Below are 56,790 nucleotides of genomic sequence, written 5' to 3' on the forward strand. Positions count from 1 at the left end.
CCCGAGGGCATCAAGCTCGCCGATACCCTCCTCGATCTCGGGATGAACCTGGACCTGACGTTGCTCACCAGACCGATCCTCGGCGCCCTGACCCGCTTCATGCTCGGCGATGAAGTCGCCAACTGGCTCCATATCCCCACCGAACCTGTCTGGACGCCGCTTCTCGAAACCGCTTGGGGCCCTTACGTCCTGGTCCGCGAAGGACTTCTCGATGCCGGACTACCCAAAGAGGCGTACTTCCTGTTCGACGAGTTTCTCCGTCAATTTGTGCTGTTCTACATGTCTGAACTCCGTATGCCCATCAACATCAATATCCCCGTGGGCAACAATCCGAACTACGGTCGCTGACCACAGCCGGGACTGTGCGGCGCGGTCACCTCCGGGATGGGACCGGAGACGCCGTGCAGTTCGTCGGGTACGACGCTACTACGGACCAGCAGTCGTCGCCCGAGAGGTCAGCGACGCCCGCGTTCGCGAAGAGATCAACATCTTCAACCAGTTCCTACAGTCAGGTGCGCACGCGAATTACGCCGCATTTCAGGTCGATTCGGATGTGACCGCCGTGGAATGGGCGCAAAAGCGCCTCGCTGATCTCGCCTGACCACAGAAGAAGAGGACATTTTTATGGACAAAATTCTGCTCGAACAAAGTTTGGCGCTCGTCGCTGCCGACGATCCGGACTTCACCGTTCGATTCTATGAGCGACTGTTTGCCGACTATCCGGAGGTGAAGGCGCTCTTCGGCAAGAACATCCGACCACAGGCCACGATGCTGCAGGAAGCGATCGTTGCGGTTCTGGAACATCTCGACGACCCCGGCTGGCTGGAGACATCGCTGAGTTCGCTCGGCAGGGTGCACGCTTCGCTCGGTGTGACGCCGAAGATGTACGGCTGGGTGGCTACAACATTGGTTGCCACGATGGCTGACATCGCCGGTCCCCAGTGGACGGATGTCATGTCCAAAGAATGGAACGAGGCACTGACCGCAGTGGCCGCGATGATGCTCGACGCATACCCGCCGGAATCACCGGGCCAAGAATCCAACACCACCGACCAGCATCTGCTGAGCGGGCCAGGTCGAGGAAAGGGATAGAAATGAATGCTTTGCAGCCGTGGCACATCATTTTGGTGGCTGCTGTCTTTCTTGTGTTGTTCGGATCCAAGAAGCTGCCTGATGCAGCCCGCGGACTCGGCAGATCGATGCGAATCTTCAAAAGCGAAGTCAACGAAATGCACAACGACACAAGGGCCGAACCGCCGGCTGCTACCGGTACGCGCGAACTCAGTCCCAGCCAGACCACAACGGACCGTGCCGACGAAAACGTTGAGACCGCTCGTGGCGACCACACCAATCCCAGTGGCCACCAACGCGACTGAATTGAGGCATCAATTCAGTCGCATTTGGCGGCTTGTTCAAAGGGGTGTTGGCGCGGAACGTCCGTGTCCACAACACGCCTGGCGTCGACGGCGAGACAGGGAGAGATATTCGCGTTGACGGCCGATTCATTTCCCGCCGGGCAGACGGCTTCGCCCTTGGTGGAGTCCGCGTCACCGTGGTATCACCTGGGATATGTCTGAAATCAGCCTCGCCGCCCGGCGCATTGCAGAATTTGTGGCGCAGCATCCCGACTATTCCGTCATCGCGTTCGACGCGGACGGCGAGACCATCGATTGGATGACGGCCGGCGGCTGGGTCAACGGATCGGTCAGGGGCGAGCGCTTCTACACATTTGGTGGTGGGGGTGTCAGCGAGGTCGCAGTTCAGTGCGAGCTCGATCGACAGGATTCACGCCGCTGAGTCGGCGCTCATTGTGTGAGCAGCTCGAGAACATCCGCCGTGGTACCGGTCTCGGCGAGCAGCGGGAAGATGCGTTCGACGCTGTTGGCGTGTGTCTCGGGCCGGATGTCGGTCACGGCGTCGGTCACGACGGTGACGCTGTAGCCGTGTTCATGTGCTGCGCGGGCGGAAGATTCGACTCCCAGGCTGGTGGCGACACCTGTGAGGACGATCTGGGTGATGTCGCGGCGCCGCAAGTGCAGGTCCAGATCGGTGCCGTAGAAGGCGCCCCAGTTGCGTTTGGTCACCACGATGTCCTCGGGGTGCCCCGACAATTCGTCGACGAGCTGATCCCAGCCGTCTGGCCACGCATGTGGTGCTCGCCCGGACATGTCGGTGCGACCGCGTGTATCCGATCCGTCAGAGGTCATGCGCACGAGGACAACCGGAAGACCACGGTTTCGGAAGGCGTCGGCGAGGGTGACGGTCCGACTGATCACCTCGTTGATCGGATAGGGTGCCTTCTCGCCGGCGGCGGTACCCTGCTGAAGGTCGATCACTACCAAGGCACTTCTGGTATCTAGCTGCGTCACAGGCATTGTCGTATCCTACTGAGCCGTCAGCCGGGCCATGACCCGGTCCATGAGTGTTTTGTCGGCGCGGGGACCGCCGGGTGTGTGGGCGCCGTATCGCTCTATCTCGGCGTCGATGTCGAGTGGCCGAGTCGGTGCCACCCCGGGCACGATCTCGTTTTCGAGTTGGGAGTCCGGCACCAACCAGGTGATCTCGAATTCGATGCCGTCCGGATCGCGGCCATAGAGGGCCTTTGTTCCGGCGTGATTCGAGGATCCGTTCAGGGCGCCCGCACCGTGCAGTCGATCGTGGGTCTGTGCGAACTCGTGCAGTGTCGACACCTCCCATGCGAGGTGGTAGAGGCCGACTGATCCGTCGGCGGCGCGGGGGCCGGTGGCCTGGAACAGCCCGAGATCGTGGTCATTGGCTGAGCCCGCGCCGCGAAGGAATGCACCGCCGGGAAAATCCACCGGCAGGCGTTCGAATCCCAGTACGTCGCAATAGAACGCCACGCTTCGTTCGACGTCGGAGACGAACAAGACGGCATGGTTCAGACTTCGGATCGACACGGATCTCCTTCTCGGGCCATCCAGGCACTGGTGTGGTTTGCGAGGTCTCGGCGCAGCGCATTGCCGGCAAGTCTCGCCGAGCGGAACATGGCCTGTCCGAATCCGTCCCGGTGAACGGTACAGCCGGTGGAGCCGAGTGCGGGTGGCAGACACAGTGGACCTTAACGGTTTGCCGGTGTGGATCGCGTCAGAAGACTCGATCCCACTGGCGGTCGCCCGACTCCGTGCCGCCCGCGTGCAGCGCATGTTGCACGACGGAAGCTGCGACGACACCCGAGAGGATCCGCCATGAGCACCACATATGAACCCGAGGGCACATACGAAGGTTGCCCGGCCTACCACTTCGACAATCGCGTCGGAGGGCCGGTGATGAGCCATCAGCAGCGTTGGGACGAGATGGCCGGTGCGCATTCGGGTTTCCGCAGCACCATTTCCAAGGGCTACTGGGTTGTCACCGAGAGTGACGCGGTGCAGGAGGCTTTGCAGGATTGGGGCACCTTCTCCAACAAGTCGGTGACGGCCCTCGAAGCCAATCCCAAGTTCCTGTGGATCCCGGAGATGCTGGATCCGCCCGTTCACACCACGTGGCGGCGTTTGCTGGGCAATGCATTCTCCCCGAAGACGATCGCGGCCCGGGAGGCCGAGGTCCGCGAAGTCGCGATCGAACTGATCGAAGAACTCAAGGGCGCCGGGGCCGCGGAGGTCCTCGATGCCTTCGCCCGTCAGTTCCCGACCAAGATCTTCATGCGGATGGTGGGTTTGCCCGAAGAGGATCTCGGCCAGTTCCTCGACTGGGTACACGATCTGCTGCATCTGACCTATGACGAGGATCCCGAAGGCCTCCGGCAGCTCGCTGCCATGCACGCGGTGTCTGCCTATTTTGATGAGCAGATCGCGTTGCGTCGCGAAGCGCCACGTGACGACCTGCTGTCGACGGCCATGACGTGGGAGATCGACGGCGAGAAGATCAGCGATTCCGACATGCATGCTTTTTGCATCTTGTTGTTCCAGGCCGGATTCGACACCGTGCCGATCTCGATCGGTTGGGCGTTTTACCACTTCGCGACCCACCCCGAGGACCGTGCCGCGATCGTGGCGGATCCGTCGTTGATCCCGGTCGCCGTGGAAGAAATCCTCCGCGTGTACTCATTTGTGGTTCCTGCCCGTAAGGCGACCACCGACGTGCAGATCGGTGGATGCCCGGTGAAGGAAGGGGAGATGGTGATGCTCCCGTTGTCCGTGATCAACCGTGACGCCGAGCGTTTCGAGAACCCGACCGAAGTGGATCTGGAGCGCGTCACGAACAACCACGTCGCGTTCGGTTCCGGACCGCATCGATGCCTCGGATCGCACCTGGCCCGCCTGGAACTGAACGTTGCCGTCGAAGAGTGGCACGCGCGCATTCCCGACTACACGATCGCACCGGAACAGGAACTCTGGCAGCACGGAAACATGTACGGCATCAATTCGCTTCGCTTGCAGTGGTAACCGATTGGCACTGAGGTGAACTCGAGTGTGGTCGCCGGCAGGAACGAGATGAGTGGGTCATGACTACAAACGGTACAAATCCTCGGCCGGTCGGGCTGGAACATCTGAGCCTGTATGAGGACCCGATACCGGTATTCATCGGTGCAGCCGCCGGGGCCGGCGCGGATTCGATTTGCCTGAGTGTCAATCACCCTGGCGTGCTCGACCCGAAATCATTGCGCGACAGTCTCTCCCGGATTGCCGATGCGAATCTTCGGGTGTCGATGGGTGACGGCTTTCTCCTCAATGCCGGCGAGAACCTGGATGGTCTCAAGCGGCACCTGGACACGCTCATCCAATTCGGTGCGCCGTATGCGAACGCGTGTGCCTTCGAGCCTGATGAGACGGCGGTCCGCAATCCGGGCCTCATCCAGGAACAACTCGGCGACTTCACGCGGCTTGCGCAGGCGGCCGGGGTGGGTGTGCTGATCGAGTTCACGCCTCTGTCCCATGTGCCGTCGCTGGCTGCTGCAGCGGAATTGGTCGAGCAGATCAATCAGCCGAATCTCAAGATCATGGTCGACACGCTCCACCTGGCACGTGCTGGTGAGGGTCCTGATGACATCGCGAACATCGACTCCGCCCTGTTCGGTTATTGCCAGCTGAGTGACGGACCGCTCGGGTCGATGAGCCTTGGTGCCTATATGGCCGAAGCCATCTACAACCGGGCCATCCCGGGAGACGGTGAGTTTCCGCTCGAGCGCATTCTGGCGCTGCTGCCGGATGACATCACGATCAGTGCCGAAGTTCCTTTGCAGAGTCTCAAGGATGCGGGCGTATCGCCCGAAGATCGAGCTCGTCGCATCATCACCGGAAGTCGTCGGGTTCTCGAGGGTGCCCACCGTCAGTCACAGAACGCTTGATCAGCGTGTGATGGCCGGCGGCCACGCGGCCGCCTTCGATATCCCACACCCCCGGTGTCACCGCAAAATGCGGTGGCACCGGGTGTTTTTCGTTGGACGTCATACCGACAACTGAGCCCCCGCTCCCGGATGGGAGCAGGGGCTCAGCGGTACGTCGAGGGTCTACTGGGTGGGACTGTTCAGCTGCCGACGGTCTGCGGATCGGTCGGCTGACCGTCCTTGATGGTCAAGACAATCGAGCCTTTGCCACAGATGGATGTCAGCGGTGGCAGGGCGGTCCCGTTGCAGGTGAAGGTCAAGCCCTCGGCAGCCGGGACGGGAACGTCTTTGGCCGCCTTGATGGCCGCGATGATCGCAGCCGCGGAGGTATCAGTGCCCTGCACCGACTCGGTCGCCCGGATCAGACCGAGCATCCCCTGGTACGCGACGGGGGTTTGGCCGCCGGTCTCGGTGCTCGGGGAGTACTTTTCCATGATGCTCTTGAACAGATTCGCTTCCGGGGTGTCGCTTGTGGCGTCGTACGCAGCGAAGACGTGAGCGCCCTCGATGGACGATCCGACTGCTTGGACCACCGAATCGGCAGTGCAGGAGGCGTTGGTGAACTTCTCCGCGGTCGACCCGAGGGTGCCCAGTGCCTTGAAGACCGAGGTGCACGCTGTCTCTTCACCGACCACGATCACACCCTCAGGGTTGCTCGCCAAACCGGCACTGACCTGCGGGGTGGCATCAGGGGTGCCCAACGGGATGGGAACCACCTTGAGGTCCACACCCTGGGCCTTGAACGCCGGGATCCCCAGCTTCTCCAGACCGTTGACCGCCGCCGGCACGTTGATGGTGAACGCGGTGACGTTCTTCATGCCCTTCTCGCCGGCATACGAGGCCATCGCATTGAGGCTGGCAGGGAAACCGCCGGTCCACAAAAACGAGCCCGGATTGGTCAACTCAGAAGTCGACTGCCCCGACGCAGTGATATATGGAATGCCGGCGCCGGTGATGGTCGGCACCATCACATCGCCCAGACCGGTGCTGGTGATCACCGCGGCAGAGACCTTCGCCTCGACCATCTGATTGGCACAGTCACGTGCAGAGGCGGGCTCCTCAGCTTCCTTGCAGATCACCAACTCGATCGGGCGACCACCGATACCACCGAGATTCTCGTTGGCGTACTTCACCACAGCCTCAGCGGCCTCGCGGCTCGCCGGCTGCGAGATCGCCTGGCCACCTTCGTTGTTGATCAGACCGATCTTCACTGGATCGCCCGTGGCAGCAACGCCCGGGTAGGAACCCTCGGGCGCTTCTACAGCGGAGGAGGAATTGGAGCTGTCATCACTGCTGTCGTCGCTGCTACATGCAGCGGTGGAGGCCAACGCGATGACGGCGATGGAGGCTGCCATGACTTGGGCGGCCCGCAGACCTCTGAGCTTTTTCATTGATGTCCTTCTCGTTCGAATCGACACTGTCCGCGCGGGGGTCTCCGACCCGGAGGTCAACATAGCTAAACAAGTACACGTGAACTATGGCATACAGACATGACCTATGTCACTTGTTTGCCTTGCAGCGGCAGAGAATATCGTCGTTCTCCCGGTGACCGGTCATGCTGCGACATCGTTTCACCGCAGGCCAGTGGTCAGACTAAGGCGCTAGCGGACGGCCGCGGAACTTGGCCATTGACTTCTCTAGAAGAAGATTACTACTTTTAACTTGTTTCTGGCCGGCTCAGGAAGGTGGTCGCAACAGTGGAGACGTTCCGCGACATCCCTTCGCTCGTGGCTGCGACGGGACGGTCGCTCGGGCCTTCGGGCTGGTTGCAGATCGACCAGGACCGTGTGGACACCTTTGTCCGCGCCACCGGCGAGGGTGGCGGAACCGTTGTCCCGGATGGGTTTCTGACGCTGTCGCTGGTTCCGTACTTTGTTGCCCGCCTGCGCCGGGTCGAAGATCTGGCAATGGGTGTCAATTACGGAATCGACCGCGCGCGCTTTCCGGCGCCGGTCCGCGTGGGTGACCGAATCCGTGGCCGGACAATGCTTCTCACCGTGACGGAGCTCGAAGCCGGCTCCGTGCAACTCGTCGCGCGAACGACAATTGAGATCGCGGGTTCGAGCAAGCCCGCTTGCGTGGCCGATATGGTCAGCCGACTCTGGTTCCGTCGACGGAGCGGCATCGGTACTGATCGGTCGTCACAATAAAACTGAAGTGGCACAACAATATTCAAGTGTTCAATTTACAACGAAGTAGAGGATGATCATGACAACTGCAGTACCGGAAAGCCCGCTTCCCGACGCTCCGAACGGTCGGCGTTACGAAGGTAAGGTCGCCTTCGTCACCGGCGCAGCGCGGGGGCAAGGACGCGCAGTTGCGCTCCGGCTGGCTGCCGAGGGTGCCGACATCATCGCCCTCGACATCTGTGAGGACCTGCCGACGACGCAATACGCCGGCGCCACAGAAGCCGATCTGGCCGAGACAGCTCGACGTGTCGAAGCGCTGGATCGCCGCATCGTCACCACCAAGACAGACACGCGAGACTTCGCCCGGGTGAAGTCGGAGCTCGAACGTGGCGTGAGTGAACTCGGGCGACTCGACGTCGTGGTGGCGAATGCGGGGATGACCACCACGGCGTTCGCCTGGGACATGTCACTCGAGAACTGGGATGCCACGATCGGGATCAACCTCACCGGCGCCTTCTACACGGCGAAGGCGGCCATCCCCATCATGTTGGAGCAAGGGACCGGAGGTGCGATCGTCTTCACCAGCTCCACCGCCGGCATCGTGGGCCTGCCCCTGATGGCTGACTACGTCGCGGCAAAACATGGCGTCACCGGATTGTCGAAGGCGTTGGCAAATGAACTCGCGGAGTATCGTATTCGGGTCAACTCCGTGCATCCGTACGGAGTGAACACGGACCTGAAGCCCGGTGGGCTCCATGAAGTTCTCGAGGACAAACCGAAACTCGGGGCCATGTTCATGCCCGCCATGTCGGACCAATACAGCGAACCTGAAGACATTGCCGCCGCCATCGCCTGGATCGCATCAGGGGAGGCCCGGCACGTGACCGGTATCCAGCTTCCCGTTGATCTGGGGCGTTCGAATCGCTGATCGAGCTCGAGTCGGCCGGCCGTTGACCGGCCGACTCGGTCGTTGGTTCAGTCGAGGATGTCCTTGACCTTTCGGTCCAGATTTCCTCCGACAAGGGTGCGGGCGACCACCATGTGCTTTTGCCAGTGTGCGGTCGCGCCTTCGGCGTCGCGGGCGCGGAGAAGCTTGATCAGCCGTCGTTGGGACCGGACGAAGATCTGATAGTTCGCCTCATACGCCTCGGTATCGGTGAGGCTACGTGAGCGGGTTGCCGCGATTGTGTGCTGTTCGAAGATCTCATGAAGCATTCCGGCGATGAGTGCCAGCGTCGCATTGCCCGACAACTGGACCATCCGGAGGTGAAAGCGCGCCACTGCAGCCCCGAAATTGTCTTCGGCGAACGCGCGTGGAATGTCCTCGTCGACGAAACGCTCGAGTTCGTCGAATGCCTCTTCTTTGCCCTGGGTGGCCAGAATCGCGGCCGCAGCGGGTTCGATTGACTCTCGCGCGATGAGCACATCTTCGACTGTGGTCCCTGACAATTCGAGAAGCAGCGACGCCGGGCGGGCCACTATCTCCGGTCCGGGCACGCAGATTCGCGCGCCGGTGCGGGAACCTCGACGGACCTCGACGAGCCGTTCGGCTTCCAGAACTCGCACCGCTTCGCGAAGTGTCGGCCGGCTGACAGAGAAGTGTGCGGTGAGCTCCGCCTCGTGTGGGAGGTGATCACCGTCGACGAGTTGGCCGTCGACGATCATCTGTCGCAGTTTACGGGCGACGAGTTCGGCGGTCTTCCGTGTGCGAAGCGGTCGGCCGAGCTTGTCGGCGAGCTCGGTTTTCGATGCCGATGCTTCTTCCGCCACCGTTCACCTGCCTTCCCGTTCAGTGTTTCTGCCCCGGTCTGCGGTCAAACTTCACGAGACGCCTGAGCCAAGACTAATACCATGTGAAATAAGTTAGATATAAATCTATATTGCATCACCCGGAACGAGCCACTTTTACGAAGACGAGCCACCTGTACGTGTAGGTGGCTCGTCCTTGTAGAAGTGGCTCGTTTTGCGGAAGCCTCTACATCTTGATGACGATCTTTCCCGAGGCTCGCCGTTCGGCAACCCGGGTCAAGGCCTGCGGTACCTCCTCGAGCGAAAACGTCTCTGAGATGAACGGTCTCATTCCTTGTGAGACGAGGTCTTCGATTTCTGCGGCCCCGCGCGACACCGCCTCGCGGTCGTGGTCGGCGAGCGTACGAATCTCGAAGCCGCGCAGGATCGCACCCTTCAAGAGCACGAGGTTCAGTGGGATGCGGGGGATATCGCCCTGGGCAAAGCCCAGGCATACATAGCGCCCACCCCAGGTGATTGCCCGGATCGCTTGTTCGGCATAGGTTCCGCCGACAGGGTCGATGACCACGTCCGCACCTTTGCCGGTGATCTCCTTGATTCGCAGCTTGAGATCTTCTTCGTCGTAGGCGATGGCCTCCACGGCTCCCAGCGACCGGCACATGTCGGCGCGCTCTCGTGTCGACGCGGCGGCGATGACCCTGCCTCCCAGGCGGGTGGCGACGTCGATGCATGCCGTGCCCACGCCACCCGCAGCACCCAGGACGACCACCCAGTCGCCGGGTTGCATTGCGCCGAAGGTCGTCAGGGAGTGATAGGCAGTTCGATATGTGACGTTGAAGGCAGCGGCATTGACCATGTCCAATCCGGCGGGAATCCGGGTCAGTGTCTTCTCCGGGACCGCGATCTGCTCGGCGAAAGCGCCGCCGAATGCCGTGCCCATGACTGCGTCGCCCGGAACGAGGAGTGCCACATCGGGGCCGACCGAGAGCACGCGACCGGCGAACTCACTTCCGGTGGTGAATGGGGTCGGCACGGTCACCTGATAGCGGTCGGCAGCGATCAGTACATCCGGGTAATTGACTGAGGCCGCTTCGATTCCGACAACCACCTCCCCAGGACCCGCGACCGGGTCGGGTAGATCGCGGATCACGATCTTGTCCGGAGTTCCGTGAACCTCACACCGTGCTGCCCGCATGTTCATGCCTTTCTGGTGGGGCGAAATCCGATCGGTGTTCGATCGAATGTGTTGACTTCTAGGTCGAATCCGGGACGACCGGCGCAGTGAACCGCAGCCGGAACCGGTCGAGGTCGGACTGATCGGCGCCGTGGTCGCGCATCCACCCAGACGGCCCACCAGGCCAGGTCTCCAGGATGTTCACGACAAACCGGATACCCTCCTCTGTCACGTCGAGGAAGGCCTTGTTGAACGGGCGGCCGCTCGGGGTGGAGCGAGCGACGTCGGCTGACCGTAGCTTGTCCCGCAACGTCGGCATATTCGGTTCGGTGGCAAGGTAATCCGCGACCACGGCCTCGGGTTCGACGCCGACGCTCAACAACAGAGCGGCGATCACGAGTCCGGTCCGGTCCTTGCCCATCGTGCAATGGACGAAAACCGGACCTTCTGCGGCAGCCGTAAGTGCCACGGTCGCCGCGATCCGATGCGGCGTCGTGTTGACGATCTTCTGATAGACCCCGGTAAGTGTGTCCGGGATGTCCTCGGTCGGCGCCGCGGCGTCATGCAGAGGGTGATTGTGGACGATTGGACCGGTTGGCCATGCGTACCCGACCCGCCTGGATTCTTCTGGCGTGCGCAGATCGATGACCACCGCCGGTGGCCACGGCCGGACGTCGTCGGGTTCGACGTCGCCCGGATGAAGCGCGTCGCCGCGGTAGAGAACTCCGGGGTGGGTGGTACCGCCGCCGATCAGCGGCAGTCCACCCAGGTCCCGGAGATTCGTCAGGCGCGTGATGGTGTTGCCTGGCGCGTTCATCTACGTAATTTCAGTAGAGGCCGCCGTCGACGCGGATGAGCGACGAGGTCGTGTAGCTCGAGGCGGGACTGGCCAAATACAGTGCGGCGGTGATGATCTCCTCGGGGTTGCCCGGCCGTCCGATTGCGCTGCGGGCGGTTTCACGTTTCTCCGGTGCCCATGCCTTGGAGATGTCGGTCAGGAATGGTCCTGCCGAGATCGTGTTGACGCGGACGTTGGGGCCGTATTCGCGTGCGAACACCTCGGTGAGGGCGTTGAGTGCGGCTTTCGCGCCGGCGTAAGGGCCGAAGCGGGGTTGGGGGAACAGTGCGCCGGAGGACGAGATGTTGATGATCGAGCCGCCGTCGCCGGCTGCCATCCGTTCGCCGATGACGGAGCTCAGATGAAATGGTCCCTTGAAGTTGACTCCGATGACTTTGTCGAAGAGTTCTTCGCTGGTCTCGGCCGATGATGGTGCAACGGGCGACATTCCGGCGTTGTTGACCAGGATGTCGACCTTGCCGAACACCTCGTACGCCTTGTCGATCAAGGCGTCGACTTCCTGCCATTTGCCGACGTGGCAGCTCACCGGAAGGGCCTTGCGGCCCAGCGCCTCGACCTCGCGGGCCACATCGGCGCAGGCTTCGGCTTTGCGGCTGGTGATGATGACGTCGGCGCCGGCGGCGGCGAAGGCGAGGACCATTTCGCGGCCGAGGCCACGGCTGCCGCCGGTGACGAGGGCGACTTTGCCGTCGAGGGAGAATTTGTCAGTTACAGAAGGTGTGGTGCTCATGCGATTCCGTACTCCTGGAGAACGTCGGCGTGCTTGATCTTGGCGGCCGCGAGTCGGGTGGGGAGGTGGTCGGTGGGGAACAGGCCTTCGGCAGGGGAGTAGTCCTTGAGGACTCCGCGGGCGACCGCGACCTTGTGAACTTCGGTGGGTCCGTCGGCCAGGCCCATCGAGAGCACGCCGGCCCACCAGATGTGCAGAGATGTTTCGACGGTGGCGCCCAGGGAGCCGTGGACCTGGATGGCTCGGTGGATGATGTCGTGGTAGATCTTGGCCATCGCGACCTTGCACATGGCGATGTGGGTGCGCGCGGCGCCGTGTGGCTGGTTGTCGATGATCCAGGCGGTCTTGATGACCAGCAGCCGGTACTGCTCGAGTTCGATGGCCGAATCGGCGATGAACTGCTGTACCAGTTGCTTTTTGGCGAGGACCTCGCCCTGGGTGTGGCGGGAGAGTGCGCGTTCGGCCATCATGTCCAGGGCACGCTGACATTTGCCGACAGTGCGCATCGCGTGGTGGACGCGGCCACCTCCGAGGCGGGCCTGGGCCACCTCGAAACCCTGTCCCGGACCACCGAGGATGGCGTCCGCGGGAACCCGGACATCGTTGTAGCGGATGTAGGCGTGGGTGCCTTCGTCGAGCTCGTCGCGGTCACCCATCACCGAGACGTTGCGAATGATCTCGATGCCGGCTGTTTCGGAGGGTACGACGAACATCGACATCCGGCGGTACGGGGAGGCGTCGGGATCGGTGACGGCCATGACGATGAGGAACGAGGCGTAGCGGGCGTTGGAGGAGAACCACTTCTCGCCGCTGATGACCCACTCGTCACCGTCTTTGCGTGCGCTGCAGATGAACTCCTTGGGGTCCGAACCGGCCTGGGGTTCTGTCATCGAGAAGCAGGAGACGATGTTGCCGTCGAGGAGTGGCTGCAGGTATCGGGCCTTTTGTTCCTCGGTACCGAACATCGCGAGGATTTCGGCGTTGCCGGTGTCGGGTGCGGCGGTGCCGAACACGGTGGGTGCCCACATCGATTGGCCCAGTGCCTCGTTGAGCAGGGCGAGCTTGAGCTGGCCGTAGCCCTGACCGCCGAGCTCGGGGCCGAGATGACAAGCCCAGAGACCTTGCGCCTTCACCTTCTCGCGCAGCGGCTCGAGGATGGCCCGGGCTGCCTTGTTCTCGGTGTTGTACGGCTGACCGAGATGCGGAAAGAGCACGTCGAGGGGTTCACACTCTTCGCGAATGAAGGTGTTCGCCCAGTCGAGCTTTTCCTGGAACTCAGGATCGGTCTGGAATTCCCACATTGTTTGATTCCTTTGGTGATTCGGGCGTCGCCTCGGATGGCGACACCGGTGCATGTTGTTTGCCCTGCGTGATTCCCGCGAGACAGAAGCGGGACAGATGTTCTCGCACTTGCAGTGTCGGTTCCTGTCCCGACTCCAAATACGTTGTTGTCAGCCCCATCACAAGTGTGTGCACGAACAGCGCGGTGCGATCAGCGTCGGGCACCTTGCCGTCGATGAGGATGGTGCGCAACAGGTCGACTATCCGGGAGCGACCGACCGGTTTGATCTCGCTCTGATTTCGCGCGATCTGACCGAGATTCCAGAGAATCACGGTGCTCAGCTCGGACAGAGTGGGATCCTCGATCTGCGCGAGCACGCCGTCGATCCAGGCGGTCAGTCGATCCTCCAGATGTTCGTGTTTGAACACCTGCCGCTCCAAATAGCCGTGGATCGTCAACAGTCCTTGTTCGTACGTCGCGACGATGACGTCATCGCGCGTCCGAAAGTGGCGGTAGAACGCCTGATTGGACATTCCCGCCTCACGGACGATGTCGGCGAGTCTGGGCTGTGCAGTGCACCCTTCGCGCAGCATGACCGTTTGCGTGGCAACGATCAGCCGGCGAACCTCGTCGTCGTACGAGGCCTGTCGGCGTGGGGTCGCCACGCGCCGGAGCTGTGTGCCACCGGAGATCACGGGTGACTGCGTCGGGTGACTCATGCGTCAGAGCCGGATCAAATCCATGGCTTCGGACAACAGGGTGGGCAGAGCCGGTTCCATGAGCTTGAACGATTCAGTCATGGTTCCTGCCCGGCGCGCTCGCTTGATCAGCAGTGCGGTGGCAGCTGCTTCCTTGTATCGGGTGAGCGCGTGGAACCAGTCGATGTTCTCGACCCGGCTGCCGACCACCTCTTCGTAGAGGCCGACCACCTCGTCGATGGTGGGAGTGCCACACGGCTCGGTGCCCTTGGTGGCGGGATGGCGTGCCTCGTCGGTGAAATAGGCAAGCCAGGTCAGGTCGATGCGCGGATCGCCGACGCTCCAGATCTCCCAGTCGATGATTGCCGTGACGCGATCACCTTCACACAGCGTATTACCCAGGCGATAGTCGCCGTGATTGATGACTGCTGGGACGGCAGGTGGGATCGAGGCGTGCAGAGCTTTTGCGCAGATCGTGTAGTCGCCCTGCAGATCTTCCGGAACAGTTTCGAATGCCCTTGTCCAACGGTTGATCTCGTCGGCGATCGAAATATGCGGCTCGTCACCCAGGCCGACATCGGCCGGCGTGATCTGATGCAGATGTGCCAGCATTCGCGTGGCGTCGATGTAGCGTGCTCGATTTTCGGAGCGAGTCGCGGCGTCGCGCGGCCGGTCGCCGTCGAGGATAGGTTCGACGCACTCGCCGGGGAGCATCTGCATGCCGACAAACGGCGGGATCTCGGGCGGGGAGCCGGGGTGTTCGAAACGAATCGCCGGAGCGGCAACCCCGGTGACGCCCTGCACCGCCTGCATCACCCGTCCCTGTCGTAGAACGTCGCGGTTGCGCACCGGTTCGAGCCCGGGAGGTGCGACCTTGAGCACCACGGGCTCGGTGATCGACCCGGCCGTGGCGTCGGCGACGAACGTCAGACTCGACGATCCACCGGTCAGCGAACGCACATTGGTGACCTCGAGTCCGGGTCGCCATCGATCGCCGGCCTCAGTGGCGCGTGACGTCAGATCCGCTATGAACGCGGCTTGTTCGGATTCGTGCATTGACCAACCCATCTTTTCCGGGACGGCGGTGAAAGTGAGATTGCCGTTCTCAGATCAGTGTTCTGGGTTGTGATCTCGTTGTCAGCACTCAAGTCCGTTCAGTGGAACGCGATCACACCGGTTGGGCTGGAGTCGTTGCCTTTTCGATGTATTTCACGGCCCGCCGGGCAGCTTCGACGGTGCCTTCGGTTTCCATTCGTGGACCGAACTGTTCGATGTCGAACACGCCCCGGTAGCCGGCTGCGGCAATCTTGCCCAGCAGTGCGTCAAGAGGGATGGTGCCGTCGCCCGGAACGACTTTGACGGGCTTTCCCTCTTCGAGCACCGTATCGCCGACCTGCACGAGTCCGATCAGATCCAGGTGATGCGAGAGGAAGTCGTCGAACATCGGGTCGTCCCAGACGTGGTACAGATCGAAACAGACACCCAGTCCGCTCTGCCGGTTGAGTTCCAGAACCTCGTCGAGTGTGTGGACAAAGGAGACCCAGGCATATTCGTGGATGGTTGGTTCCACCGCCAGTTGCACACCGACACTCGCCGCGTAGGCGGTGACCGGCGCAATGAAATCGCCGAACATTGCCACAGAGTCTGCTCTGCTCTCGGTGACCAAGGGGCCGGTTACCGAGTAGACAGCTTGTGATCCCAACGACGCTGCCGCATCAAGGGTCTCGATGTAATCGGTACGCGCCGCCTGCCAGGAGTCCCGATTGCCGAGGTCCTTCGGAAACGGGCCGACGAAGCCTGCCACGGCGATTCCTGAGGCCTTGATCTGTGCAATGCCCTTGTCCCAGCCGGACTCTCGCACCACCGCAGTCTGCAGGGTGGTCGCGGCCACCCCGGCTTCCTGGACAGCATCGAGAGTTCGGGCGAGATCGAAATCGGGGAAGCACAGGCCGCTGACCGAGAGTTGGTTGCTCATCTGTTACACATCCCATTCCAGGATGACGCCGCCGCTCGGACCCAACTGTGCGCCGGATTCCTTGGGATCGGACTTGTCGGAGAGGCGATACTCGGGAATGAGGCGATGCCATTCCTCGAGTGCGATCTTGAGTTCGCGACGTGCCAAATGTGACCCGAGGCAGCGGTGGGGTCCGGCGCCGAAGGCGATGTGGTTGTTCGGACTCCGGTCGATCAGGACCTCTTTGGCATCGTCATACACCGAATCGTCGCGCGTCGCGAGATTGAGCGGGACCGAGATCATCTCGCCGGCCTTGATCGGGCAGCCGGCGATCTCGGTGTCCTTGGTGACCTTGCGAGAAGGCAACACGATAGCGTGCGCACGGAGCATTTCCTCGATGGCGGTCGGGATGAGCTCGGGATCCTCGGCGAGGCGGCGGCGATCTTCGTCGTGGGTCGCCAGATGCATGAAGGTGATACCCAATGTGGCCGAGACGGTGTCGAGGCCTGCCATGAACATCAACAGGCAGAAGGCACGCATATCCTCGTCGTTGACCGGCTTGCCGTCGATCTCAAAAGCGAGGGCCTTGCTGACGAGATCGTCCTTCGGCTCGATCCGTCGCGCCGCGATGATCTTGTCGAAGTATTCGGTGACCGCGATGGTTGCGGTCTCACGCCGCTGTGCGGTCTCTTCGGCCGTGCCGGCCGAGACGTGCAAGATCTCGTCCTCCCAGTGGAGGAATTTGTCGAGATCTTCAAAGGGCAGGCCCATCAGTTCGAGAAAGATGAATGAGGGGTACTGATTCGCGAAGTCCTTCATGAAATCGCAGGATCCGCGCTTGGCGATCGACTCGATCAGTTCGACGGCGCGGTCGCGCACTTTGTCCTCGAGAACCTCGACTGCCTTCGGCGCGAACTGCGGGCCCAACTGCTTACGCCACTGACGATGCTCGTCACCGTCGAGCATTTCGGGGATCCAGCGGTAGGTGGGATTCGGATTGAACACTGTGACCGCTGAGTTCGAGAACGTAGCGGCATCCTGGTATACCGCCATGATCTCCTCATAGCGGGTGACGATGTAGTGGCCATTCGCGAACTCGTTCCGGATGACCGGTGCCTCGTCGCGCAAGCGGTCGTAGAAGTCGATCTTCTCGCCGAAGGGCTTCTCTTCGTAGTGGTTGAAATTATGAACCGGGCAGGTCGAGGGCGATTCGGTGGTGCTCAAGGTGTTCCTCCGGGGGTCGGGCGGACGCTGGTGATGGAACTGCGTGATCAGCTCAGGCTGATAGCGCGCTCGGGGCAGGCGGCGACAGCTTCCCGTGCCTTGCTTTCGTCGCCATCCGGGATGTCCACCTGGGCGTGCAGGGCGTAGCCGCTCTCGTCGAGGTCGAACAGTTCGGGATCGACCATGAAGCAGCGGGCGTGGCCCGAGCACTTGTTCAGATCGATTTCTACCTTCATGGCGGCCTTCTTTCCTGTGTGGTTGATATCGATGTCGGTCACGATGGGCTGCTTTCGAGTTGTTCGGCCGACAACCGGTCGTCTATGAGGTTCATCGGTCCGAGTTCGGCCGCGGTGAGCAGCGCATTGATGTCGATGTCCAGCTCGGTGGCAACCGTGCGGACCGTGTCGAGGTCCTTGCGCAGGTAGCGCGGGAGCCGCTCGCTGTATGCGGCCGCTTGCTGGCCGGATGCGGTGATGTAGTTGGCGGCGGTGCTGCCGCCACTGCATGCGGCGAGTACCTCCAAAAGTTTTTCCTCGGTGAGTCCGAGTGTTTCGGCGGAATGCAGTGCCGAGAGGGTGATCTGTGAAAACGCCGCGAAGAGTGCGTTGTTCAGCAGCTTGGCCGCGAGGGCAGTTCCGAGGCCGCCGGTGCGAATGATGTTGCAGGCGTACGCAGAAACGGTATGTGCTGCAATGTCGACGCCCGTACCTTCACCGCCCAGCATCACGGTCAATTGCCCCCGGCGGATCGCCGCCGGATTTCCGCTGAATGGGGCCTCCACCACGGACACCCCGACATCGGCGGCGAGCGCTCCGAGTCGACGTACGGTGGAAGGGCTTCCGGTCGTATGGGACAGGAAAACCGAACCCGGACGCATCTTCTCGATGATGGGTGGGCAGACCTCGAGCACCTGCTCGTCGGTGAACAGGCAGGCGACGACGACGTCGGCTGCTGCCAATTGTTCTGGCGTGGTCACGGTGATCGCGCCGAGGGCGCCGAGCCGCTCAAGAACGTCGGGGCGCCGGGCGTAGACCGTGGTCGAACGCCCATCGGCCAGAAGCCGCTCGACCATGGGTTCGCCGATCAGTCCGGTACCGACGAATCCGATGTGGGGGGAATCGCTCATGTTGTGTGTCCTGTGTCGAAGCGCGTCGTGGTGAAGGATCGGTTGGTGGCCGGGCGACCGCTATCCGGAGGCCACGCCCCACGCGATGGTCTTGGTCTGCAGGAACTCGTCGAGTCCGGCGTCGCCCCGTTCGCGACCCAGACCGCTCTGCTTGTAGCCGCCGAACGGTCCGTGGGGGGTGAGCCCGCCGCCGCCGCCATTGACGGTGACGTAGCCCGTCCGTAGGCGTTTGGCGATTGCGTATGCCCGGACCGGATCCTTGGACCACACGCCACCGGCCAACCCGTACTCGCTGTCGTTGGCGATGCGAACGGCGTCGTCGTCGGTGTCGAAGGGGATCATCACACCGACCGGGCCGAAGAACTCGCGTTGCGCGATGGTCATCGAGTTGTCCACGTCGACAAACAGAGTCGGCTCGATGTAGAAGCCCTTCTCGAGGCCGGTCGGGCGGCCACCGCCGACAGCGATCGTTGCGCCCTCGTCGACGCCGATCCCGATGAGCTCTTCGACCTTCGCGCGTTGCGCGGCGCTACCGAGTGGTCCCATCACGGTATCGGCGGAGGCCGGATCTCCGACTTTGACCGCAGCCAGGGCGGCTTTGGTGAGTTCGGTGAGCTCGTCGAGCCGGGAGGCGTGGACGAGAGTCCGGGTCAAGAAGGCGCATCCCTGGCCGGCATGCAGAATCGTGTCGCGCACAACCGATCCCACGGCCTTGGTCAGATCCGCATCCTCGCAGATGATGTTGGCGGACTTGCCGCCGAGTTCGAGGATCACTTTCTTCAGGGTAGGCGCAGCCTGCTCGAATACCTTGCGCCCCACCATCTCTGAGCCGGTGAAACTGACCACGTCCACCATCGGGTTGGTGCTCAGTTCGACGCCGGTGTCGAGGTCGCCCGCGATGATGTTCAGGACGCCGCGCGGCAACCCGGCCTCGTCGGCGATCTCACCCAGGATGAAGGCTTCCAGCGGTGTGGTCGGCGCGGGTTTGAGTACCGTGGTGCACCCTGCCGCCAGGGCCGGCGCCAGTTTCATCAGGTTCAGGTACAACGGAAAGTTGTACGCCGAGACCAGCGCCGCGACACCGAAAGGCTCCCGGCGGATCACACCCTGCCCGATCCCGACACCGACATGGGGCGCCATCGGTTCCTCCATCGGGAACCTCAGCATCACGCGCTCGGCCATGTCCCGGAAGTGGGCGATCGGAATGCCGGTCTGGAAGGACTGCGCGCCGGCCCGGGTGCTCCCGGCCTCGGCGATATTGAGCTCGACCAACTCTTCCTGTCGCTTCTCCATCACGTCGGCCATCCGGATCAGGATCTCGGAGCGTTCCCTGACCGACATCTCCGGCCAGGGGCCTTCGTCGAATGCCGTTCGGGCAGCGGAGATTGCGCGTGCGACGTCGGCACGAGACGCGACCGGTGCAAGCCCGACGACCTCTTCGGTGGCGGGATTGATCACCGGCGCGGTGCGTCCGGTCTCCGGGGGCACCCAGGCGCCGTCGATGTAGAGGTTGTGGAATTCCTTGAGCATGGTGATCCTTGGGAGAGTTGCGAGAAGTGACCCAGGTGCGACTGGTGGCTAGGCGAGAGTCATTTGATGGCGTACGCGTGGGTATGCGCAAGCGACTGTCCGGCATCGACTTTCATCTGCAGGCCGGTCACGAACTGGGCGTCGTCGGAGGCGAGGAACAGCACGGCTTTGCTGATGTCCTCAGGCTCCACCCACGGTGTCGTCGGCATCGGCTGAGTCGACGCGAAGGCGTCGACCGTGTCTTCGCGGGTGGGCGCCTCGAGGTCGGGACGGAAGATCTTGTACATGCCTTCGCTGTGCAGCATGTCGGTGTTGCAGTTCGTCGGGTGCACGGCATTGACGCGGATTGATTCGGGTGCCAACGCCTTGGCCGCGTCGTGCACGAACTGCGCTACACCTTTCTTGGCATGGGTGTAACCGGCGCCGCCGGGACCCATCGCGGGACTGTCGCTGCCACCCTTCATCAGTGCAGCGGTGGATCCGGTCGCGATGATCGAGGCGCCGGCCCTCAGGTGCGGGTACGCGGCGCTGACGGTGTTGATCACACCGACCAGGTCGACGTCGACGGCATCGAGGAATGCGTTGCCCGGCATCTGTCCGAGAGGGCAGATACCGGCGTTGGCCAGCACGATGTCCAGACGTCCCAGTTCGGCCACACCCTGCTCGAGGGCCTGGCGTAGCTGTCCGGGATCCCGGACGTCGGCGATCGAGGTCACGCACCGGCGGTCCTCTTTCTCGACCAGGCGGCGGGTCTCCTCGAGATCGTCGGAAGACGCCAGAGCGTAAGTGTTCGTCTCGATGTCGGCGCAGATGTCCACCGCGATGATGTCGGCGCCTTCAGCGGCAAGTGCCAGAGCATGGCTGCGGCCCTGTCCCCGGGCCGCGCCCGTGATGAATGCAACCTTGCCGTCAAGCTTTCCCATGGTGACTCCTCGTCGGATGGTGGTGCCCTGCAGTCTTCCGATCAGGTCCCCGCACGGCACGGGTCAGTACTTCCGGGCGACGAAACTCGCTCCGAACTCAGAATGATCTAACTAGTAATACCTTGTGGCTTGCATCACTGTAAACCTCCACTGCGATTTGGGGTGCATCCGGCGTGGAAATGGATGGCAATATGCAATGGGTTGACCATATCGCCGAGGCATATTGGCTGGTCAAAGATATTCCGGAGAGTGGAACTGTGTGCCGGTGACCGGAAACGCGGCGCCGTTGTCGCAGGAGGGCGGTTAGAATCCGTCACATGGAATCCGGACAAGGCGTGGGGTGGGCGTCCGTCGGTGCCGTTACCGCCGGCAGCGTGCGAACACCGAAGGCGTCGGAGCAGATTGCCGACAGGTTGCGGGGGCAGATCGTCCGAGGTGAGATCGCCACGGGCGAGATGTTGCCTCCGGAGAAGACGCTGATCCAGTATCTCGGGGTCTCACGTCCGACATTGCGTGAAGCGTTTCGCATCCTGGAGAGCGAAGGCCTGATCACGGTGGTCACCGGATCGCGCGGCGGGGCGAAGGCGCAATTGCCTGACCTGGGCATTGCGACGCGCCAGATCGGTCAATATCTCCAGGTCCACAACACGACCCTGGCTGATCTGCTCGAGGCCCGGACCGATTTCGAAACGGCGTGTGTACGCCACCTTGCGAACCGGTGTCCGCCGGAGGGGCTCGAAGCCTTCAAGCGTTGTCTCGCGGCCCATCGCGCAGCACTCGACAAGGGTGTCGATGACCCTGCTGCATTTGCGGATTGGGTTGCGCTGACTGCCGAGTTCCATGAGCTCATTGCGCACTACTGCGGCAACAAGACGCTCGAGGTGCAGGTCAGCGTCCTGTCGGATGTGCTTTTGCAGCATCGTCAAATGGGTATCAAGCAGCGCGAAGACGATGTCGAAGTACCCTCGCGGACCTCGTATATTCCGTGGGTGATCGACGACTATGCGACGCTGATCGTCCTGGTCGAGGCCCGCGATTCCGCGGGAGCCGAACGACATTGGCGGCGCCATCTCGAGGCGGCCACTGAGGTCACGTACCGAAATCGAGATCGCCAAGCCACCGTGAGTGTGTTCAACTGACCTCAATTCTGTAGTCCGCCAACGTATTCAGCGGACGTTCCAACCTTTGACGGCACGCAGGCCCCGCGTGCCGTCTTCTTTGTCTCGGCGTTCGGATCGGCCGAATGCGGGTGGAATTTCTCGGTCGGGATGGTGACGCAGGCAACATATTCTGATAGCGTCGAGAAAGTTAAACAAGTAACCGCCTTCTTGCGCTCTGCGCACACCTCAGGAGGACTCATGCCACTGCAGAGCCACATGCAACTCATTTCCACCGACGACCACCTGATCGAGCATCCGCTGCTCTGGTCGGATCGCCTGCCCAAGAAATTCCTCGAGGCCGGACCGAAGATCATCGAGAAGGAGATGCCGAGGTCGATCCACGTCGGAGACGGCGGGAGGAAAGACGGCGGCACCAAGCTCGCCGAGGTGTGGGAGTACGAAGGCCGCGTGTACCCGTACATCGGACTGAACGCGGTCGCCGGCAAGAAGCCCGAGGAGTTCGGCGCCGAGCCCACCCGGTACGAAGACATGATTCCCGGCTGCTACGAGCCGAAGGCCCGTATTGCGGACATGGACATTGACGGCGTACACGCGACCCTGTCGTTCCCCTCGTTCCCGCGCTTCGCCGGCACGGTCTTCCTCGATGGTCAGGACAAAGAGCTCGCACTCCTGTCTGTTCAGGCCTGGAACGACTATGTGCTCGACGAATGGTGTGCTGCCGCGCCAGATCGCCTGATCCCGCTGGTGATTCTTCCGCTCTGGTCGGCCGACGAAGCTGCCAAGGAGGTCTACCGGACCGCGGCCAAGGGCGCCAAGGCGATCTCGTTCCCGGAAAACCCTTCACCACTGGGTCTTCCGTCGTTCCATACAAACCACTGGGATCCGGTGTTCAAGGCTGCGGTGGAGACCGGGATGCCGCTCTGCGTTCATTTCGGCACCTCCGGAAAGGCGCCGATCACCGCGCCCGAGGCTCCGATGGCCGTGATGACGTCGCTGTTCGGCTGCAACTCGATGTATGCCACCGCCGATCTGCTGTTCTCGCCGACCTTCCACAACCACCCCGAACTCAAGGTGATGTTGTCCGAGGGTGGCATCGGCTGGGTGCCGTACATGCTCGAGCGCATGGATGCGGTCTGGACGAAGCATCGCTTCTACCAGAACATCAATCAGAGCGCACTCCCGTCGGAACTGTTCGCCAAGCACCTGTTCGGCTGCTTCATCGAGGACGAGTTCGGTCTGGCGAATCGGCACCATGTCGGAATCGACAACATCACCTGGGAAGGTGACTACCCGCATTCCGATTCCAACTGGCCGAACAGCCGCAAGCTCGTGCACGACGCCATGCTCAATATCCCGGACGAGGATGTGCACAAGATGGTCGAGCTCAACGCCCGCCGGCTGCTCAATTTCCCGCGCACCAGCTGAAACTTTCGCCGAAAGCCGTTATCACCGAAAAGGATTGAACAGTCAATGGAAGAGCCGATCGAACAGATTCCACAGGACGACTGGGTAGAACAGGATCTGTTGACCCGGGATCTGGCGGGCTCGCTGCTCGACGGTGAGATCGCTGCCGAGCGTGACCGGCTGGCGCGCCTCGAGCGTGGTGAGGGCGGCGACGACATCGTGATGAGCAAAGCGGACATGGAACGCAGGCTCGCGGCGATGATCGACATCCGGACCAAGAACGCGCACAAAGGCTGAAACTGCGGCGCGTGCGACTGTGAGTGAAGTGGAGGAACGTGTGACAACGATCGTTGAAACCGGACGGCCGGTGCCGCAGCCGACACCCGGACGGGAACCCTACTGGGCCTCGGGTGCCGAGGGGCTCCTGCGGATCGCGCGCTGCCGGGACTGCGCCGGATGGATGCATACCCAGAACGTGCTCTGTCCGCATTGTCGCGGTCGGGACATCGGCTGGGAGCCGGTGTCCGGGCGCGCCACCGTGGTGGGTTTCACGATCAATGTCCAGCAATGGCTTCCCAAGTTTCCTCCTCCCTATGTGGTGGCAATCGTTGCGCTGGAAGAAGATTCGCGTGTCCGATTGACCACGAACATCGTCGGATGTGATCCGGCGGACGTCTCGGTGGGCACGCAGGTCCGGGTGGTGTTCGAACAGGTTTCAGAGAATGTCTGGCTGCCGTTGTTCGAAGTGGATCCCGAACGGGCAGGTGTGGCCGGGACTGTGCCAGAGCCGGACGATCTCCGGCCGCGACTGCGCCCGCCGGCGTCAACGCGCAGGTTCGAGCACGAGGTCGCGATCACCGGTGTCGGGCAATCGAAAATCGGGCGCAGGCTCATGGTCGAACCACTGTCGCTGACGGTGGACGCCTGCCTGCAGGCAATCGAAGATGCCGGGCTGACACTCGAGGACATCGACGGGCTGTCCACGTATCCCGGAAGCGGCGGTGCCGGCGGCATGTCCGAGGGCGGCATCATGGCCGTCGAGCAGGCACTGTCGGTCCGGCCCACCTGGGTCAACGGTGGCAGTGAGTTGCCGGGACAGAACGGATCCATTGTCGCGGCGATGCTGGCGGTTGCCTCCGGTTTGTGCCGCCACGTGCTGTGCTTCCGCACCGTGTGGGAATCGACCAATGCCGAGCTCGTCAAGGCCGGGCGATGGAAACCGGCTGCGGGCCCGGCGGTGGGGATGTTCGAGCATCGTGCGCCGTTCGGCGCGATGTCCGCGGCGAACTGGATTGCGTGTCAGGCGTCGAACTACTTCCACAGGTACGGCGGCACCAGGGAGACCCTCGGCGCGATCGCGGTCAACGCCCGCAGCAACGCGTCCGCGAATCCCGAAGCGGTGTATCGCGATCCGATCACGATGGACGACTACCTGTCGGCGCGAATGGTCTCGTCGCCATTCGGCCTGTACGACTGCGATGTCCCGGTCGATGGTGCGGTCGCGGTGATCATCTCGGCGGCCGAGACCGCGGTGGACCGGCCGAATCCGCCCGTGTATGTGGAGGCGGTCGGTACCCAGATCATGGAGAACCTGTCCTGGGACCAGGGCACCCTCAGCCATCTGCCACAGTCTCTCGGGATCGGCACACATCTGTGGAGCCGCACCGATCTGCGGCAGGACGACGTCGACGTCGCACTGCTCTACGACGGGTTCACCTTCAACGCGTTGTCGTGGCTGGAGGGCCTCGGGTTCTGTGAGCTCGGTGGCGCCGGTGATTTCATCGATTCCGGTCGCGGGATCGCGATCGACGGCAGGCTGCCGCTGAATCCGCATGGAGGTCAGCTCTCCGCCGGCCGGACACATGGTTATGGGTTCTTCCGCGAGGCCGTCCTGCAACTGCGCGGACAGGCGCCCGGCCGGCAGGTGGCCGATCCGAAGGTCGCGGTGGTGAGCTCCGGCGGCGGTGTTCCCTCCGGCGCAATCCTGCTCCGCAACGTATGAATTGTCTTGCTTCCCAGTCCCATTGAATAGATCCTCTTCAATCAACTCAGGAGTTCTCATGCACCGTCCCATGGAAGGGATCCGCATTCTCGAGGTTGCCCAGTTCACCTTCGTGCCCGCCGCCGGTGCGGTACTGGCGGATTGGGGCGCCGACATTGTCAAGGTGGAGCACGCCGAGACCGGTGATCCCCAGCGCGGTCTGGTCCGGGTTCTCGGTTACGACGGTGCGCAGGCCGGTTCGTCGTTCGCCCCCATCATGGAGGGTCCCAACCGGGGCAAGCGGAGCATCGGCATCGACCTGGCCAACCCGGCCGCGCGCCCGATCCTGGAAGATCTGGTCCGCCGCAGCGATGTGTTCCTCACCAATTATCTTCCCGGCGTGCGCCGCAAGCTCGGGCTGACGTTGGAGGACATCCGGGCCATCAATCCGGACATCATTTACGTGACCGGAAGTGGATTCGGTAGCGAGGGACCGGATTCCGATCGCGGCTCATACGACGCCACCGGCTTCTGGGCGCGGGGAGGCAGCGCGGACGGTGTCATGCCGGCTGATGCCGAATCCATGGCCTTCATGCCGGCGGGCGCGTACGGAGACAACATCGGTGGCATGACCATCGCCGGCGGTATCAGCGCTGCATTGCTCGGTCGGGCGCGGACCGGGGAACCCTCGGTCGTGGACGTCTCACTGCTCGGTGTCGGCGCATGGGCCACCCAGTTCACCGTGAATCTGGCGTTGTTCACGGGCGGCCCGCTGCCGAAGGTACGCAAGAAGTCGGCGGCGGCCGGCAACCCGCTGACCGGTTCGTACAAGACGTCCGACGGCCGCTGGTTGCAGTTCTCGATGCTGCAGCCCACCCGATTCTGGAATGAGTTCGTCACCACGATCGGGCTCCCACACCTGGTCGACGACGAGCGCTTCGCAACCATGGAGGCGATCGCCGCCGCCAGCGAGGACATCGGTGGCTGGTTTGCCGACGCGTTCGCACAGCACACCTACGCAGAGTGGCTCGAGACCCTGGCGGGACTGAGTGGTCCCTGGGCGCCGCTGCAGAACAGCTGGGAACTGGGCAACGATGAAGCGCTGATCGCCAACGGCCGGATCTCGGAAGTCGTAGATGCCGATGGCGTGACGCAGAAGCTGGTCGCCAATCCGGTGAAGTTCGATGACGCATCGGTGGATATGAAGCGGGCCCCGCAGTTCGCCGAGCACACCGACGAGATTCTGCGTGAGCTCGGACTCGACGATGACCAACTGATCGAACTCAAGATCGCCGGCGCCGTCACCTAGCCCCACCTGCTCGAAGTCGAGGCCGGATGCGTTCCGCTCAGTGGATTCATCCGGCTTCGAAAGAGGTTACTTCTTCTACTCTCTAACTATCTTTGCCCCGGATTCCGGGGTCTTTGTATCGCTGCTGCCCGGTCCATGACCCGCATCCAGCTCGAATGGAGGAATCATGATTCTCAAGACAGGCCAGTCTCTGGCCAGTTCCGTTGACGCGACCACGATCGTCGTGGTCCGCGCGCCGGCAAGCGATATTTCGCTCACCTGCGGAGGGGCCGACATGATTCCCGGCCGCGAGCCGGGCGGTGATGGTTCGTCGGTCGACCCCGCTCACACCGGCGGCGCGCTTCTCGGCAAGCGGTACGTCGATGAAGGACTCGGTCTGGAGGTGCTGTGCACGAAGTCGGGTGTCGGTCGCCTCGAGGTCAACGGCACCGTGCTGCCGATCAAGTCCGCCAAGCCGCTGCCGGCGTCGGACTGACCTCCGGTTTCGCCCAGCCCCTATTCCCAAAAGTGAGTGTCGGATGAATATCACGATGTTGTTGGACATGGCCGCGGACGGATTCGGTGACCGCGTGGTGGTCGGCGGTCAGGATCTGGGCCTGACACCGGCTCGGCTGCAGCACCTTTCGTATGCCGGTGCCGAAATGATCCGGAAGTCCGGCGCGGACGCGCTGGTCTACCTGGCGGTCAACGGCCCGGCGTTTCCGGTCGCGATGTTCGCGGCGGCACGGGCGGGTGTCCCCTTGGTGCCGGTCAACTACCGGCTGGGTCGAGAACAACTCGACGCTCTTCTGTCGAATCACCCACGCGCACTGGGTATCGCCGGTGCAGAACAAGCGCAGGCCCTGCACCGAGCCGGGCTGACCGTCTTGTCGCCCGATGAGTGGCTCGGCACGTTGGCAGCGTCGGTCGACGGTGGGACTGACGCCGCTGCGGTCGAGGACGGCGACTCCGACGCCCCGGCCGTGATCATCTACACCTCGGGCACGACATCGGCACCCAAGGGTGTTCTCCTGCGGCACGAGAACCTGTCGTCCTACGTCCTGGGGTCTGTCGAATTCGCTGCCGCAGGCGCGGATGAGGCCGCGCTGGTGAGTGTTCCGCCGTACCACATCGCGGCCGTGGCAAACGTGATCACCAATCTCTATGCCGGGCGGCGAACCGTTGTGCTCGAACAGTTCACACCGGAACAATGGCTCGATACCGCCCGTCGAGAAGGCATCACCAATGCCCTTGTCGTGCCCACGATGCTCGCGCGGGTGGTCGAGTCCGATGCGGACAAGGCCATGCCATCGCTCCGCGGTCTTGCGTACGGCGGAGGGCCGATGCCCGCGCGGGTGATCGAAAGGGCACTGCAGATCTGGCCCGACGTCGGATTCGTGAACGCCTACGGTCTGACCGAGACGAGCTCGACCATCGCCGTTCTGGGCCCGGACGATCATCGCGCCGCGCTCGACAGCGACGACGAGTCCGTCCGGGCACGACTCGGTTCGGTGGGACAGGTCGTACCAGGGATCGATCTCGAGATCCGGGACGCCGATGACCGAGTGCTCGAATCGGGTGTCACTGGCCGTATTTGCGTACGCGGAGAACAGGTTTCGGCAGAGTACGCAGGTATCGGCCGGATGGTCGATGAGCGCGGTTTCTTCGACACCCGCGATCAGGGTTTCCTCGACGACGAAGGCTTTTTGTTCGTCGGCGGGCGGGTGGACGACACCATCATCCGGGGCGCCGAGAACATCGCGCCTGCCGAGATCGAAGATGTGATCCTGCGGCATCCCGCGGTTCTCGATGTGGCTGTGGTCGGGATGCCGGACCCGGATTGGGGTCAACGCATCGAGGCTGCAGCCGTGCTCCGGCCAGGTTCGGCACTGACGCCGGACGAATTGCGCGACTTCATTCGCGCGGCGTTGCGGAGCAGTAAGACACCAGAACGGATCGTGTACTGGGATGAGCTGCCGCGCAACGAAACCGGCAAGCTCGTGCGTCGCCATGTGGTTGATCGACTGACAAAGCAGGCCTCGGGCGTCTGACTGCTCCACACCAAGCACCTCTCAGCGGCGCCGGCCCCGGCCGAAGCGCCCTATCACCGGAAGGCATACATGAGTACCGAGACGACTGACAAGACCGAGGTCTACACGTTCAAGGATGAGGACATCCAGCGAGCGCGGGACATCGTGGGCATCTATCACGCGGTGACCCAGCGCGAACAGTTCTCCCGCGCGAGCCCCGACGTCCTGCGTGCCTTCGCGCGCAGCTACGGGGACGACAACCCGTTGTTCACCGACGAGGACTACGGCGTCAACACCCGGTGGGGGAGTCAGATCGCCCCGCCGATGATCAACATCGCCCTGACGAAAGACCTCCTCGCGGACAAGATGCCGAAAGAGCATCGCCGGCCGGCGTTCCGTGGCATCCACGTCTTCGTGTCCGGGACCACGACGGACTGGTATCAACCGCTCTATGAGGGGGATACTCTCTACTCATACGAGGGTTTTCACAACGTGGAGATCAAGGAGTCTGAGTTCGCCGGACGCTCGTTGATCGTGACCCGTATTCACGTGGAGTTCAATCAGCGCGCGGAGATCGTCCAGATCCAGAAGGTGCTGACCATTCACACCGAGCGGCACGAGTCGAAGAAGCGCAAGAAGTATGACGCCATCGAACCTGCCACCTACACCCCGGAAGAGATCGCCGAGCTCGACGCGATCTATGAGGCCGAGGTGCGGCGTGGTGCCGACACCCGGTACTGGGAAGACGTGCAGGTCGGGGACGATCTGGGCTTGATGGCCAAGGGCCCGCTGACCACGACGGACATGGTTGTCTTCCATTCGGGCGGTTACGGTTTCGCGCCGTACACGCCCTGCACCGGCCGGCTGGCCTACAAGAACCGGCAACGCATCGGTGCGTTCTACATCCCCAACGAGCAGGGCATTCCCGATGTAGCGCAGCGTATTCACTGGGATGCCGAATACGCCCGCTCGATCGGTTTGCCGACGTCCTATGACTACGGCATGATGCGCGATTGCTGGCTGACCCACTTCCTCACCAATTGGATCGGTGACGACGGCTGGATCGAGACGATGTCCAGCCAGATGCGAAAGTTCAACTACCTGGGCGACACTCACCGATTCACCGGTGAGGTGGTCGGCAAGCGCATCGAGGGTGATCGCTACCTGGTCGACCTCGAATTCCGTGGTACCAGCCAGCGCGGTGAGGTCACGTGTCCGGCGACGGCAACGGTCTCGCTGCCGAGTCGTGAGACCGGCCTGGCGGCACTGCGGACCCCGCCGGCAGATCTGAGCGCCATCGCCGTCCAGATGCTCAAGCGACACGGTGAGTTGCGTGCGGCACAGCGTAACGCCTGACCCGCCGGTGAAGGCGGGTGCGGCGGAGACGGTGTTCGTACATGTCGCCGCGAGCGGGTTTCCGCCGAGTATCCCGTTGATCGTTGTGCGGGAATGCGTCCCGCGTGTACCAGAGGAGGAACTGTGGAGCTGACCGCACTGACCACGGTGATCGCAGAGGTCAAAGACCACGTTCTGACGATCACCCTCAATCGTCCCGATCGGATGAACTCGTTCACCAACGCCATGCGTAGCGAGTTCCGCGACTTGTGGGCGTACGCGGACGCAACCGACGATGTCCATGTCGTTGTCCTGCGGGCGAACGGCGACCGCGCCTTCAGTACCGGCATGGATGTCAAAGAGGGCACCTATGTGGCCGAGAACCCTTTCAGCAGGCGTGATCCCGGGGCGGATCTGTCTCCGAAGCACAACGGATGCTGGAAGCCCCTGATCTGCGCTGTGCAGGGCATGGTCGCGGGCGGTGCGCTGTACTGGCTCAACGAGGCCGACATCATCATCGCAAGCGAAGATGCACAGTTCTTTGATCCGCACGTCTCGTACGGAATCGTCGCGGCGCTCGAACCGATCGGACTGGCACACCGGATTCCGATCGGCGAGGTGTTGCGGATGGCGCTGCTGGGTCTCGACGAACGGATGTCGGCCCAGCGTGCACATCAGATCGGCTTTGTCAGCGAAGTCGTCGCGCGCGACGAACTCTGGGGTCGGGCAGCGCTACTCGCGGATCGCATCGCGGCCAAGCCGGCCGCCGCGATCCAGGGCACGGTCCGCGCGATCTGGGAATCGAAGGACACCGGACGTTCGCATGCACTGGCCACGGCGATGTCCTACACCGTGATCGGCAATCCGATCGGCAAGGCGCAGGTGGATCGATCGGCAGTGCCCACCCGTGAGTTCGAGATCCGGGGCCCGGCATGAGCTTTGAGCGGAGGATCTGACATGGACTACGGGATGACACCGGAACTCGAAGAGTTCCGGCAAGAAGTGCGCGCCTTTGTTGCCGCGAACAAGCCTGCCATCGCCCCCAAAGCCGGTGTGCGCAGTGCGGAGTCGGTCGAAGAACTGGCAATGCTCAAAGAGTGGACCGGCAAGCTGTTCGCAGCCGGCTATCTCGGTGGTGACTGGCCCGAGCAGTACGGCGGCTCGGGTTCGATCCACTCGGCCGAGCGCAGCGTCGTCGTCGGTGAGGAGGCGGCGCGGGCTCGTGCTCCACTGGCGACCGGTGCGGGAAATCTGGTCGCACACGCACTGTTCGATTTCGGTACCGAGGCCCAGCGACAGCGGTATCTGCCCGGGATCCGGTCGGGGCAGGAGATCTTCTGTCAGCTCTTCAGTGAGCCGAGTTCGGGTAGCGACCTCGCCTCGTTGCGCACGAAAGCTGTTCGGACCGAGAACGGATTCCGGATCTCCGGCCAGAAGGTATGGACCACCCACGGCCAGTGGGCGGATTTCGGTTACCTCCTGGCACGTACCGATCCAGATGCGCCCAAGCACAAAGGCATCAGCGCGTTCATCATCGACATGCGCACACCTGGTGTCGACGTGCGGCCGTTGCGCGAGATGACCGGTACGTCGGACTTCAACGAGTTGTTCCTCGACAACGTCGAGCTCCCTTCCGAGGCGTTGATCGGCGAGCCCGGCCAGGGCTGGAAAATCGCGAATTCGAGTCTGGGGCACGAACGGTCCGGAGTGGCCGCGAGCGCTGTTCGACTCCAGCAGAATGTTCATGCACTCAAGGATCTGGCGAAGAACGTCACGCGAGGCGGACGTCCCGCGATCGAAGACGCTCTCGTCCAGGATCGTCTGGGACAACTCACGGCTTCCGTCGCGGCACTGTCGGCGCTGGTGTACGCAAACATCAGCCGATGGTCCAGCAAGACCGAACGCGCGTATGACGCCCCCATGGCGAAGTTGATGTTCAGTGAGATCGGCGTCGAGATCGAACGCTTTGCCCTCGAATTGAGCGGTCAGGCAGGGATTCTCGTCGAGGGTGATCCGGCCGCGATCGAAAACGGTCGATGGCAGGACGGATTTCTCTACGCCCGGGCCTACACGATCGCCGGTGGCAGCTCCGAGATCATGCGGAACATCATCGCCGAACGAGGGCTGGGCCTGCCCCGCTAGCCCTTCGTCATCCAGTCATCTATGAAAGTGCCAGTTTTCTCGTCGGCAGAAGTGGAGTCATCGACATGACGAGTATCAGAGAAGCGTTGGGCTCGTTGTGGACCGCGTCAGATGACGCCCGCATGATCCAGCAGGACAAGCAGTGGTACACCTGGGGACAGGTGCGCACGCTCGCAGAGCGGATCGACGCGGAGCTGACCCGGGTCGGCGCCGGGGAGGGCGCCCGCATCGGCGTCCTGCTCAGCAACCGGATGGAGTCGATCGCGGCACTCATCGCGATCCTGGCCAAGGGTCGCACCGTGGTCACCCTCAACCCTATGCAGCCGGTCGCGCGTGTGAGTGCTGACGCGGTCGCGTCCTTGCCCCAGGTGGTACTCGGATCTGAAACCTATTGGGCTGAAGACGAGTTCGTCGCCGCAGTGACCAATGCCGGGATCGTCGGATTCTCGTTCGACGGCATCGACGTCGAGCAGCGTTGTGGTGGCGAACAAATCACCCTGTCGGCCGAACGCAATGACAAAGACCCGGTCGCCGTCGAGATGTTCACGTCGGGCACCACCGGAACCCCCAAGCGGATTCCGCTGACCTGGCGCCAGCTCGAGTCGTCGATATCGGCAGTGCATGGGCACACCGGTGCGGCAACGGGTGGGCGGGAGCCGCTAACCGGTGGCGTCGCCCTGGTGACGCTGGCGATCGTTCACATCGGCGGAATGTTCAGCGTCATCCAGTCCCTGACCGAGGCCCGCCCGTTTGTCCTGCTGCCACGCTTCACCGTCGACGGGTGGGTCGATGCGGTCAGTGAGCACGGGCTCCGGGTCGCGAGTCTGCCACCGGCCGCCATGCGGTCGGTGCTCAGTGCCGGCGTGCCCAGGGAGAAGCTGGCCAGTCTTCGTGCGGTGACCGCCGGAACCACCTTTGTCAGTCCTGAACTGGCCGACGAGTTCACCGATCGCTACGACATCCCGGTCATGATCGTCTACGGCGCCACAGAGTTCGGTGGGGCAGTGGCCGGATGGAGCAAACCGCTGATCGAGAAGTGGTGGAAGAACAAGCGTGGCAGTGTCGGCCGGCCGTTTCCCGGCGTCAAGATGCGTACCGTCGATGCCGAGGGAACTGTGTTGCCGGTCGGTGAGAGCGGTCGGCTCGAGGTGTCGGCGAAGCAGGTAGGTGACGGGGAGGGCCATTGGTTGCGAACCAGCGATCTGGCGCATCTCGACGACGACGGATTCCTCTACATCGACGGACGCGCCGACGACGCCATCGTCCGCGGTGGATTCAAGGTGCAACCGGAGACGGTGTGCAATGCCCTGCGGGCGCACAGCGCGGTACACGACGCCACGGTCTACGGGAAGGCCGATGACCGGTTGGGACAGGTGCCGGTCGCGGTCATCGAACTCGTCGAGAACGCCGAGCCGGTCGACGAGGACGAACTCAAGAAATTTGTGCGGGGACAGCTGACCGGCTACGAGGTCCCGGTGGCCATCCACACCGTCAGTGCACTGCCCCGCAACCCATCCCTGAAGGTCGACCGACGTCGACTCCTGGAGATGGTTGCCGAACTGGAAACCGCGCGCGTCTGATTCTCGCGCGATCAATTGAACTCCGGGCACCTACCGCCCGGCACGAAGCACCAAGGAGCACAACATGTCTGCAGTGATCGTCGGCGCCGTCCGGGCACCGGTCGGTAAGAGGAACGGTGGGTTGTCGGGGGTCCATCCGGCCGACTTGTCCGCGGCGGTGTTGAACGCATTGGTGGAGCGCGCGGGCATCGATCCCGTGATCGTCGACGACGTGATCTGGGGGTGTGTCCAGCAGCTCGGTGATCAGGCCAACGACATCGCCCGCAACGCGGTGCTGTCCGCGGGCTGGCCGGACTCGGTGCCTGGCGTGACGATCGACAGGCAGTGCGGATCTTCCCAGCAGGCACTGAACTTCGCGGTCGCGAGTGTGGAGGCCGGTCACTACGACGTCGTGGTCGCCGGTGGCGTCGAGTCGATGTCGCGGGTGGCGATGGGCTCGGCGGGCAAGATTGGTGGTTCGCCCTATGGCCCCGCATTCATGGCCCGATACGAGACCGCCCCCAATCAGGGCATCGGCGCCGAGATGATCGCGGACAAGTGGAATTTGTCCCGGACTGAACTCGACGCATTCTCGGCACGATCACATGAACGTGCCGCCGCGGCGCAGGACGCCGGTCTTTTCGACGCGCAGATCGTGCCGGTGACCACACCGGACGGCACCGTCATCTCGAAAGACGAGGGAATTCGTCGCGGGACCACCGTGGAGAAGCTCGCCGGATTGAAGACCGTCTTCAAAGAAGACGGTGTCATCCACGCCGGCAACGCATCTCAGATCTCCGACGGCTGCGCCGCTCTGTTGATCATGAGTGAAGAGGCAGCGGCCGAGCACGGACTGACGCCGATCGCGAAGATCCATACGGCCGTGGTGGCCGGTGCCGACCCGGTCATCATGCTGACCGCACCCATCCCGGCCACGGCGAAGGCCCTGAAGAAGTCGGGCTTGAGCGTCGACGATATCGGTGTGTTCGAGGTCAACGAGGCCTTCGCATCGGTGCCCTTGGCGTGGCTGAAGGAAATCGGGGCCGATCCGGAGCGGGTGAACCCGAACGGCGGGGCCATTGCCCTTGGACATCCGCTGGGTGGTTCGGGTGCGCGAATCCTGACCGACATGATCTACCACATGCGGAACAACAACATTCGTTATGGCCTGCAGACCATGTGCGAAGGCGGTGGGCAGGCCAACGCCACCATTCTGGAACTGATCGACCCGAGTGAGGAAAAATGACAGAAACCACGACTACCCAGGCCGGTGCGCTCGTGAGGCGCGAAGGCAACGTCATGGTCATCACGATCAACCGGCCCGACGCGCGCAATGCCGTGAACTCGGTGGTCAGCGAAGCGGTTGGCGAGGCCCTCAATGAGGCGACCCGAGACCCGGACGTTCGGGCCATCGTCATCACCGGCGCCGGCGACAAATCCTTCTGTGCGGGTGCTGATCTCAAGGCGATCTCGCGCGGCGAGAGCCTGTACGCGCCGGGCCATGAAGACTGGGGTTTTGCCGGGTTCGTGAACCGGTTCATCGACAAGCCGACCATCGCCGCTGTCAACGGAACCGCACTCGGTGGCGGTACCGAACTGGCGCTGGCCGCTGATCTGATCGTCGCATCGGAGAATGCAACGTTCGGACTGCCCGAGGTCAAACGTGGGCTGCTGGCCGGAGCGGGCGGCGCTTTTCGCCTCGCGGCCCAGATTCCGCGACGGTTGGCGATGGAGATGCTCTTCACCGGTGATCCGATCACTGCCGCCCGTGCCCTCGAGCTGGGATTGATCAATCAGATTGCACCCGAGGGTGGTTCGGTTGATGCAGCCATCGAGCTGGCCCAGCGGATTGCGGTCAACGCCCCACTGTCGGTACAGGCGAGCAAGCGTATTGCGTTCGGCGCCGTCGACGGCGTGCGCACCGACGAGGATGCTCAGTGGGCGCTCACCGCGGCCGAGTGGGCGGAACTGCGGAAGAGTGAAGACGCAAAGGAAGGCCCACGGGCCTTTGCAGAGAAGCGTGAACCGAAGTGGCAGGCTCGCTGACACCGAGCGGCGACTGCGAGAGAATTGATCAAGGGCGGGAACCGAAACCGGTTCCCGCCCTTGATCGTTTATCGAGTTGTAAGTGCCCGTGGTTCAGGCGGTGACGAGGCGGCGCCGGTGGTAGGAGACAGACCCGTCGAGCAATTCATCGACCTTGATACGACGGAGCAGCAAATGCAGGTCGTGTTCCCAGGTGAACCCGATACCGCCGTGCACCTGCAGTGCGGTTTGCGCGGTTGTGCTGGTGGCCTCACCGGCGTACGCGGCCGCTGCCGACACGGCGGTGGGCCTGGTGTCGAGGTTGTCGTCGAGGGCAATTGCGGCGGCCCACAGAGCTGCGCGGGAGGATTCGGTGGCCACGGCCATGTTTGCGCAGTGATGCTTGATCGCCTGAAAGCTGCCGATCGGACGATCGAACTGGGTTCGCTGGCCTGCGTATTCGACGGTGACATCCACCAGCTGTGCGGCGGCGCCGAGTGCATCGAAGGAGCGGTACGTGGACAGTTCGTCGTGCACGTAGGCAGCGGTTCCGGTGGGTAGCGCGCTCCACTCCGACTCCGGGACAACCAGATCGAGTTCGACCACCGACCACGACCGGGTGAGGTCGAGTGTCTCCAGGGTTCGTACGGTCACCGATTCGACGGACAGCAGCGCTGCGACATCGGTACCGGAGACGGTGGTTGTGACGAGAAGAATGTGGTCGGCGTCGAGCAGTCCGCTGATCGGCGCGGTAGCACCACACAGGCGCAGGCCCGTTCCATCGACGTCCGCATGTAGTGCGGAATCCTCCAGCGTCGACACGGCGGGAAGGACGAGTTCGGTGCCGGACTCGGCGACCTCCCGGATCGGGTGGTCGATGACCTCGAGCAGTCGGGCCGCCACAGCGAGTTCCGCGAGCGGGATTGCGCTACCGGCCCGTCCGTGTTCTTCGGTCAAAACGGCGAGATCCACATGGGTGCCGCCCATTTCGTCGGTGAGCAGCCCGATCAGGCCCGATTCGGTCAGGTGGCGTCGGTCCGCAACGCTCAGGCGTGCCGGCCCCTCGTCCACGGTTTGCCGTCGCGTCTGCAGTGGATCGTTTTTGGTGAGCCACGCGCGCTCGGAATCGGCGAGGGATGTCTGTTCGGCGCTCAACGCGAAGTCCATGGCGTTCCTTTCAATCTGTTTGACGTATTTAACCATGAGGATCTATGTTGAGAAGCAATACGCGTGTAGCACATGTATTTGCTCCGCGTGCCTCCAGTGCGAGCGATAGCGATCGGAGCAAAATAGTCATGCAGAACCGAGAAGCAGTGATCGTCGAAGCGGTGCGTACACCCATCGGCAAGCGAAACGGATCGTTGAGCGGCATCCACCCCGTGGATCTGTCCGCGGTGGTGCTCAAAGAATTGGCGCGCCGGACCGGTGTTGATCCCGTGACGGTCGACGACGTGGTGTGGGGATGTGTCACGCAACTCGGCGACCAGTCGAGCAACGTGGGCCGGTTCGCGGTGTTGGCCGCGGGGTGGCCCGAGTCGGTTCCTGCGGTGACCGTCAACCGGGCGTGTGGGTCGGGCCAGCAGGCCATCGAATCCGCCGCCCACGCTGTCATTTCCGGTGCCTACGAGATCGCCGTTGCCGGTGGCGTCGAATCGATGTCGCGGATCCCGCTCGGCGCGGCCCGGGCCACCGGATTCCCGTACGGGCAAACAGTTCTGGACCGTTATGAGACGGACCATCTCGACCAGGGCACCGGCGCCGAGATCATCTCCGCCCAGTGGGGGCTGACGCGAGCCATGCTCGACGAGTACGCATCGCGCTCGCACCGATTGGCCGGCGAGGCCATTGACAGCGGTGCCTTCGATGCCCAGTTGGTGAAGGTCGACACGGTCGACGGGAAACTGGAGGTCGACGAAGGATTGCGTCGCGGCACCACACCGGAGACCCTTGCAAAACTGAAGCCTTCGTTCCGTGAGGACGGCGTCATCCACGCCGGAAACGCTTCGCAGATCTCCGACGGCGCTGCTGCCGTGATGATCATGACGGCACAAAAGGCGAAGGAACTGGGACTGACCCCGATCGTGCGCATCGTGGCGGGCTCGGTCGCCGGCGATGATCCGGTGAAGATGCTGACAGCGCCCATCCCCGCGACGAAGAAGTTGCTCGCCCGGACGGGTCTGTCGATCGGCGATATCGGCGCCATCGAGATCAACGAGGCATTCGCGCCGGTACCGCTGGCATGGCAAGCCGAGCTCGGTGCGGATCTCGACCGGATCAATCCACTCGGCGGCGCCATCGCGATGGGCCACCCACTTGGTGCCACCGGCGCAATCTTGACCACGAAGCTGATCCACCACATGCGCGATCAAGGGCACCGCTACGGCCTGCAGACGATCTGTGAAGGTGGCGGAACCGCGAACGCGACCATCTACGAATTGATCGAGTGAGACATCCGGGCGCATCGCGCTCGCGCTGACCCGATTGTCACTTCAACCAGGAGACCGCTGTGCCCCAACCGTTTTACGAGTCCGACCATGTTGCATTCCGTGAGGTCGTCCGGGAGTTCGTCAATCGCGAGGTCGTGCCGAACATCGACCGCTGGGAAGAGGACCGCAGCACAGGCCGTGACGTCTGGCTCGCCGCCGGTAAGCAGGGCGTACTCGGCATCCGCTTCGCGGAGGAGTTCGGCGGCGGCGGTACCCGGGATTACCGGTTCCGGTGCGTCATCCAGGAAGAGTTCGCGCGGGTGGGTGCAGCGGCACTCGCGTCCGGGTTCTCGATCAACGAGGACATCGTCGGCTCGTATCTGACGACCTTCGGAACCGAAGCGCAGAAACAGCAGTGGCTTCCGGGTATGTCCGACGGTTCGATCGTGGCATCGATCGCGATGTCTGAACCGGCGGCGGGCAGTGATCTGCGCGGAATGAAGACCACCGCTGTCCGAGACGGTGACGACTGGGTGATCAACGGTGCAAAGACATTCATCACGAGCGGATTCTCGTCCGATGTGGTGATCGTCGCGGCACGTACCGGTGAGCGCGAGGGGCGGCCGCAGCTGTCGTTGATCCTGGTGCCCACCACAACTGCCGGATTCTCCCGCGGCCGAAAACTTCGTAAGTTGGGTCTACATGCGCAGGACACTGCCGAGATCGCGTTCTCCGATGTTCGCGTTCCGGCGACCAATCTGCTCGGTGAGCTGGGGCGCGGATTCCACCACCTGACTGCTCAGCTTCCGCTGGAACGTCTTTCGATCGCGTGGCGGTCGTTGTGCGCGGCCGAGGCCGCTCTGGACTGGACGATTCGGTACACCAGTGAACGAAAGGCGTTCGGAGAACGGGTCATCGACTTCCAGAACACGCGCTTCAAGCTTGCAGAATTGACCACCGAGGTGGAGATCACCCGGACGTTCCTGGAACAGAGCATCCTGGCATACAACGACGGCACCCTCGATGCCGCGGTCGGTGCGAAGGCCAAGTGGTGGACCACCGAATTGCAGAAACGTGTGATCGACAGCTGCCTCCAGTTCTTCGGCGGCTACGGCTACATGGACGAATATCCGATCTCGCGCGCCTATGCAGACGCCCGCGTGCAGACCATTGTCGGTGGCACCACAGAGATCATGAAAGAAATCATCGGCCGCGAACTCGCTGCGCGATACCCGGCCTGAGTCCTGATCCAAGCCACGGCAGATGTACACCACAGAGAAAGTCTGAATCCAATGAAGTTGACGGACAACACATTCCTGGTCACAGGCGGAGCTTCCGGCCTCGGTGCCGCGACGGCCGCGGCCATCGTCGAAGGAGGTGGACGAGTGGTGATCACCGACCTGGCGACCTCTGACGGCGAAATCACCGCGAAGAACCTGGGCGATGCCGCACTGTTCGTTCCCGCCGACATCACCGACGAGGCGTCGCTGGGCGAGGCCCTCGACGCCGCCGAAGCGCACGGCACATTGCGCGGTGCGGTGCATTGCGCGGGGCGTGGTGGCGACCGGCTCCGAATTCTCGACAGGGAAAAGAATCCCGCGTCGCTGGACAGCTTCCGAAACGTCCTCGAGGTCAACCTCATCGGGACCTACAACGTGCTGCGCCTCGCGGCGTCGCGTATCGCACGAAACGAACCCATCGATACCGAGCGTGGCGCAATCGTGCTCACCGCCTCCGTTGCCGCATTCGACGGCCAGATCGGCCAGACGTCGTACACCGCGTCGAAGGCTGCGGTACACGGCATCACCCTGGTGGCCGCACGTGACCTGGCCAGTGTGGGTATCCGGGTGAATACCATTGCCCCGGGGGTCTTCGACACCCCGATGCTCGCCCGGTTGCGCGACGACATCCGCGAGGGACTGGCCGCCGATGTTCCGTTCCCCAAGCGCCTGGGCCGGCCTTCTGACTACGCCGACCTGGCGCTCTCGCTGCTGCAGAACGGGTATGTCAACGGTGAGACCATCCGTCTCGACGGTTCGATCCGGATGGCTCCACGGTGACCGACGCGGTCAGCACTTCAGAGACCGGCCCCGTCAGCGAAGTTCTCGTGGAGGTCGATTCCGGAATCCTGACGATCACCATCAACCGCCCGGCGCAGCGCAACGCGATGACGCGTGCGGCGGCCGAGTTGATCGCAGAGGCCCTCATCCGCCTCGATGCCGAACCGGACCTCCGGGTCGGCATTCTGACCGGCAATGGTGGAACATTCTGTGCCGGCATGGATCTGAAGCGTTTTCAGTTGGGTGAGCGGCCGGTTGTCGAAGGACGGGGTTTCGGCGGTCTGGTCCAGGCCCCGCCGCGCAAGCCGTTGATCGCTGCGGTGGAGGGGTGGGCCCTCGGCGGTGGATTCGAGCTTGTGCTGGCGTCGGATCTGGTTGTCGCGGGAGAAGGAGCGAAGTTCGGTCTGCCCGAGGTCAAACGTGGGCTTGCCGCCCGGGCCGGCGGGATCTTCCGTGCGCCTCGGGCACTGCCGCAGGCAATCGCGTTGGAGATGCTCTTGACCGGTGAACCGATCACGGCTGCCACCGCGCACGGATACGGATTGATCAACCGCGTGGTCGCGGACGGTACCGCGGCAACGGTGGCTCGGGAGATCGCCGCCACCATCGCTGCCAACGCCCCGTTGGCCGTCCAGGCGAGCAAAGCCCTGGCGCTCGAATCCCGGACCTGGACCGACGCAGAGGCTTTCGAACGGCAGAGTGCGTACACCGATCCGGTGTTCGCATCTGATGACGCCGTCGAAGGCCCCAGAGCCTTCACCGAGCGGCGCGCACCGCAATGGACCGGCCGATAGGCTGCCTTTCGCAGATGACACAAGCAGGGCCGGTGGGAGATTCCCACCGGCCCTGCTTGTTTGCCTGTCGTAGTTCAGTTCACCAGCCGTGTAGGTCGTCCAGCATGTGGTGTGCGGTGGACTTGTAGTCGCCGTATCCGCCGCGGAAGAACAGCAGTGGTGTCATCGTCGATGCCACACCCAGGTCACGGACGAGACCGACGACCAAGAAGTGGTCTCCGAGTTCGACGACCTTGTCGATCGCGCAATCCACCCAGGCAACAACACCGTCGAGTATCGGGTTCTCCGCCGGAGACGTCTCCCAGGCGACTCCATCGAAGCGTTGCGCGCCGCGGGTGGCCATCTGCCGGCACAGTCGTTCCTGATCCGAAGCCAATGCATTGGCGCAGAAGCGCTGTGCTGCGATGATTTTCGGAAGTGTCGACGAGGAGCGGTCGACCAGGAACGACACCAGAGGCGGATCGAGGGACACCGAGGTGAAAGAGCCGACGACCATGCCGACCGGCTCTTGCTCCGGCCCCAGCGTGGTCACCGCGACGACGCTGGTCGGGAAGTTGCCCATCACGTCGCGAAGATGGCGGGCGTCGAATGACTTGGTCATCGGCTCTTTCGTTTCTGTCACAGCGTTTTTCCCCTGTGTGGGTTGCCCTACAGCGATGTGGACTGCAGGTGGTGTGTTCTGCCGATCAGAGCATGACCAGCATTCCGGGAGGGGTCTCCAGGCCCATCATGTGGAGGCCGTTGGAGTGGTAGGCGATGCCGTCGACGTGGATCATGTGCTGCAGACCGACGTGCACATCGCGCCAGTAGCGTTGCATGGGGCTGTTTTTGCGGATGGCGCCACCGCCGGAGCGAGTGAAGATCTCGTCGACCGCGCGTACTGCTCGCCAGGCGCAGCGCACCTGGTTGCGGCGCTGGTTGGACTTGTCCTCGGTGGTGGGTGTGCCACCGGATTCGACGATGTCGTAGAGGCGGCTGATGCCGTCGATGAGTTGGGTGCGTGACGCCGAGATTTCGGAGGCGGCTTCGCCGGCGGCGTAGAGGGCGTAGGGATCGTCTTTGACCTGGACGCCGGTGACCGCGACGCGGGTTTTCTGGATCTCGAGGTGAGTGGCCAGTGCACCTTCGCAGGCGCCGATCACTGCGGACGTGATTCCGAGGGGGAACATGACACCGAACGACAGTTTGTAGAGGGTGTCGGTGCGTCCTACGCGGGCTGCGGCGACGCCACCGGCGATATCGGACTGCAGCACTGTGCGGTAGTCGGGGATGACGGCCTGGTCGACGACGACGTCTTTGCTACCGGTGCCGGAGAGTCCGACCACGTCCCAGGAGTCATCGATGATCGTGTAGTCCTTGCGGGGGAGTACCACATGCATGACCTCGGGCGGCATGATCGGTTTGCCGGTTCCGTCGCCCTTCATGGCACCGAGGAAGTCCCACTGACAGTGATCTGCACCGGATGAGAACGGCCAGCGGCCGCTGAGGACGTATGAGTCGTTGTCGGTCGGGTTGGCGACACCGTTCGGCATGTACGGCGAGGCAACCCAGGTATCGGGATTTTCGCCCCAGATCTCCTGCTGGAGCTTGCGGTCCATCTGTGCCAGTTCCCAGGGGTGCACGCCGACGACCCCGGAGACCCAGCCTGCTGCCGGGTCATGTTTCGCGATCGCCATGACTGCTTCGGCGAAGTCGCGGGGGTGGGCGGCGTAGCCGCCGAAGTCGGTGGGCTGGAGCAGTCGCATCACGCCGATCTGGCGGAGCAGGTCGGCGGTGGTGTCGCTGAGTTTGCCCAGGCGTTCGTTTTCTTCTGCGAGTGCCGCCAGTTCTGGGCCGAGTTCTTCACTGCGTTTGACTACTTCGTGTGTCATGGCGCGTACCTCATACTTCCTTGTGGATCACATTCCCGCCCTGGCGGCAGGTCTGTTTGATTGTCTTGCCTGGAACCCGTTGGCCAGCCGAGTGTTTCCGCTCAGTGAGACATTTTCAGGCTGTGTGCCGGGTCAGGAACTCGTGCACGACGCGTTCGAAGTCGGCTTTGCGTTCGACCTGGATCCAGTGCCCACAGTGGGCGAAGGTGTGTAGTTCGACCTCGGGGAGCCAACGGGTTGCGAAATGTGCCTGGTCGTAGGGAATCATGCGGTCGTCGCGGCCCCAGAGCAGCAGTGTGGGGGTCTTTAGCGATTCTGCTTTGGTCCACAGCGGTACATAGGAGGTCCGGAAGGCCGGGTTGAACAATGTTCCGAAGATGGTTTTGGTCTTGCCGAGTACGCCCTCGGCCAATGCGTTCGTCAGGCGTTGGTCGACGAGTTCGTCGGTGATCAGGGCCTTGTCGTAGACCATTGTCTTGATCCAGGCGATCATACGGTCGCGGACCGGGTCCTCGAGGAACTCGAACAGCCGCAGGAAGCCCTCGCTGGGTTCGGCCTGGAAGATTCCGACCGACATGCCGCCCGAGCCCATGACGGCCTGTCGCCGGACTCGTTCGGGGTGTAGTGCGGCGAGTTCTGCGACGACGGCACCGCCCATGGAATTGCCCACGAAGACAGCTGATTCGATACCGAGGTGGTCCATGAACTTGGCGATCCAGCGCGCTGCGGCGACCGTGTAGATCTCGTCCAGTTCAGGGAGATCGGTGAGTCCGAAACCGGGCAGGTCGGGCATGATCGTGCGGAAGGTGTCGGCGAAAAACGGTAGATTTGGCCCGAAGTTGGACCACGCGGTGACGCCCGGACCGGACCCGTGCAGCAGGATCAGGGGTACGCCCTCGCCGGCTTCGTGGTAGTTGAACTTCACTCCGTCGACCTGGGCGGTTTTCTGTGTCGACTCGAACGTGACTGCACTCGTCATGGGTGTGCCTTCCTGACAGTTTTCCGTGCACACAGGAGCAGGGGCCTCTGTGATTCTTTGCGGCTATGTTTCAAAATGCGGTGGCTGCAACAGCTCTCGGCTCTGGTAGTGCATCGACACAGCGACAGGACGTCTACGGGATGGGGCACCGTAGACGTCGCCACGTCGGGAACTACGCGCGAGGCGTGGATTGGCCTGATTCGACGCTAATTCGAATGGTGGCCGAATCGTGGTGAAAATCCCGGCCAGCGGAACAGGACAACAAATAGCGAAGTCCCTGGCTCGTGGAGAGCCAGGGACTTTGCTGCGGGTCCGACGAAACCGACCGGGTCAGTTGTGGATCCAGCCCTCGTCGTGCCAGTACGTTTCGAGCTCGGCGATCGGTTTGGACCAGGTCTCGACGAAGATCGCGCCTTCAGGACCAGCCGTCAGGCGGTGCGGGGTTTCGGCAGTGGTGACCCAGAATTGACCTGGACGGATCGTCCGGGCCCCTTCTTCGCCGTTCGCGCCCCAGTTGACCCGCAGCTCGCCGGCGAACACGAAGATCAGTTGGTCGAGATTCTGGTGGCGTCTCGGGCCGGAATAATTCGGCGCAAGTCGCAGGCCGTTCAGGTGAAACCCTTTATTGACCTTTGTCGAGACCGACACGCCGTTGAACGTTTTGTCCACGTTGACCGGGGCGTCGGCGAGGAGGCCCCCTTCAGTCCAGAAGTGTTTGGGGGAGTACTGGTCGATCGCCAGATCTGCCCAGCCTCCGTCGGCCACAAGGCTAAAGTGCTCAATTGTCATGTCACGAGTGTTGCGAACGTCGCCGGTGATTTCATCCGACGGTCCCATTGGACGGAATGAACCCGAAAGCTTTGTTCGACAAGCAAATTCCATCGAGCGGAATGGTCCGGTGACACCGCCGGCGGCCGCACTTACCGTGGTTGCCATGACAAACAGTTTTGGCAATCTGCTGAACCCCGATGCTTGGTTCCATATGCCCCTGGATCAGCAGGGGGTGCCGAGTTACTTCTGGAAAGACGGTGGTCTACTCAACGATGCGCCGGTGGATTTCGCTGCCACGTTCGCCGATCACATGGATTTGACCAGCGAGCCCATTGATCTCATGCACTTCAACCGCAATCCGCTGCGGGTGACCCCGGGCTTCGTCGTGCCCAAGCACCAGCACAGTTGTGACGAGATGTTGTTCGTCTTCGCAGGCGAGTACAGCATCGAGGTTGACGAACCGGACGGCAGTACCAAGACTGTGGTCGTGCGTGCGGGAGATATGTTCGTCAGCCATGCGAATACGCCGTACACGATGACGGCCGGCCCGGAAGGCGTCACCTACATCGAGACCTGGCCGGTTCCGGTGACCGAGCTGGAGACGATCTGGCACGACGTCGGCTGGGTTCACCGCTGAAATACGCTATCGCACTACACACTGACCCCCTCAGAGTCTCCAGACTCCGAGGGGGTCAGTCTTTTTGCCACCTCGTCGAGCGTGCCCAACCGACCGCCGACCGTGCCCAAATCACCGTCGAGCGTGCCGAAACTGCATGTCGCACAAGCAACTAAGGCCCGCTCGACGGCAACAAAGGCACGCTCGACGGGGGACCACCGTCGAGCGTGCCGAACCCACCGTCGACCGTGCTCATATCACCGTTGAGCGTGCCGAAACGACCTGTCGCACAAGCAACTAAGGCCCGCTCGACGGTCGGTTCGGCCCGCTCGGCGGCTTCTTCGGCACGGTCGGCGGAGACACCAAAGTCCCTGCCTCGATGAGGCAGGGACTTTGGTGATTTCGCTCAGGAGTTAGGTGCCTTGATGAAGACGTTTTGCGGGTCTGTCTGCTTCCCGTCCTTCATCGTGAGAATGATCAGCCCGTTGGAGCAGACCGACTGGTAGCCGGCGATCGCCTGCCCATTGCAGGTGAAAGTCAAGCCGTTACCGGCAGGCGTGACCACGTCCGTGGCGGTCTTGATTGCGGTGTTGATCGCTGCCGGGGAGGTATCGGTTCCGACAACTGCCTGCGTTGCCCTGACCAAGCCGAGCATGGCCTGGTAACCAACGACAGCATTGCTTTCGGTGGGGGTCTTGGGGCTGTACTTCTCCATCACCTCGCGGTACAGGACTGCCTCCGAATTGTCCGAAACGGTGTCAGCGGAGCTGAAGATCTTGGTGTTGTCGAGTCCCGATCCGACGGCGTCGACGACCTCTGGGGCGGCACAGGAGATGGCGGTCCACTTCTCGGCCGTCGAGGCCAATGTGCTGAGCGCCTTGATGACCGAGGTGCAAACGGTGGAATCGCCGAAGACGATGACGGCCTCAGGGTCGTCCTCGAGACCGGCGCTGACCTGAGGAGTTGCGTCCGGTGTTCCCAGGGGAATCGGTACGATCTTCAGGTCGGTACCATTTGCCTGGAATGCCGGTTGTCCAACTGCTTGGAGCGCACCGATTGCAGCCGGGACATCGATGGAGTACGCGGTGACTTTCTTGATGCCGTTCTCCGCTGCGTAGGCAGCCATGGCCTGCGTCGAGTTGGAGGAAGCGGTCAAGGAGTAGGCGCCCGGCGAGGTGAGCTCAGGGACGCTCGATCCCTGTGCAACCACGTATGGAATCCCGGCGTCGACGATGATCGGTGCGATGATGTTGCCCAGGCCGGCAACCGGAACGACGACTGCCGATACCTTTTGCTCAACCATCTGGTTGGCACAGTCGCGGGCACTCACCGGTTCTTCTTGCTGCTTGCAGCTCACCAATTCAATTGGGCGGCCGCCAATTCCGGCGAAATTTTCGTTGGCGTATTTTGTGACTGCCTCGGCGGCTTCGCGGGTCTCGGGCTGTGAGATGGCCGACCCGCCCTCGGCGCTGATGAATCCGATCTTTACCGGGTCGCCGCTGGCTGCCTTTCCCGGAAAGGCGTCCGAGGGCGCCTGGGCACTCGACGCGGTGCTGTTGTCCGAACTGTCGTCGTCACTGCTGCAGGCCGTCAGCGCCGTCAAGGCGACGACAACTGTTGACATCGCCAGAACCTGCGCTGTACGCAGGCCGATTGAGCGTTTCATCGAGGTGTCCTTTTCGTTGAGCGCCGGCGCAGATGCCGGCTGGGCGACAAACAAACCCGCACGTAGGTCTTTCATCCGCCAACACGGGAGAGATGCGTGATTGTCTTGTCAGGAGTGTGACGAACTTCTACCGGCGTTTCATCTAAGTTTTCCATTGGCCGGGACGGCAGCAAAAGTGTTGCTTCCCAGGCAGTTTCCGTCGCCGGATTGAATCGGTAGTCGCCGGAAGATCGAAACAAACTGACCCCTCCGAGTCGTCGACTCGCAGGGGTCAGTTTGTTGTGCGTGAGTAGTTCAGCTGGGGGGCATAGGGGGTGGGGTGAACTTGTGGCCCCACAGCGCACCTTCGGTGATTTCGTAAGTCGGTTCTTCCTGCTCGACCCGAAGGCCCTCGAAGCCGCACTCGACTGCGTACAACTCGGGTGAGTAGACGTAGAACGACAGCATCTGATCGTTCGTATGCTTGCCGAGGGTGTTCATCATCGGAATATTCATGTCGGCAGCCCGGTCGAGCGCGAGGCCGACATCGTCGATGGTGGCCATCTCGACCATGATGTGGACCAGCTTGCCCGGACCCGGTGTGGGAGCGATACCAAAGCTGTGATGGCGCGGATTGCAGCCCATGAAGTAGGTGGGTCCCGCGGTGTTTCGCTCGATGAACCCGAGTACTCGGGAGTAGAAGTCGAATGTCGTCTCCACGTCCTCGGCGGTCACGATCACGTGGCCCATCCCCATGTCGCCGGTGACGAAGCTGCTCACCAATGGCGTCTGGATGCGGACGTGGTCGAGGATGGGTCCGTAGAACAACTCGACCGGGTTGCCGGCCGGATCGTCGAACTTCGCCAGACCGGTGACGCGGCGTTCGGCGCGCTCAGCGTCTGTGCCAGTGGAGACCTTGATGCCTTCGGCCTCCACTGCACTCACGAGCTGCGCGAGTTCACGCTTGTTCAGGACCTCGAAACCCAACGCACCCAGCGAGGGTTCTTCGGCCTGGGACACCACCAGGCGCGGCGGATAGTGGTCGATCCGGAAGTAGAGCGAATCCGGGGTGTTCCCTTCCACCCGCATCATTCCGAGGAAGTCCTCGCCGAAACTCCTCCATGCCTTGAGATCTGGCGAATTCAGCCGGACATAGCCAAGTGATCTGACGCCCATTTTCTTGCTCCAATCATGAAATAACTTGTGCGACATCGAGGACGACGTCGAGTGTAAGAACAAGGACTCGGCGCCAGGGGCCGGTGTTCCGGTCTGCGGACGCCGAGTCCAATTTGTTACAAAGGGTCAGTCGGCCCAGAGGTAGCGGTCGGCCACCCGGTGGTGGTTGTAGATGGTCATCTCCTGCTCTTCGCTGAGCCGATGGCCGTCAAAACTCGGTGAGTGCATTCCGACGGTGACCTCCTTGGCGTTCGCCATGTCCTGGCCGAAGACCTCGCCGAGATCGGCGTCCCGGTAGTCCTCGAAGAACTGGTGCTGGAACTCGCGCTTCTTGTCGTAGTCGGCAACCGGGATCTGGTCCAGGCTGAAGATCTCGAAGAGGCAGGTGTCCGGGTCGTCGCCGTACGGGCGTGCCCGGTAGACGAACACCGAACCCTGGTTGGGCAGGATGATCGTGTTGGGGAACACATTCCATGCGGTACCGGCCTCGGCCCACTGCTGTCCCGTGAGCATCGGCCAGTCGTAGCCTTCGGCGATCGCCATGTCGCGGTGCAGCTGCATGTAGACCTCGCCGGCGTTCGATCCCTCGGGCACTTCAGCGGTCTTGAGTGCTTCCGCGGCGCGCCAGCTGAGTTCGTTCTCGAGGCCGCGCATGTCCTCGGCGACATACTGCACCGACATTGCGATGGACAGCCGCTCATCGGTGATCTCCGCGGTGCCTCTGGCAGTGGGATCCTTGACGGATTCCGCGGTGGCATCCTTTTTCGTCTGGCCGACGGCCGAGTAGTGCGAGTGCCGCTCGTAGACAGTGGTGGGTGCCCAGATCCGCTCGTCGAGTTCTTTGAGGGACTGAAGGTTCAGGTTCGTCTTGTCGACTCGGTAGAGCTGTGGATGAGTTCCCGCAACGTGATATGCCTCGAGGAATCCGTCGAGCGCTGTCTTCCAGTTGCAGGGCAGGATGAAGCCCTTCGCCCAGCGATACCGCATGTTCTCGATATGAAACGGCTCAAAGATGCGTGCGATCGGGTCGAGGTACTCGAGAAGTGGCTTGGCTTCGGGGTCCATGTTGATGAACACGAAACCGGCCCACTGGTCGACGCGGACCTGCTCCAGGCCCAGGTCGTCATCGGAGCGCGGGACGAACTCCTCGCGATCGAGCACGAGCCTGATCGAGCCGTCCAGGTTCCATCGCCAGCCGTGGAACGGGCAGATGAGCGACCCGACGCGACCCTGGCCGCGGGCAAGACGGGTTCCGCGGTGACGACATGCGTTGTGGTACGCGCTGATCTTGGTTTTCGACTCGCGCACGATCAGGATCGAATAGCTTCCGATCTCGTACTCGATGTAGTTTCCGACCGACGCCAATTCCTCGACACGGCAGGCCATCAGCCAGGTCTTCTTGAAGACCTTTTCGAGCTCCAGCTTCTGGAATTCGGGGTCCAGGTAGCGCCCCTTGGGCACGTAGGCACGCGACAACCGGTATTTCTCCGGCACTTTCTCGGGATCTACATCGCCTTCGAACCAGGGGACGAAACGGTCTACTTGCGGTTCCTCGATTATCGACACCGGGAAATCACTCCTCTACTAGATCCTTTGGGAATTGCTCTGGCTGCTTGCGTGTTTGCGGGACGTCAGGCGTCGGGGCCGGCGATTTCGACGCCATCGGCGGCGCGGACGACGTGAATGCAGTTGCCCGGGCACCCGTCGGCGGCATCGATGACGTCGAGGCGCAGCTCGTCGTTCACATCGGTCTGGGAGCCCTCGGTCTGCAGCAGGTTGCCGTCGGCGTCCTTGACATAGGCCAGTCCGTCGGCGCCGAACTCGAAAATATCGGGGGCGTACTGGACGCACAGGCCGTCGCCGGTGCACAGTTTTTGGTCGATCCAGACCCGTACGTCTTCGCTCATTGTCGTCGACCTCCTCATCGATGGAACGCTCCGGAGACTTCACGAAGCAGGTATTTCGCCAGGCGTTGTTTACCCGGCCGCGCTATCGGCGTGGCTCACGTTCCCCGCCGATCTGGCGCGGTGATTGACCTGAGAATCACTTTGTCCAAGGCCTGCGCGGTTGTCCATCGGGCATTCCATCAGACGGAATCAGTGCACTCTATTAGGTGCGGGCCGACTTACACTTCGAAGATCAACCCCGGACGTGCCATGTCGGCCGTAGGTCCCATGCATGACATGGGTAGTGGGATATCCACGCGGGCAAGGTTATTCGAGCACGGACTCGGGTGTCGGTCGAACCCGGCCGCATTCCGAGGTCAATATTTCCGCATCACACACCAGGAGGTCGGCCCGTGGCCGAGACCATCACAACAGACATCCTCATCGTCGGCGCCGGCCCGGTGGGCCTGTTCGGCGCATACTGCGCGGGCTTCCGCGGGATGCAGACCGTACTGGTCGACGCGTTGCCGCAGTGTGGCGGCCAGATCGCCGCCTTGTACCCGGAGAAACACATCCACGACATCGCAGGGATTCCCGGTGCCCGGGGCCGGGACGTGGTCGCTGCCCTCAAAGACCAAGCGGACACCTACGGTCCGACGTACCTCCTCGGCCGCCAAGCGGTCGAGCTGGTGCACTCCCCGGACGGGCGGCCGCAGGTCACTCTCTCCGATGGCACCGTGATCGACGCAGGGGCGGTCATCCTGACTGCGGGGATCGGCACGTTCACCCCCAGGACCCTTCCGGCCGGTGAGGAGTTCCTCGGGCGCGGACTGAGCTACTTCGTCCCAGCACCTGAGGAGTATTCGGACCGCGATGTGCTGGTTGTCGGCGGGGGAGACAGTGCGATCGACTGGGTCCTGGCACTTGAGCCGATCGCCCGCTCGGTGACCCTGGTCCACCGCCGAGGCACCTTCAGGGCGCATGCCGCGAGCATCCGCGAAGTACACGAAAGCACGGCGGAGATCATCATCAATGCGCAGGTAGAAGCGCTGTTCGGTGACGACGTGTTGCGCGAGGCGCACGTGCGGGTCGACGGAGAGGGGGAGGCGCGGGTGCTCAAGGTCGACGCGGTTGTGGCCGCACTCGGCTTCATCAGCAACCTCGGACCACTCGAGGCCTGGGGCCTGGAATTGGACCGCCGCACGATTGTTGTCGACACCCGAATGGAAACCACCGTCGAGCACGTATATGCCGCCGGCGACGTCACGTCTTACCCCGGCAAGGTCAAATTGATGTCGGTCGGGTTCGGTGAGGTGGCAACCGCAGTCAACAATGCGGCAGTCTCACTGGACCCCGCCCTGTCCTTGTTCCCCGGCCACTCAACCGATTCCGCCTGATCGTCGACTCTCGATCCGATCCTTCAACTATCACTTGGGGGATGGAGAATGCTCTCGCTGCTTCGCAGCGAGAGCATTTTTTGATGTCTCGTCGATTCTCGCGTGAAACAACGCGCAAGGGTGCAGGACCCCCGGGGGTCACCTTCCTTCTACGAGCAGTACGTAGGTCCATCGAAACTGGAGCTCTCGTGACGCTTGACATGTGGGCTCCCAGATGTGACTGTGGTAACACTCCCGCAAAAGAGGATACTCAATACGGGACCTGCCCCCAGATTTGTACTCAGAAACCCGACTGCGCGACTGCGCGAAGGTTAGATGGGTGCACTGAATGAAAGCGTGGCTACCTTGTCATCTAGCTTGTTGCAACGAAGTGTGGTTTCACCAGAGGAAGTGACTGGCGATTCCCAGGATGGAATCAGGGCTGCGCTGACAAGCGGTAATGCCGGCGAGTCCTGCGAACGGCGCGGCCCGGAGCGGACGGTGATGGGGCGAGTTGCGTCCATCATGGATGCGTTCAACTGCAGTCAGCAGGTCCTCAGTCTCGGTGATCTCAGTGATCGCACCGGTCTGCCGAAATCGACCCTGCATCGCCTCGCCGATCAGCTGTGCCAAATCGGCTGGATCGAGCGTGATCCCGGTGGCTACCGGGTCGGTTTGCGGATGTTCGAGTTGGGGAGCCTCGCTGCCGAGGGGGGTCAGCTCCGTGAGGTTGCCTTCCCCCATCTGCAAGCGCTCGCGGTCAGGACCGGGATGACCGCGCAACTCGGCGTCCTCGACCACGGCGAGGTTGTATATATCGAACGGATCGCGGAGGGTTCGCTTCGTTTGCCGACCCGACGTGGTGGACGTAATCCCGTGTACTGCACCGCAATTGGCAAAGCGATGGCGGCGTTCGACGACGAGGTCATTCAGGCGGTGACCAGCGGGGACATGCCGAGGAGGACGGTTAACACGATCACCGATCCTCTTGCCTTGAAAGCGGAATTGAACCAGGTTCGACGGTTGGGAGTCGCGTTCGATCGCGGCGAGGCCTACGACCGGCTCGTCTGCGTCGCCGCGCCGGTTCGCAATGCGGGCGGTGCTGTTGCTGCGGTGTCCGTCACCGGCCCGGCGGGTCAGATGAGATGGGGCATGGTTGCCGAGGCCGTCCGGGGTACCGCTAACGCGATCTGGAACGCGAGCGTCAAACTCGGGAACGCAAGCGCGCGGGTGTAGTGACGCCGTCCGCCAAGGCTGTTCGCCCACAGGGTGATTCAGCCTCGGCGGGACCAGGGTTCTGGTCTCACCAAGTGGCGAGATCCTGGAGGTGCCGGCGCATGCGGTGCTGGGCGAGCCCCCCATCGCCGGCGAGGACGGCCACAAGTATCTTCTCGTGGGCATCGCGAACATCGGATGCACCCTGAGCACTTCTTGCTTTCTCGCTGAGACCGTTGCGGGCTCGGAGTTCCGTGGTGATCCGCAGGAACAGCGACAGGATCGGGTTACCGGCCAGTTCGGCGATCTCGGTGTGGAACAGGTCCCCGGAGTCACCCTGCTCAGTCGAAAGATCGAGTGCCTCGCGAAGGCGGGAGGCCGTGTCAGAGGAGAGCTCACCGGCGGTGAGCGTGTGGACACATTCCAGGGCGATGGCCTCATGGACCACGAAGAGGTCGTCAGGACTCAATCCCCGGTAGTTGAGGTAGAGGGCCATCGCGCGGATATTTGCTGTGGGGTCGGGGGCCAGAATGACCAATCCACCACCCGGCCCGCGTCGCATTCGGGCAACGCTGTGGTGCTCGAGGATCTGGAGGGATTCTCGAAGGACCGCACGGCTGACGCCGTAGCGGGTCAGCAGGTCTGATTCCGATCCGAGGATCTCACCAACCTGCCAGTCTTCGGTGGTGATGTCGTTGTGTATGCGGCCGGCCACGATCTCGGCGAGTTTGTCTCCCGACTTCGGGTCGGGATCCACTGGCCGGGTGCGCATTCGCTCGACTGTGGGATGAATCTTCTGGGCCAGCATCCATGTCACGACTTCTTCGAGGTGAGTTGTCACACGGGTTTGCGCGGCTGCACCGTCACCGGCGATCACTGCTTCGACGATTTCGGCATGCCGGTTGGCGACGTGAGTCCTGGCCTCGCTCGCTGCGCCTTCCGCGATGCGTCGTGAAGTCCGCAAGTAGCGGGTGCTCAAACCCGTCACGACCTCGGTGAACATCTGCAACAAGGCATTTCCCGACAACTGGCCCAACATTGCGTGGAAATCTTTGCCGGCGGCAATGGACGAATCAGCGATTCTCGCGTGCTCTTCGTTCACGATGGCGCGAAGAGCGCCGATACTCGACTCGGTGACGGTCTCGGCGGCCAGTCTGGCCGCCAGTGGCTCCAGAAGCATCCGCGCACGACCTAGATCCTCGACACTCACCCCGATGTATTCGAGATAGATCACGAGGGCGCGAATGGGCAACGAGGTGTCGGGCGCACTGACGACGAGTCCGCCACCGGGGCCACGTCGCATTCTGGCGACCTGCTGGTGCTCGAGTAACCGGATCGCTTCCCTCAGAATCGATCGCGACACCTTGAAACGCGCCTGCAGTTCGGTTTCTGATCCGAGGACCTCGCCGATCGGCCATTCGCGATCCATGATCTCGTTCTCGAGCTGTCGGGCAACTTGAGCCGCGAGTTTTTGCGGCGCCACCGAACCCGGCACGTCCCCCTCTGAGACTGTCATCAAAGTCGATCTCCATCCCCAAGACCCACTGACCGCGACACCGCGATCAGGTCAGCACGCTCACCATCTGTCGAAATCCGAGACCGGGACACATTTTCTTCAGTGACCCGTCGATACCCGATGGTAAGCGACCGAAATTGTAAGAAACTTCTGTCAGGCACCAGCATGTTCAGTGATCCAGTGGCCAACCTCTTCGATGTACGCCGTGTATCCGGACCGCGCTGCGAGCACAACCGCAGCGACCTTCTCGGGCTCGGTATCCATATACAGCTGGACGAGGACGTTGTGAGGGGCTTCTGGAGGCGAGAGAACGGCTCGCAGGTCTGCGTCGATCATGCCGACCTTCACCACCGCATCGAACGCAGCGGTCGGTGTTTGCGGCATTTCGCCAAGCGCTCTTGCGCCGACCCGAGTGTTGACAGCGAAAGCCTGGTCGGCCAAGAGCCACAGCACCCGCTCGCACACGAGGCCAATTGCCGGATTGCTCTCCAGGAGGTGAGCTTCCACCGGCCCGAGTTCGTCGAGTTGCCTGACTGCTTTGCGCATGGTGATCAGCCGGTGTTTCACCGGCTGCCATACCGGGTCTGCGATCGGCTGATCGCCTCCCGGCTGCTCCGTCCTGGACAGCAATGTCGGTGCATTGCTCAATGTGGCCATATTTATATGTTTCCATACCTGGCCGCGGGTGTCCGCTTTGATATTCCGCCTGGTGGCATCGAAGAAAGGCGCGTTGTTCCGGGATGGTCCCCGGTGATTCCGTCTGATGGGACCGGCAGTGGACGACAGGTTGTGGAAGAGGCGAGAGTCGTTTGCGTAATGGTCTGCCCTGTGCCGATAACAATGACGCGCAACACATTTGCCGCGACTGAGGAGATTTTTGATGCGATCTATCGATGACTTGTTCCGCAATTTCATGCAGGTGGGATATGTGACGGATGACATTGATGTTGCGGCCGCTTACTTCGAGTCCAAACTGGGGACAGTGGAGTGCGTGAAGCACTACGGGGCGTCGATGGGCGGAGGTCGGCCGGCGACCGGCGACAGCGCCGCGGTCACCCCGTATGTAGTGGTCGACGGCGAGCCGGCCGACGAATGGCTCATCGATGTTCTCCTGGTCAACGCAGGTGCAACGAACTTGGAGGTCATCCGCCCGGTTGCCGGATCGGTTGACCTCTATCGGGGTGCCATCAGGCCCGGGGAGCCGGCCACGCTGCATCACCTGGGATTCCGTGTTGATGACTTCGACGAAGCGTCCGCAGTGGTCGCATCCAGCGGCCGAACCTGGGCACAGTATGGGATCAGTGGCGGGATCCGGATGGGCTATCTCGACATGAGGGCGGAATTGGGCCATTTCGTCGAGGTGATGGAACTTGATGAGGAGTCTGCTGACGGCTTCTTGCAGCTTGAAGCCTTTTCGAATGCGAAATACGCGTAACCCGCCCCCTTTACCGTTGTGAGAGGAAATCGCCATGAGTGAGAATGCAGCTGATTTGTACGACGTGATTGTCGTGGGTTCGGGTGGAGGTTTGATCGGTGCGTACGCGGCGGCAGCACGCGGCCTGCGGACGTTGGTCATCGAGAAGACAGAGTTTGTCGGTGGTACCACCTCGTATTCGGGTGCGGGAATGTGGTTGCCGGGGAATGCTGCTGAGCAGCGGGCCGGGTTGCCGGACACTCGCGATGGGGCGCGTCTGTATTTGGATGCGATCGTCGGAGATGACTCGCCTGCCTCGCTACGCGAGGCTTTTCTGCAGGCCGGGCCTGCGATGATCGAAGAACTGGAGAAGAACCCCAGGTTCGGAGAGTTCCAGTTCCTGGGTGTTCCCGACTACTTCGCGGGGCAGCCGGGCGCACTGCCGGGGGGACGAACGATTTTCCCGCAGGACTTCGACCGCGGTGAACTCGGCGATCTGGAGCCGTTGGTACGTAGGCCGCTGTGGACTGAGCGTTGGGGTGTTGACGTCGAGTCGACGATGGTCGGTGGGCAGGCCCTCATCGGGCGCGCACTGCTGGCATTCATGGAGACCGGCAACGGCACCGTCCTGACGAACACCGGGCTCGAGCGGCTCATCGTCGAAGACGGCGCCGTGGTCGGAGTGCAAGCCTCGAGTAATGGTGAGCCGGTGACGTTCCGCGCCAGCAAGGGAGTGATCCTCGCGGCGGGCGGATACGAGCGAAATGCCGAGCTGCGACGGAAGTACCAGCCCGAGATCGGTGATGAGTGGACTCAGGGGTGTGAGGGGAACACCGGGGATGCTCTGACTGCAGGCATCGACATCGGTGCCGCGACCGACCTACTCGAGGAGTCGTGGTTCGCGCCCGGTCTGGTCGTACCCGATACGCGCCCGGTGTTCTATACATCGGTGTGGAGTGGGATCTGGGTCAACGCTGCCGGTCAGCGTTACATGAATGAGCGGCTCCCGTACGATCGGGCCGGGCACGAGATGCTCAAGGCACACAGGACTTCTGACGCTTCGCCGTTGCCGACGCACTGGGTGTTCGATCAGCGTCAAATCGACAACGAAAGTGCTTTCGCGGCGGCGTTGCCGGTCGCGCCGGACGTTCCGGGTTGGTTTGATGTCGAAAAGTTCATCGCCGCCGGGGTATTGCACCGGGCCGATACCTTGGATGAGCTTGCAGAGCTGATCGGTGTCCCGGCTGGGGCACTGACGAAGACTGTCGATCAGTACAACGGTTATGCCCGCACCGGCAAGGATGAGGACTTCGGTCGCGGCGAGGCTCCGTGGGATCTGATGACCGTGTACCTGGGCGGCGCTCACACTGACGGCCCCAATCCGTGTTTGGGCGTGATAGATCAGGGGCCGTTCTATGCGGCGAAGATCGTGTTG

General features: G+C 62.6%; 56 protein-coding genes and 1 pseudogene (1 of these 57 only partly in view). 30 read left to right on the forward strand and 27 right to left on the reverse strand.

Going from position 1 to position 56,790, the window contains the following annotated elements; genetic code table 11:
* The 4 genes and pseudogenes from H290_RS27670 to H290_RS0103240 form a co-directional block, all read left to right on the forward strand.
* A pseudogene (locus H290_RS27670) lies at positions 1-348 on the forward strand (DUF2236 domain-containing protein); the annotation flags it as partial.
* Positions 349-624: 276 nt separating this feature from the next.
* A complete protein-coding gene (locus tag H290_RS27675; protein WP_020105325.1) occupies positions 625-1,092 on the forward strand; it encodes a globin domain-containing protein in 468 nt (155 codons plus the stop codon).
* 2 nt (positions 1,093-1,094) lie between these two features.
* Positions 1,095-1,376: a Sec-independent protein translocase subunit TatA gene (gene tatA / locus H290_RS30530; RefSeq protein ID WP_020105326.1), complete on the forward strand. Its 282-nt coding sequence runs from the start codon at positions 1,095-1,097 to the stop codon at positions 1,374-1,376.
* Positions 1,377-1,569: 193 nt separating this feature from the next.
* Positions 1,570-1,797 carry a hypothetical protein gene (locus H290_RS0103240; protein WP_020105327.1) on the forward strand — a complete coding sequence of 76 codons (228 nt, stop codon included), beginning with the start codon at positions 1,570-1,572 and terminating at the stop codon, positions 1,795-1,797.
* A gap of 8 nt (positions 1,798-1,805) precedes the next feature.
* On the opposite strand, the gene H290_RS0103245 is transcribed toward H290_RS0103240, so the two are convergent.
* Together H290_RS0103245 and H290_RS0103250 are read right to left on the reverse strand one after the other, a co-directional pair.
* Positions 1,806-2,375: an isochorismatase family protein gene (locus H290_RS0103245; protein ID WP_028462714.1), complete on the reverse strand. Its 570-nt coding sequence runs from the start codon at positions 2,373-2,375 to the stop codon at positions 1,806-1,808.
* Positions 2,376-2,384: 9 nt separating this feature from the next.
* A complete protein-coding gene (locus tag H290_RS0103250; RefSeq protein WP_020105329.1) occupies positions 2,385-2,918 on the reverse strand; it encodes a VOC family protein in 534 nt (177 codons plus the stop codon).
* Positions 2,919-3,206: 288 nt separating this feature from the next.
* Here H290_RS0103250 and H290_RS0103260 point away from each other — a divergent pair, with 288 nt between their 5' ends.
* Positions 3,207-4,406, forward strand: a complete 1,200-nt coding sequence (locus H290_RS0103260; protein WP_020105331.1) for a cytochrome P450 — start codon at positions 3,207-3,209, stop codon at positions 4,404-4,406.
* 59 nt (positions 4,407-4,465) lie between these two features.
* A complete protein-coding gene (locus tag H290_RS0103265; protein WP_028462715.1) occupies positions 4,466-5,308 on the forward strand; it encodes a sugar phosphate isomerase/epimerase in 843 nt (280 codons plus the stop codon).
* Between the two features lie 179 nt (positions 5,309-5,487).
* On the opposite strand, the gene H290_RS0103270 is transcribed toward H290_RS0103265, so the two are convergent.
* Entirely contained in the window at positions 5,488-6,738 is a 1,251-nt protein-coding gene (locus H290_RS0103270; protein ID WP_020105333.1) for an ABC transporter substrate-binding protein, read from the reverse strand.
* A gap of 306 nt (positions 6,739-7,044) precedes the next feature.
* Here H290_RS0103270 and H290_RS0103275 point away from each other — a divergent pair, with 306 nt between their 5' ends.
* Both H290_RS0103275 and H290_RS0103280 read left to right on the forward strand, forming a co-directional pair.
* The gene (locus H290_RS0103275; protein ID WP_020105334.1) at positions 7,045-7,497 is read left to right on the forward strand and encodes a MaoC family dehydratase; all 453 of its coding nucleotides are present in this window, start codon (positions 7,045-7,047) and stop codon (positions 7,495-7,497) included.
* A gap of 52 nt (positions 7,498-7,549) precedes the next feature.
* On the forward strand, positions 7,550-8,404 hold the full coding sequence (locus tag H290_RS0103280) for a mycofactocin-coupled SDR family oxidoreductase (protein WP_020105335.1): 855 nt from the start codon (positions 7,550-7,552) through the stop codon (positions 8,402-8,404).
* Between the two features lie 47 nt (positions 8,405-8,451).
* Here the strand turns inward: H290_RS0103280 and H290_RS0103285 are convergent, their stop codons facing one another.
* The 13 genes from H290_RS0103285 to H290_RS0103345 form a co-directional block, all read right to left on the reverse strand.
* Positions 8,452-9,246 carry a FadR/GntR family transcriptional regulator gene (locus H290_RS0103285; protein WP_020105336.1) on the reverse strand — a complete coding sequence of 265 codons (795 nt, stop codon included), beginning with the start codon at positions 9,244-9,246 and terminating at the stop codon, positions 8,452-8,454.
* Positions 9,247-9,451: 205 nt separating this feature from the next.
* Positions 9,452-10,420, reverse strand: coding sequence for an NADPH:quinone oxidoreductase family protein (locus tag H290_RS0103290; RefSeq protein ID WP_028462716.1), 969 nt, complete (start codon positions 10,418-10,420; stop codon positions 9,452-9,454).
* A gap of 58 nt (positions 10,421-10,478) precedes the next feature.
* Complete coding sequence (locus H290_RS0103295; protein ID WP_020105338.1) at positions 10,479-11,216, reverse strand: tyrosine-protein phosphatase; 738 nt, start codon at positions 11,214-11,216, stop codon at positions 10,479-10,481.
* A gap of 10 nt (positions 11,217-11,226) precedes the next feature.
* Positions 11,227-11,988: an SDR family NAD(P)-dependent oxidoreductase gene (locus tag H290_RS0103300; protein ID WP_020105339.1), complete on the reverse strand. Its 762-nt coding sequence runs from the start codon at positions 11,986-11,988 to the stop codon at positions 11,227-11,229.
* Complete coding sequence (locus tag H290_RS0103305) at positions 11,985-13,289, reverse strand: acyl-CoA dehydrogenase family protein (RefSeq protein WP_020105340.1); 1,305 nt, start codon at positions 13,287-13,289, stop codon at positions 11,985-11,987. The genes H290_RS0103300 and H290_RS0103305 overlap by 4 nt, the downstream gene beginning before the upstream one ends.
* Positions 13,264-13,989 (reverse strand): TetR/AcrR family transcriptional regulator, encoded by a 726-nt coding sequence (locus tag H290_RS30070; RefSeq protein ID WP_020105341.1) that lies wholly within the window; start codon positions 13,987-13,989, stop codon positions 13,264-13,266. The genes H290_RS0103305 and H290_RS30070 overlap by 26 nt, the downstream gene beginning before the upstream one ends.
* A 3-nt stretch (positions 13,990-13,992) precedes the next feature.
* A complete protein-coding gene (locus H290_RS0103315; protein ID WP_020105342.1) occupies positions 13,993-15,024 on the reverse strand; it encodes a phosphotransferase family protein in 1,032 nt (343 codons plus the stop codon).
* A gap of 112 nt (positions 15,025-15,136) precedes the next feature.
* Entirely contained in the window at positions 15,137-15,943 is an 807-nt protein-coding gene (locus H290_RS27690) for a sugar phosphate isomerase/epimerase (protein ID WP_020105343.1), read from the reverse strand.
* A gap of 3 nt (positions 15,944-15,946) precedes the next feature.
* Entirely contained in the window at positions 15,947-17,146 is a 1,200-nt protein-coding gene (locus H290_RS0103325) for a cytochrome P450 (RefSeq protein WP_020105344.1), read from the reverse strand.
* 47 nt (positions 17,147-17,193) lie between these two features.
* Complete coding sequence (locus H290_RS0103330; protein WP_020105345.1) at positions 17,194-17,424, reverse strand: ferredoxin; 231 nt, start codon at positions 17,422-17,424, stop codon at positions 17,194-17,196.
* A complete protein-coding gene (locus H290_RS0103335) occupies positions 17,421-18,272 on the reverse strand; it encodes an NAD(P)-dependent oxidoreductase (RefSeq protein ID WP_020105346.1) in 852 nt (283 codons plus the stop codon). The genes H290_RS0103330 and H290_RS0103335 overlap by 4 nt, the downstream gene beginning before the upstream one ends.
* A 60-nt stretch (positions 18,273-18,332) precedes the next feature.
* Complete coding sequence (locus tag H290_RS0103340) at positions 18,333-19,802, reverse strand: aldehyde dehydrogenase family protein (RefSeq protein WP_020105347.1); 1,470 nt, start codon at positions 19,800-19,802, stop codon at positions 18,333-18,335.
* A 59-nt stretch (positions 19,803-19,861) separates the two neighbouring features.
* The gene (locus H290_RS0103345) at positions 19,862-20,725 is read right to left on the reverse strand and encodes a mycofactocin-coupled SDR family oxidoreductase (RefSeq protein ID WP_036518045.1); all 864 of its coding nucleotides are present in this window, start codon (positions 20,723-20,725) and stop codon (positions 19,862-19,864) included.
* Between the two features lie 317 nt (positions 20,726-21,042).
* Between H290_RS0103345 and H290_RS0103350 the strand changes: the two genes are divergently transcribed.
* The 13 genes from H290_RS0103350 (at position 21,043) to H290_RS0103410 (ending at position 35,631) form a co-directional block, all read left to right on the forward strand.
* A complete protein-coding gene (locus H290_RS0103350) occupies positions 21,043-21,864 on the forward strand; it encodes a FadR/GntR family transcriptional regulator (protein ID WP_020105349.1) in 822 nt (273 codons plus the stop codon).
* Between the two features lie 219 nt (positions 21,865-22,083).
* The gene (locus tag H290_RS0103355) at positions 22,084-23,271 is read left to right on the forward strand and encodes an amidohydrolase family protein (protein WP_020105350.1); all 1,188 of its coding nucleotides are present in this window, start codon (positions 22,084-22,086) and stop codon (positions 23,269-23,271) included.
* 45 nt (positions 23,272-23,316) lie between these two features.
* Entirely contained in the window at positions 23,317-23,547 is a 231-nt protein-coding gene (locus H290_RS0103360) for a hypothetical protein (protein WP_020105351.1), read from the forward strand.
* A 40-nt stretch (positions 23,548-23,587) separates the two neighbouring features.
* Positions 23,588-25,252, forward strand: a complete 1,665-nt coding sequence (locus H290_RS0103365; protein WP_155976682.1) for an OB-fold domain-containing protein — start codon at positions 23,588-23,590, stop codon at positions 25,250-25,252.
* A 58-nt stretch (positions 25,253-25,310) separates the two neighbouring features.
* Entirely contained in the window at positions 25,311-26,540 is a 1,230-nt protein-coding gene (locus H290_RS0103370) for a CaiB/BaiF CoA-transferase family protein (protein WP_020105353.1), read from the forward strand.
* Positions 26,541-26,706: 166 nt separating this feature from the next.
* Complete coding sequence (locus H290_RS0103375) at positions 26,707-27,015, forward strand: hypothetical protein (RefSeq protein WP_020105354.1); 309 nt, start codon at positions 26,707-26,709, stop codon at positions 27,013-27,015.
* Positions 27,016-27,058: 43 nt separating this feature from the next.
* Positions 27,059-28,570, forward strand: a complete 1,512-nt coding sequence (locus H290_RS0103380) for a class I adenylate-forming enzyme family protein (RefSeq protein WP_020105355.1) — start codon at positions 27,059-27,061, stop codon at positions 28,568-28,570.
* Positions 28,571-28,639: 69 nt separating this feature from the next.
* A complete protein-coding gene (locus tag H290_RS0103385; protein WP_020105356.1) occupies positions 28,640-29,905 on the forward strand; it encodes a MaoC family dehydratase N-terminal domain-containing protein in 1,266 nt (421 codons plus the stop codon).
* A gap of 93 nt (positions 29,906-29,998) precedes the next feature.
* Positions 29,999-30,820 carry an enoyl-CoA hydratase-related protein gene (locus H290_RS0103390; protein WP_020105357.1) on the forward strand — a complete coding sequence of 274 codons (822 nt, stop codon included), beginning with the start codon at positions 29,999-30,001 and terminating at the stop codon, positions 30,818-30,820.
* 21 nt (positions 30,821-30,841) lie between these two features.
* A complete protein-coding gene (locus H290_RS0103395; protein WP_020105358.1) occupies positions 30,842-32,026 on the forward strand; it encodes an acyl-CoA dehydrogenase family protein in 1,185 nt (394 codons plus the stop codon).
* Positions 32,027-32,091: 65 nt separating this feature from the next.
* Positions 32,092-33,606: a class I adenylate-forming enzyme family protein gene (locus H290_RS0103400; RefSeq protein WP_020105359.1), complete on the forward strand. Its 1,515-nt coding sequence runs from the start codon at positions 32,092-32,094 to the stop codon at positions 33,604-33,606.
* A 64-nt stretch (positions 33,607-33,670) separates the two neighbouring features.
* Positions 33,671-34,831: a thiolase family protein gene (locus H290_RS0103405; RefSeq protein WP_020105360.1), complete on the forward strand. Its 1,161-nt coding sequence runs from the start codon at positions 33,671-33,673 to the stop codon at positions 34,829-34,831.
* Positions 34,828-35,631: a crotonase/enoyl-CoA hydratase family protein gene (locus tag H290_RS0103410; RefSeq protein ID WP_020105361.1), complete on the forward strand. Its 804-nt coding sequence runs from the start codon at positions 34,828-34,830 to the stop codon at positions 35,629-35,631. The genes H290_RS0103405 and H290_RS0103410 overlap by 4 nt, the downstream gene beginning before the upstream one ends.
* 93 nt (positions 35,632-35,724) lie before the next feature.
* Here H290_RS0103410 and H290_RS0103415 read toward each other — a convergent pair whose 3' ends face one another.
* The gene (locus H290_RS0103415) at positions 35,725-36,777 is read right to left on the reverse strand and encodes an acyl-CoA dehydrogenase family protein (RefSeq protein ID WP_020105362.1); all 1,053 of its coding nucleotides are present in this window, start codon (positions 36,775-36,777) and stop codon (positions 35,725-35,727) included.
* 128 nt (positions 36,778-36,905) lie between these two features.
* On the opposite strand from H290_RS0103415, the gene H290_RS0103420 reads away from it, so the two are divergent.
* From H290_RS0103420 to H290_RS0103435, 4 genes are read left to right on the forward strand one after another with little or no spacing between them, the layout of a single operon-like run.
* On the forward strand, positions 36,906-38,057 hold the full coding sequence (locus H290_RS0103420; protein WP_020105363.1) for a thiolase family protein: 1,152 nt from the start codon (positions 36,906-36,908) through the stop codon (positions 38,055-38,057).
* 59 nt (positions 38,058-38,116) lie between these two features.
* Positions 38,117-39,277 carry an acyl-CoA dehydrogenase family protein gene (locus H290_RS0103425; RefSeq protein WP_020105364.1) on the forward strand — a complete coding sequence of 387 codons (1,161 nt, stop codon included), beginning with the start codon at positions 38,117-38,119 and terminating at the stop codon, positions 39,275-39,277.
* A gap of 51 nt (positions 39,278-39,328) precedes the next feature.
* A complete protein-coding gene (locus H290_RS0103430) occupies positions 39,329-40,096 on the forward strand; it encodes an SDR family oxidoreductase (RefSeq protein WP_020105365.1) in 768 nt (255 codons plus the stop codon).
* The gene (locus H290_RS0103435) at positions 40,093-40,890 is read left to right on the forward strand and encodes a crotonase/enoyl-CoA hydratase family protein (protein ID WP_020105366.1); all 798 of its coding nucleotides are present in this window, start codon (positions 40,093-40,095) and stop codon (positions 40,888-40,890) included. Before H290_RS0103430 ends, H290_RS0103435 begins: the two co-directional genes overlap by 4 nt.
* A 79-nt stretch (positions 40,891-40,969) precedes the next feature.
* Here H290_RS0103435 and H290_RS0103440 read toward each other — a convergent pair whose 3' ends face one another.
* From H290_RS0103440 to H290_RS0103455, 4 genes are all read right to left on the reverse strand, one after another.
* On the reverse strand, positions 40,970-41,491 hold the full coding sequence (locus tag H290_RS0103440; RefSeq protein ID WP_028462721.1) for a flavin reductase family protein: 522 nt from the start codon (positions 41,489-41,491) through the stop codon (positions 40,970-40,972).
* 85 nt (positions 41,492-41,576) lie between these two features.
* Positions 41,577-42,761, reverse strand: a complete 1,185-nt coding sequence (locus H290_RS0103445; protein WP_020105368.1) for a hydroxylase — start codon at positions 42,759-42,761, stop codon at positions 41,577-41,579.
* Between the two features lie 115 nt (positions 42,762-42,876).
* The gene (locus tag H290_RS0103450) at positions 42,877-43,740 is read right to left on the reverse strand and encodes an alpha/beta fold hydrolase (protein WP_020105369.1); all 864 of its coding nucleotides are present in this window, start codon (positions 43,738-43,740) and stop codon (positions 42,877-42,879) included.
* Between the two features lie 330 nt (positions 43,741-44,070).
* Positions 44,071-44,676 carry a cupin domain-containing protein gene (locus H290_RS0103455; RefSeq protein ID WP_196809488.1) on the reverse strand — a complete coding sequence of 202 codons (606 nt, stop codon included), beginning with the start codon at positions 44,674-44,676 and terminating at the stop codon, positions 44,071-44,073.
* Between H290_RS0103455 and H290_RS0103460 the strand changes: the two genes are divergently transcribed.
* Complete coding sequence (locus tag H290_RS0103460; RefSeq protein ID WP_051121883.1) at positions 44,675-45,148, forward strand: cupin domain-containing protein; 474 nt, start codon at positions 44,675-44,677, stop codon at positions 45,146-45,148. The genes H290_RS0103455 and H290_RS0103460 overlap by 2 nt on opposite strands.
* A 385-nt stretch (positions 45,149-45,533) precedes the next feature.
* Here H290_RS0103460 and H290_RS0103465 read toward each other — a convergent pair whose 3' ends face one another.
* The 4 genes from H290_RS0103465 to H290_RS0103480 all read right to left on the reverse strand — a co-directional run bounded on the left by H290_RS0103465 (position 45,534) and on the right by H290_RS0103480 (position 49,855).
* Positions 45,534-46,793 (reverse strand): ABC transporter substrate-binding protein, encoded by a 1,260-nt coding sequence (locus H290_RS0103465; RefSeq protein WP_036518063.1) that lies wholly within the window; start codon positions 46,791-46,793, stop codon positions 45,534-45,536.
* 294 nt (positions 46,794-47,087) lie between these two features.
* Positions 47,088-47,948 carry a VOC family protein gene (locus H290_RS0103470; protein WP_020105373.1) on the reverse strand — a complete coding sequence of 287 codons (861 nt, stop codon included), beginning with the start codon at positions 47,946-47,948 and terminating at the stop codon, positions 47,088-47,090.
* A 126-nt stretch (positions 47,949-48,074) separates the two neighbouring features.
* The gene (locus H290_RS0103475) at positions 48,075-49,514 is read right to left on the reverse strand and encodes an SRPBCC family protein (protein ID WP_196809489.1); all 1,440 of its coding nucleotides are present in this window, start codon (positions 49,512-49,514) and stop codon (positions 48,075-48,077) included.
* 65 nt (positions 49,515-49,579) lie between these two features.
* On the reverse strand, positions 49,580-49,855 hold the full coding sequence (locus H290_RS0103480) for a ferredoxin (RefSeq protein WP_020105375.1): 276 nt from the start codon (positions 49,853-49,855) through the stop codon (positions 49,580-49,582).
* Positions 49,856-50,247: 392 nt separating this feature from the next.
* Here H290_RS0103480 and H290_RS0103485 point away from each other — a divergent pair, with 392 nt between their 5' ends.
* Both H290_RS0103485 and H290_RS27695 read left to right on the forward strand, forming a co-directional pair.
* Positions 50,248-51,231 carry an NAD(P)/FAD-dependent oxidoreductase gene (locus H290_RS0103485; RefSeq protein WP_020105376.1) on the forward strand — a complete coding sequence of 328 codons (984 nt, stop codon included), beginning with the start codon at positions 50,248-50,250 and terminating at the stop codon, positions 51,229-51,231.
* A 390-nt stretch (positions 51,232-51,621) separates the two neighbouring features.
* Positions 51,622-52,446, forward strand: a complete 825-nt coding sequence (locus tag H290_RS27695) for an IclR family transcriptional regulator (protein WP_196809490.1) — start codon at positions 51,622-51,624, stop codon at positions 52,444-52,446.
* 67 nt (positions 52,447-52,513) lie between these two features.
* On the opposite strand, the gene H290_RS0103495 is transcribed toward H290_RS27695, so the two are convergent.
* Complete coding sequence (locus H290_RS0103495) at positions 52,514-53,941, reverse strand: FadR/GntR family transcriptional regulator (protein WP_028462722.1); 1,428 nt, start codon at positions 53,939-53,941, stop codon at positions 52,514-52,516.
* A gap of 153 nt (positions 53,942-54,094) precedes the next feature.
* Positions 54,095-54,598: a hypothetical protein gene (locus H290_RS0103500; protein WP_020105379.1), complete on the reverse strand. Its 504-nt coding sequence runs from the start codon at positions 54,596-54,598 to the stop codon at positions 54,095-54,097.
* Between the two features lie 223 nt (positions 54,599-54,821).
* Here H290_RS0103500 and H290_RS0103505 point away from each other — a divergent pair, with 223 nt between their 5' ends.
* Entirely contained in the window at positions 54,822-55,376 is a 555-nt protein-coding gene (locus H290_RS0103505) for a VOC family protein (protein WP_196809491.1), read from the forward strand.
* A 34-nt stretch (positions 55,377-55,410) separates the two neighbouring features.
* Positions 55,411-56,790, forward strand: the 5' portion of a protein-coding gene (locus H290_RS0103510; RefSeq protein ID WP_020105381.1) for an FAD-dependent oxidoreductase. Its footprint extends 207 nt past the window's final position; 1,380 of the gene's 1,587 nt are visible here — the first part of the coding sequence; the start codon lies at positions 55,411-55,413; the stop codon falls past the right edge of the window.

Source organism: Nocardia sp. 348MFTsu5.1, from assembly GCF_000383535.1.
Lineage (GTDB): Bacteria > Actinomycetota > Actinomycetes > Mycobacteriales > Mycobacteriaceae > Williamsia > Williamsia faeni.

Excerpts from the sequence above, each read along its gene's own strand:
- H290_RS0103405 (WP_020105360.1), top strand. The coding sequence starts at position 33,671 with ATGTCTGCAGTGATCGTCGGCGCCGTCCGGGCACCGGTCGGTAAGAGG.
- H290_RS0103340 (WP_020105347.1), bottom strand. The coding sequence starts at position 19,802 with ATGCTCAAGGAATTCCACAACCTCTACATCGACGGCGCCTGGGTGCCC.
- H290_RS0103395 (WP_020105358.1), top strand. The coding sequence starts at position 30,842 with ATGGACTACGGGATGACACCGGAACTCGAAGAGTTCCGGCAAGAAGTG.
- H290_RS0103305 (WP_020105340.1), bottom strand. The coding sequence starts at position 13,289 with ATGTGGGAATTCCAGACCGATCCTGAGTTCCAGGAAAAGCTCGACTGG.
- tatA (WP_020105326.1), top strand. The coding sequence starts at position 1,095 with ATGAATGCTTTGCAGCCGTGGCACATCATTTTGGTGGCTGCTGTCTTT.
- H290_RS0103290 (WP_028462716.1), bottom strand. The coding sequence starts at position 10,420 with ATGCGGGCAGCACGGTGTGAGGTTCACGGAACTCCGGACAAGATCGTG.
- H290_RS0103505 (WP_196809491.1), top strand. The coding sequence starts at position 54,822 with ATGCGATCTATCGATGACTTGTTCCGCAATTTCATGCAGGTGGGATAT.
- H290_RS0103455 (WP_196809488.1), bottom strand. The coding sequence starts at position 44,676 with ATGGCAACCACGGTAAGTGCGGCCGCCGGCGGTGTCACCGGACCATTC.
- H290_RS0103280 (WP_020105335.1), top strand. The coding sequence starts at position 7,550 with ATGATCATGACAACTGCAGTACCGGAAAGCCCGCTTCCCGACGCTCCG.
- H290_RS0103240 (WP_020105327.1), top strand. The coding sequence starts at position 1,570 with ATGTCTGAAATCAGCCTCGCCGCCCGGCGCATTGCAGAATTTGTGGCG.
- H290_RS0103420 (WP_020105363.1), top strand. The coding sequence starts at position 36,906 with ATGCAGAACCGAGAAGCAGTGATCGTCGAAGCGGTGCGTACACCCATC.
- H290_RS0103415 (WP_020105362.1), bottom strand. The coding sequence starts at position 36,777 with ATGGACTTCGCGTTGAGCGCCGAACAGACATCCCTCGCCGATTCCGAG.
- H290_RS0103460 (WP_051121883.1), top strand. The coding sequence starts at position 44,675 with ATGACAAACAGTTTTGGCAATCTGCTGAACCCCGATGCTTGGTTCCAT.
- H290_RS0103410 (WP_020105361.1), top strand. The coding sequence starts at position 34,828 with ATGACAGAAACCACGACTACCCAGGCCGGTGCGCTCGTGAGGCGCGAA.
- H290_RS27690 (WP_020105343.1), bottom strand. The coding sequence starts at position 15,943 with ATGAGCAACCAACTCTCGGTCAGCGGCCTGTGCTTCCCCGATTTCGAT.
- H290_RS0103345 (WP_036518045.1), bottom strand. The coding sequence starts at position 20,725 with ATGGGAAAGCTTGACGGCAAGGTTGCATTCATCACGGGCGCGGCCCGG.
- H290_RS0103495 (WP_028462722.1), bottom strand. The coding sequence starts at position 53,941 with ATGACAGTCTCAGAGGGGGACGTGCCGGGTTCGGTGGCGCCGCAAAAA.
- H290_RS0103465 (WP_036518063.1), bottom strand. The coding sequence starts at position 46,793 with ATGAAACGCTCAATCGGCCTGCGTACAGCGCAGGTTCTGGCGATGTCA.
- H290_RS0103355 (WP_020105350.1), top strand. The coding sequence starts at position 22,084 with ATGCCACTGCAGAGCCACATGCAACTCATTTCCACCGACGACCACCTG.
- H290_RS0103265 (WP_028462715.1), top strand. The coding sequence starts at position 4,466 with ATGACTACAAACGGTACAAATCCTCGGCCGGTCGGGCTGGAACATCTG.
- H290_RS0103450 (WP_020105369.1), bottom strand. The coding sequence starts at position 43,740 with ATGACGAGTGCAGTCACGTTCGAGTCGACACAGAAAACCGCCCAGGTC.
- H290_RS0103480 (WP_020105375.1), bottom strand. The coding sequence starts at position 49,855 with ATGAGCGAAGACGTACGGGTCTGGATCGACCAAAAACTGTGCACCGGC.
- H290_RS30070 (WP_020105341.1), bottom strand. The coding sequence starts at position 13,989 with ATGAGTCACCCGACGCAGTCACCCGTGATCTCCGGTGGCACACAGCTC.
- H290_RS0103430 (WP_020105365.1), top strand. The coding sequence starts at position 39,329 with ATGAAGTTGACGGACAACACATTCCTGGTCACAGGCGGAGCTTCCGGC.
- H290_RS0103300 (WP_020105339.1), bottom strand. The coding sequence starts at position 11,988 with ATGAGCACCACACCTTCTGTAACTGACAAATTCTCCCTCGACGGCAAA.
- H290_RS0103390 (WP_020105357.1), top strand. The coding sequence starts at position 29,999 with ATGCGTCCCGCGTGTACCAGAGGAGGAACTGTGGAGCTGACCGCACTG.
- H290_RS0103500 (WP_020105379.1), bottom strand. The coding sequence starts at position 54,598 with ATGGCCACATTGAGCAATGCACCGACATTGCTGTCCAGGACGGAGCAG.
- H290_RS0103335 (WP_020105346.1), bottom strand. The coding sequence starts at position 18,272 with ATGAGCGATTCCCCCCACATCGGATTCGTCGGTACCGGACTGATCGGC.
- H290_RS0103470 (WP_020105373.1), bottom strand. The coding sequence starts at position 47,948 with ATGGGCGTCAGATCACTTGGCTATGTCCGGCTGAATTCGCCAGATCTC.
- H290_RS0103315 (WP_020105342.1), bottom strand. The coding sequence starts at position 15,024 with ATGCACGAATCCGAACAAGCCGCGTTCATAGCGGATCTGACGTCACGC.
- H290_RS0103270 (WP_020105333.1), bottom strand. The coding sequence starts at position 6,738 with ATGAAAAAGCTCAGAGGTCTGCGGGCCGCCCAAGTCATGGCAGCCTCC.
- H290_RS0103400 (WP_020105359.1), top strand. The coding sequence starts at position 32,092 with ATGACGAGTATCAGAGAAGCGTTGGGCTCGTTGTGGACCGCGTCAGAT.
- H290_RS0103360 (WP_020105351.1), top strand. The coding sequence starts at position 23,317 with ATGGAAGAGCCGATCGAACAGATTCCACAGGACGACTGGGTAGAACAG.
- H290_RS0103385 (WP_020105356.1), top strand. The coding sequence starts at position 28,640 with ATGAGTACCGAGACGACTGACAAGACCGAGGTCTACACGTTCAAGGAT.
- H290_RS0103245 (WP_028462714.1), bottom strand. The coding sequence starts at position 2,375 with ATGCCTGTGACGCAGCTAGATACCAGAAGTGCCTTGGTAGTGATCGAC.
- H290_RS0103370 (WP_020105353.1), top strand. The coding sequence starts at position 25,311 with ATGCACCGTCCCATGGAAGGGATCCGCATTCTCGAGGTTGCCCAGTTC.
- H290_RS0103380 (WP_020105355.1), top strand. The coding sequence starts at position 27,059 with ATGAATATCACGATGTTGTTGGACATGGCCGCGGACGGATTCGGTGAC.
- H290_RS0103445 (WP_020105368.1), bottom strand. The coding sequence starts at position 42,761 with ATGACACACGAAGTAGTCAAACGCAGTGAAGAACTCGGCCCAGAACTG.
- H290_RS0103440 (WP_028462721.1), bottom strand. The coding sequence starts at position 41,491 with ATGACCAAGTCATTCGACGCCCGCCATCTTCGCGACGTGATGGGCAAC.
- H290_RS27675 (WP_020105325.1), top strand. The coding sequence starts at position 625 with ATGGACAAAATTCTGCTCGAACAAAGTTTGGCGCTCGTCGCTGCCGAC.
- H290_RS0103350 (WP_020105349.1), top strand. The coding sequence starts at position 21,043 with ATGGAATCCGGACAAGGCGTGGGGTGGGCGTCCGTCGGTGCCGTTACC.
- H290_RS0103295 (WP_020105338.1), bottom strand. The coding sequence starts at position 11,216 with ATGAACGCGCCAGGCAACACCATCACGCGCCTGACGAATCTCCGGGAC.
- H290_RS0103375 (WP_020105354.1), top strand. The coding sequence starts at position 26,707 with ATGATTCTCAAGACAGGCCAGTCTCTGGCCAGTTCCGTTGACGCGACC.
- H290_RS0103260 (WP_020105331.1), top strand. The coding sequence starts at position 3,207 with ATGAGCACCACATATGAACCCGAGGGCACATACGAAGGTTGCCCGGCC.